This window comes from Nocardioides sp. B-3, assembly GCF_024703895.1.
GTDB lineage: Bacteria > Actinomycetota > Actinomycetes > Propionibacteriales > Nocardioidaceae > Nocardioides.
On the sequence record NZ_CP087968.1, the window covers coordinates 2,034,075 to 2,086,191 of the forward strand.

The 52,117-nt window shown below is 70.7% G+C and carries 66 protein-coding genes and 12 pseudogenes (2 of these 78 only partly in view); 39 read left to right on the plus strand and 39 right to left on the minus strand.

Features of this window, described 5'->3' with window-relative positions; all coding sequences use genetic code 11:
- Positions 1-283, minus strand: the 5' portion of a protein-coding gene (locus tag LP418_RS13400; protein WP_257956641.1) for an IclR family transcriptional regulator domain-containing protein. It extends 8 nt beyond the left edge of the window; the window shows 283 of its 291 coding nt (coding positions 1-283); the start codon lies at positions 281-283; its stop codon lies off the left edge, out of view.
- Between the two features lie 72 nt (positions 284-355).
- Positions 356-736, minus strand: a complete 381-nt coding sequence (locus LP418_RS13405) for a helix-turn-helix domain-containing protein (RefSeq protein ID WP_257956642.1) — start codon at positions 734-736, stop codon at positions 356-358.
- Positions 737-778: 42 nt separating this feature from the next.
- On the opposite strand from LP418_RS13405, the gene LP418_RS13410 reads away from it, so the two are divergent.
- A complete protein-coding gene (locus LP418_RS13410) occupies positions 779-1,144 on the plus strand; it encodes a hypothetical protein (protein WP_257956643.1) in 366 nt (121 codons plus the stop codon).
- A gap of 182 nt (positions 1,145-1,326) precedes the next feature.
- Here LP418_RS13410 and LP418_RS13415 read toward each other — a convergent pair whose 3' ends face one another.
- Positions 1,327-2,538 carry a vanadium-dependent haloperoxidase gene (locus LP418_RS13415; RefSeq protein ID WP_257956644.1) on the minus strand — a complete coding sequence of 404 codons (1,212 nt, stop codon included), beginning with the start codon at positions 2,536-2,538 and terminating at the stop codon, positions 1,327-1,329.
- A 177-nt stretch (positions 2,539-2,715) separates the two neighbouring features.
- On the opposite strand from LP418_RS13415, the pseudogene hutH reads away from it, so the two are divergent.
- The 4 genes and pseudogenes from hutH to LP418_RS33390 all read left to right on the plus strand — a co-directional run bounded on the left by hutH (position 2,716) and on the right by LP418_RS33390 (position 5,923).
- Positions 2,716-4,260: pseudogene (hutH, locus tag LP418_RS13420) on the plus strand (histidine ammonia-lyase).
- A pseudogene (locus LP418_RS33380) lies at positions 4,257-4,829 on the plus strand (urocanate hydratase); the annotation flags it as partial. The pseudogenes hutH and LP418_RS33380, both read left to right, overlap by 4 nt.
- A 91-nt stretch (positions 4,830-4,920) precedes the next feature.
- Positions 4,921-5,523, plus strand: a pseudogene (locus LP418_RS33385) (urocanate hydratase); the annotation flags it as partial.
- A gap of 100 nt (positions 5,524-5,623) precedes the next feature.
- Positions 5,624-5,923 carry a hypothetical protein gene (locus LP418_RS33390; protein ID WP_442940191.1) on the plus strand — a complete coding sequence of 100 codons (300 nt, stop codon included), beginning with the start codon at positions 5,624-5,626 and terminating at the stop codon, positions 5,921-5,923.
- Positions 5,924-6,367: 444 nt separating this feature from the next.
- Here LP418_RS33390 and LP418_RS33395 read toward each other — a convergent pair whose 3' ends face one another.
- Positions 6,368-6,508: a hypothetical protein gene (locus LP418_RS33395; protein ID WP_442940192.1), complete on the minus strand. Its 141-nt coding sequence runs from the start codon at positions 6,506-6,508 to the stop codon at positions 6,368-6,370.
- 146 nt (positions 6,509-6,654) lie between these two features.
- Between LP418_RS33395 and LP418_RS33400 the strand changes: the two genes are divergently transcribed.
- The 7 genes from LP418_RS33400 to LP418_RS13460 all read left to right on the plus strand — a co-directional run bounded on the left by LP418_RS33400 (position 6,655) and on the right by LP418_RS13460 (position 11,633).
- Positions 6,655-7,269, plus strand: a complete 615-nt coding sequence (locus LP418_RS33400; RefSeq protein WP_442940193.1) for a cadherin-like domain-containing protein — start codon at positions 6,655-6,657, stop codon at positions 7,267-7,269.
- Positions 7,248-7,793 (plus strand): hypothetical protein, encoded by a 546-nt coding sequence (locus tag LP418_RS13435; RefSeq protein ID WP_257956646.1) that lies wholly within the window; start codon positions 7,248-7,250, stop codon positions 7,791-7,793. Before LP418_RS33400 ends, LP418_RS13435 begins: the two co-directional genes overlap by 22 nt.
- A gap of 108 nt (positions 7,794-7,901) precedes the next feature.
- Complete coding sequence (locus LP418_RS13440) at positions 7,902-8,984, plus strand: COG1470 family protein (RefSeq protein WP_257956647.1); 1,083 nt, start codon at positions 7,902-7,904, stop codon at positions 8,982-8,984.
- Positions 8,981-9,907, plus strand: coding sequence for a hypothetical protein (locus LP418_RS13445; RefSeq protein ID WP_257956648.1), 927 nt, complete (start codon positions 8,981-8,983; stop codon positions 9,905-9,907). The genes LP418_RS13440 and LP418_RS13445 overlap by 4 nt, the downstream gene beginning before the upstream one ends.
- Positions 9,908-10,004: 97 nt before the next feature.
- Positions 10,005-10,328 carry a hypothetical protein gene (locus LP418_RS13450; RefSeq protein ID WP_257956649.1) on the plus strand — a complete coding sequence of 108 codons (324 nt, stop codon included), beginning with the start codon at positions 10,005-10,007 and terminating at the stop codon, positions 10,326-10,328.
- Positions 10,325-11,023 carry a M48 family metallopeptidase gene (locus LP418_RS13455; protein ID WP_257956650.1) on the plus strand — a complete coding sequence of 233 codons (699 nt, stop codon included), beginning with the start codon at positions 10,325-10,327 and terminating at the stop codon, positions 11,021-11,023. The genes LP418_RS13450 and LP418_RS13455 overlap by 4 nt, the downstream gene beginning before the upstream one ends.
- Positions 11,024-11,027: 4 nt before the next feature.
- Positions 11,028-11,633, plus strand: coding sequence for a phosphoribosylanthranilate isomerase (locus LP418_RS13460; RefSeq protein ID WP_257956651.1), 606 nt, complete (start codon positions 11,028-11,030; stop codon positions 11,631-11,633).
- Here the strand turns inward: LP418_RS13460 and LP418_RS13465 are convergent.
- From LP418_RS13465 to LP418_RS13475, 3 genes and pseudogenes are all read right to left on the minus strand, one after another.
- The gene (locus LP418_RS13465; RefSeq protein WP_257956652.1) at positions 11,578-12,138 is read right to left on the minus strand and encodes an MFS transporter; all 561 of its coding nucleotides are present in this window, start codon (positions 12,136-12,138) and stop codon (positions 11,578-11,580) included. The two genes, LP418_RS13460 and LP418_RS13465, sit on opposite strands and share 56 nt — an antisense overlap.
- Positions 12,139-12,244: 106 nt before the next feature.
- Positions 12,245-12,703: pseudogene (locus LP418_RS33405) on the minus strand (MFS transporter); the annotation flags it as partial.
- 391 nt (positions 12,704-13,094) lie between these two features.
- The gene (locus LP418_RS13475) at positions 13,095-13,238 is read right to left on the minus strand and encodes a hypothetical protein (protein WP_198652316.1); all 144 of its coding nucleotides are present in this window, start codon (positions 13,236-13,238) and stop codon (positions 13,095-13,097) included.
- A gap of 404 nt (positions 13,239-13,642) precedes the next feature.
- Between LP418_RS13475 and LP418_RS13480 the strand changes: the two are divergent.
- Positions 13,643-14,784 (plus strand): annotated as a pseudogene (locus LP418_RS13480) (glucose-6-phosphate dehydrogenase).
- Positions 14,760-14,993, plus strand: a complete 234-nt coding sequence (locus LP418_RS30910; protein WP_336275988.1) for a hypothetical protein — start codon at positions 14,760-14,762, stop codon at positions 14,991-14,993. The pseudogene LP418_RS13480 and the gene LP418_RS30910 overlap by 25 nt, the downstream one beginning before the upstream one ends.
- Before the next feature lie 6 nt (positions 14,994-14,999).
- Here LP418_RS30910 and LP418_RS13485 read toward each other — a convergent pair whose 3' ends face one another.
- The 13 genes and pseudogenes from LP418_RS13485 to LP418_RS13540 all read right to left on the minus strand — a co-directional run bounded on the left by LP418_RS13485 (position 15,000) and on the right by LP418_RS13540 (position 24,459).
- Entirely contained in the window at positions 15,000-17,240 is a 2,241-nt protein-coding gene (locus LP418_RS13485) for a phosphotransferase (protein ID WP_257956654.1), read from the minus strand.
- 60 nt (positions 17,241-17,300) lie between these two features.
- Positions 17,301-17,498: a hypothetical protein gene (locus LP418_RS13490; protein WP_257956655.1), complete on the minus strand. Its 198-nt coding sequence runs from the start codon at positions 17,496-17,498 to the stop codon at positions 17,301-17,303.
- A 162-nt stretch (positions 17,499-17,660) separates the two neighbouring features.
- On the minus strand, positions 17,661-18,437 hold the full coding sequence (locus LP418_RS33410; protein WP_442940265.1) for an ABC transporter substrate-binding protein: 777 nt from the start codon (positions 18,435-18,437) through the stop codon (positions 17,661-17,663).
- A pseudogene (locus tag LP418_RS33415) lies at positions 18,335-18,808 on the minus strand (ABC transporter substrate-binding protein); the annotation flags it as partial. The pseudogene LP418_RS33415 and the gene LP418_RS33410, both read right to left, overlap by 103 nt.
- A gap of 204 nt (positions 18,809-19,012) precedes the next feature.
- Positions 19,013-19,441, minus strand: coding sequence for a branched-chain amino acid ABC transporter permease (locus LP418_RS13500; RefSeq protein ID WP_336276078.1), 429 nt, complete (start codon positions 19,439-19,441; stop codon positions 19,013-19,015).
- A gap of 67 nt (positions 19,442-19,508) precedes the next feature.
- Positions 19,509-20,162: pseudogene (locus tag LP418_RS13505) on the minus strand (ABC transporter permease subunit); the annotation flags it as partial.
- Positions 20,159-20,482: an ABC transporter permease subunit gene (locus tag LP418_RS13510; RefSeq protein WP_336276079.1), complete on the minus strand. Its 324-nt coding sequence runs from the start codon at positions 20,480-20,482 to the stop codon at positions 20,159-20,161. The gene LP418_RS13510 and the pseudogene LP418_RS13505, both read right to left, overlap by 4 nt.
- A 121-nt stretch (positions 20,483-20,603) precedes the next feature.
- Positions 20,604-21,071 (minus strand): annotated as a pseudogene (locus LP418_RS13515) (ABC transporter permease subunit); the annotation flags it as partial.
- Positions 21,068-21,592, minus strand: coding sequence for a hypothetical protein (locus LP418_RS13520; RefSeq protein ID WP_336275989.1), 525 nt, complete (start codon positions 21,590-21,592; stop codon positions 21,068-21,070). The gene LP418_RS13520 and the pseudogene LP418_RS13515, both read right to left, overlap by 4 nt.
- Complete coding sequence (locus LP418_RS13525; RefSeq protein WP_257956657.1) at positions 21,537-22,454, minus strand: AMP-binding protein; 918 nt, start codon at positions 22,452-22,454, stop codon at positions 21,537-21,539. Before LP418_RS13525 ends, LP418_RS13520 begins: the two co-directional genes overlap by 56 nt.
- 151 nt (positions 22,455-22,605) lie before the next feature.
- Positions 22,606-22,758, minus strand: a pseudogene (locus tag LP418_RS13530) (AMP-binding protein); the annotation flags it as partial.
- Positions 22,730-22,900 carry a hypothetical protein gene (locus LP418_RS13535; RefSeq protein ID WP_257956658.1) on the minus strand — a complete coding sequence of 57 codons (171 nt, stop codon included), beginning with the start codon at positions 22,898-22,900 and terminating at the stop codon, positions 22,730-22,732. The gene LP418_RS13535 and the pseudogene LP418_RS13530, both read right to left, overlap by 29 nt.
- The gene (locus LP418_RS13540) at positions 22,897-24,459 is read right to left on the minus strand and encodes an ATP-binding cassette domain-containing protein (RefSeq protein WP_257956659.1); all 1,563 of its coding nucleotides are present in this window, start codon (positions 24,457-24,459) and stop codon (positions 22,897-22,899) included. The genes LP418_RS13535 and LP418_RS13540 overlap by 4 nt, the downstream gene beginning before the upstream one ends.
- Before the next feature lie 130 nt (positions 24,460-24,589).
- Between LP418_RS13540 and LP418_RS13545 the strand changes: the two genes are divergently transcribed.
- Together LP418_RS13545 and LP418_RS13550 are read left to right on the plus strand one after the other, a co-directional pair.
- Positions 24,590-25,402, plus strand: a complete 813-nt coding sequence (locus LP418_RS13545; protein WP_257956660.1) for a hypothetical protein — start codon at positions 24,590-24,592, stop codon at positions 25,400-25,402.
- Positions 25,399-25,806: a PucR family transcriptional regulator gene (locus LP418_RS13550; protein ID WP_257956661.1), complete on the plus strand. Its 408-nt coding sequence runs from the start codon at positions 25,399-25,401 to the stop codon at positions 25,804-25,806. Before LP418_RS13545 ends, LP418_RS13550 begins: the two co-directional genes overlap by 4 nt.
- A gap of 162 nt (positions 25,807-25,968) precedes the next feature.
- Here LP418_RS13550 and LP418_RS13555 read toward each other — a convergent pair whose 3' ends face one another.
- From LP418_RS13555 to LP418_RS13565, 3 genes are read right to left on the minus strand one after another with little or no spacing between them, the layout of a single operon-like run.
- The gene (locus tag LP418_RS13555; protein WP_257957036.1) at positions 25,969-26,835 is read right to left on the minus strand and encodes an HpcH/HpaI aldolase/citrate lyase family protein; all 867 of its coding nucleotides are present in this window, start codon (positions 26,833-26,835) and stop codon (positions 25,969-25,971) included.
- 6 nt (positions 26,836-26,841) lie between these two features.
- A complete protein-coding gene (locus LP418_RS13560; RefSeq protein ID WP_257956662.1) occupies positions 26,842-27,003 on the minus strand; it encodes a hypothetical protein in 162 nt (53 codons plus the stop codon).
- Complete coding sequence (locus LP418_RS13565; protein ID WP_257956663.1) at positions 26,979-27,614, minus strand: HpcH/HpaI aldolase/citrate lyase family protein; 636 nt, start codon at positions 27,612-27,614, stop codon at positions 26,979-26,981. Before LP418_RS13565 ends, LP418_RS13560 begins: the two co-directional genes overlap by 25 nt.
- Positions 27,615-27,633: 19 nt before the next feature.
- Between LP418_RS13565 and LP418_RS13570 the strand changes: the two genes are divergently transcribed.
- Complete coding sequence (locus LP418_RS13570; protein WP_257956664.1) at positions 27,634-27,921, plus strand: hypothetical protein; 288 nt, start codon at positions 27,634-27,636, stop codon at positions 27,919-27,921.
- Between the two features lie 238 nt (positions 27,922-28,159).
- Here LP418_RS13570 and LP418_RS33420 read toward each other — a convergent pair whose 3' ends face one another.
- Positions 28,160-28,456 carry a DnaJ family domain-containing protein gene (locus LP418_RS33420; RefSeq protein WP_442940266.1) on the minus strand — a complete coding sequence of 99 codons (297 nt, stop codon included), beginning with the start codon at positions 28,454-28,456 and terminating at the stop codon, positions 28,160-28,162.
- Between LP418_RS33420 and LP418_RS13580 the strand changes: the two genes are divergently transcribed.
- From LP418_RS13580 to LP418_RS13595, 4 genes are all read left to right on the plus strand, one after another.
- Positions 28,337-28,609: a hypothetical protein gene (locus tag LP418_RS13580; RefSeq protein WP_257956666.1), complete on the plus strand. Its 273-nt coding sequence runs from the start codon at positions 28,337-28,339 to the stop codon at positions 28,607-28,609. The genes LP418_RS33420 and LP418_RS13580 overlap by 120 nt on opposite strands.
- Positions 28,610-28,657: 48 nt before the next feature.
- Positions 28,658-28,981, plus strand: a complete 324-nt coding sequence (locus tag LP418_RS13585; RefSeq protein ID WP_257956667.1) for a hypothetical protein — start codon at positions 28,658-28,660, stop codon at positions 28,979-28,981.
- A gap of 88 nt (positions 28,982-29,069) precedes the next feature.
- Entirely contained in the window at positions 29,070-29,843 is a 774-nt protein-coding gene (locus LP418_RS13590) for a DUF427 domain-containing protein (protein ID WP_257956668.1), read from the plus strand.
- Between the two features lie 47 nt (positions 29,844-29,890).
- Complete coding sequence (locus LP418_RS13595; RefSeq protein ID WP_257956669.1) at positions 29,891-30,556, plus strand: MOSC domain-containing protein; 666 nt, start codon at positions 29,891-29,893, stop codon at positions 30,554-30,556.
- A 120-nt stretch (positions 30,557-30,676) separates the two neighbouring features.
- On the opposite strand, the gene LP418_RS13600 is transcribed toward LP418_RS13595, so the two are convergent.
- The 3 genes from LP418_RS13600 to LP418_RS13610 form a co-directional block, all read right to left on the minus strand.
- Positions 30,677-31,375: an isocitrate lyase/PEP mutase family protein gene (locus tag LP418_RS13600; RefSeq protein ID WP_257956670.1), complete on the minus strand. Its 699-nt coding sequence runs from the start codon at positions 31,373-31,375 to the stop codon at positions 30,677-30,679.
- Between the two features lie 257 nt (positions 31,376-31,632).
- Entirely contained in the window at positions 31,633-31,866 is a 234-nt protein-coding gene (locus LP418_RS13605) for a nitroreductase family protein (RefSeq protein ID WP_257956671.1), read from the minus strand.
- Positions 31,851-32,216 carry a nitroreductase family protein gene (locus tag LP418_RS13610; protein ID WP_257956672.1) on the minus strand — a complete coding sequence of 122 codons (366 nt, stop codon included), beginning with the start codon at positions 32,214-32,216 and terminating at the stop codon, positions 31,851-31,853. The genes LP418_RS13605 and LP418_RS13610 overlap by 16 nt, the downstream gene beginning before the upstream one ends.
- Positions 32,217-32,241: 25 nt before the next feature.
- Here LP418_RS13610 and LP418_RS13615 point away from each other — a divergent pair, with 25 nt between their 5' ends.
- Positions 32,242-33,351: a PLP-dependent cysteine synthase family protein gene (locus LP418_RS13615; RefSeq protein WP_257956673.1), complete on the plus strand. Its 1,110-nt coding sequence runs from the start codon at positions 32,242-32,244 to the stop codon at positions 33,349-33,351.
- Here the strand turns inward: LP418_RS13615 and LP418_RS13620 are convergent.
- The 5 genes and pseudogenes from LP418_RS13620 to LP418_RS30915 all read right to left on the minus strand — a co-directional run.
- Positions 33,300-33,638, minus strand: a complete 339-nt coding sequence (locus tag LP418_RS13620) for a hypothetical protein (protein WP_257956674.1) — start codon at positions 33,636-33,638, stop codon at positions 33,300-33,302. The genes LP418_RS13615 and LP418_RS13620 overlap by 52 nt on opposite strands.
- Positions 33,632-34,348: a hypothetical protein gene (locus LP418_RS13625; protein WP_257956675.1), complete on the minus strand. Its 717-nt coding sequence runs from the start codon at positions 34,346-34,348 to the stop codon at positions 33,632-33,634. The genes LP418_RS13620 and LP418_RS13625 overlap by 7 nt, the downstream gene beginning before the upstream one ends.
- Before the next feature lie 80 nt (positions 34,349-34,428).
- Positions 34,429-35,103, minus strand: a complete 675-nt coding sequence (locus LP418_RS13630; RefSeq protein WP_257957037.1) for a response regulator — start codon at positions 35,101-35,103, stop codon at positions 34,429-34,431.
- A gap of 11 nt (positions 35,104-35,114) precedes the next feature.
- Positions 35,115-35,534 carry a sensor histidine kinase gene (locus LP418_RS33425; RefSeq protein WP_442940267.1) on the minus strand — a complete coding sequence of 140 codons (420 nt, stop codon included), beginning with the start codon at positions 35,532-35,534 and terminating at the stop codon, positions 35,115-35,117.
- Between the two features lie 31 nt (positions 35,535-35,565).
- A pseudogene (locus tag LP418_RS30915) lies at positions 35,566-35,832 on the minus strand (histidine kinase); the annotation flags it as partial.
- A gap of 25 nt (positions 35,833-35,857) precedes the next feature.
- Between LP418_RS30915 and LP418_RS13640 the strand changes: the two are divergent.
- The 8 genes and pseudogenes from LP418_RS13640 (at position 35,858) to LP418_RS13675 (ending at position 41,433) form a co-directional block, all read left to right on the plus strand.
- Entirely contained in the window at positions 35,858-36,202 is a 345-nt protein-coding gene (locus tag LP418_RS13640; RefSeq protein WP_257956676.1) for a hypothetical protein, read from the plus strand.
- A 199-nt stretch (positions 36,203-36,401) separates the two neighbouring features.
- The gene (locus LP418_RS13645; protein WP_257956677.1) at positions 36,402-37,418 is read left to right on the plus strand and encodes an allantoate amidohydrolase; all 1,017 of its coding nucleotides are present in this window, start codon (positions 36,402-36,404) and stop codon (positions 37,416-37,418) included.
- An 88-nt stretch (positions 37,419-37,506) separates the two neighbouring features.
- Positions 37,507-37,626: a hypothetical protein gene (locus tag LP418_RS13650; protein ID WP_336275990.1), complete on the plus strand. Its 120-nt coding sequence runs from the start codon at positions 37,507-37,509 to the stop codon at positions 37,624-37,626.
- 36 nt (positions 37,627-37,662) lie between these two features.
- Positions 37,663-38,808 (plus strand): annotated as a pseudogene (locus LP418_RS13655) (formimidoylglutamate deiminase); the annotation flags it as partial.
- 129 nt (positions 38,809-38,937) lie between these two features.
- Positions 38,938-40,133, plus strand: a pseudogene (hutI, locus tag LP418_RS13665) (imidazolonepropionase).
- 179 nt (positions 40,134-40,312) lie between these two features.
- Positions 40,313-40,846, plus strand: coding sequence for a hypothetical protein (locus LP418_RS13670; RefSeq protein ID WP_257956679.1), 534 nt, complete (start codon positions 40,313-40,315; stop codon positions 40,844-40,846).
- A gap of 13 nt (positions 40,847-40,859) precedes the next feature.
- The gene (locus LP418_RS33430) at positions 40,860-41,144 is read left to right on the plus strand and encodes a Fic family protein (RefSeq protein WP_442940194.1); all 285 of its coding nucleotides are present in this window, start codon (positions 40,860-40,862) and stop codon (positions 41,142-41,144) included.
- A gap of 61 nt (positions 41,145-41,205) precedes the next feature.
- Positions 41,206-41,433, plus strand: coding sequence for a hypothetical protein (locus LP418_RS13675; protein ID WP_257956680.1), 228 nt, complete (start codon positions 41,206-41,208; stop codon positions 41,431-41,433).
- A gap of 10 nt (positions 41,434-41,443) precedes the next feature.
- Here the strand turns inward: LP418_RS13675 and LP418_RS13680 are convergent, their stop codons facing one another.
- The 4 genes from LP418_RS13680 to LP418_RS33435 are packed head-to-tail and all read right to left on the minus strand — an operon-like array spanning position 41,444 to position 44,153.
- Positions 41,444-42,124 (minus strand): CHAT domain-containing protein, encoded by a 681-nt coding sequence (locus LP418_RS13680; protein WP_257956681.1) that lies wholly within the window; start codon positions 42,122-42,124, stop codon positions 41,444-41,446.
- Positions 42,090-42,713 carry a hypothetical protein gene (locus LP418_RS13685; RefSeq protein WP_257956682.1) on the minus strand — a complete coding sequence of 208 codons (624 nt, stop codon included), beginning with the start codon at positions 42,711-42,713 and terminating at the stop codon, positions 42,090-42,092. The genes LP418_RS13680 and LP418_RS13685 overlap by 35 nt, the downstream gene beginning before the upstream one ends.
- A complete protein-coding gene (locus LP418_RS13690; protein ID WP_257956683.1) occupies positions 42,710-43,738 on the minus strand; it encodes a hypothetical protein in 1,029 nt (342 codons plus the stop codon). The genes LP418_RS13685 and LP418_RS13690 overlap by 4 nt, the downstream gene beginning before the upstream one ends.
- A complete protein-coding gene (locus LP418_RS33435) occupies positions 43,626-44,153 on the minus strand; it encodes a tetratricopeptide repeat protein (protein ID WP_442940195.1) in 528 nt (175 codons plus the stop codon). Before LP418_RS33435 ends, LP418_RS13690 begins: the two co-directional genes overlap by 113 nt.
- Before the next feature lie 98 nt (positions 44,154-44,251).
- Between LP418_RS33435 and LP418_RS13700 the strand changes: the two genes are divergently transcribed.
- Genes LP418_RS13700 through LP418_RS13710 form a run of 3 tightly spaced genes read left to right on the plus strand, consistent with a single transcriptional unit; the run spans position 44,252 to position 46,180 of the window.
- Positions 44,252-45,568: a S8 family peptidase gene (locus LP418_RS13700; protein WP_257956685.1), complete on the plus strand. Its 1,317-nt coding sequence runs from the start codon at positions 44,252-44,254 to the stop codon at positions 45,566-45,568.
- 22 nt (positions 45,569-45,590) lie between these two features.
- Positions 45,591-45,872: a type II toxin-antitoxin system RelE/ParE family toxin gene (locus LP418_RS13705; RefSeq protein WP_257956686.1), complete on the plus strand. Its 282-nt coding sequence runs from the start codon at positions 45,591-45,593 to the stop codon at positions 45,870-45,872.
- An 11-nt stretch (positions 45,873-45,883) separates the two neighbouring features.
- Positions 45,884-46,180: a HigA family addiction module antitoxin gene (locus LP418_RS13710; RefSeq protein WP_257956687.1), complete on the plus strand. Its 297-nt coding sequence runs from the start codon at positions 45,884-45,886 to the stop codon at positions 46,178-46,180.
- A gap of 4 nt (positions 46,181-46,184) precedes the next feature.
- On the opposite strand, the gene LP418_RS13715 is transcribed toward LP418_RS13710, so the two are convergent.
- Positions 46,185-46,625, minus strand: a complete 441-nt coding sequence (locus tag LP418_RS13715; RefSeq protein ID WP_257956688.1) for a hypothetical protein — start codon at positions 46,623-46,625, stop codon at positions 46,185-46,187.
- A gap of 12 nt (positions 46,626-46,637) precedes the next feature.
- On the minus strand, positions 46,638-47,195 hold the full coding sequence (locus LP418_RS13720) for an RNA polymerase sigma factor (protein WP_442940197.1): 558 nt from the start codon (positions 47,193-47,195) through the stop codon (positions 46,638-46,640).
- A 433-nt stretch (positions 47,196-47,628) separates the two neighbouring features.
- Here LP418_RS13720 and LP418_RS13725 point away from each other — a divergent pair, with 433 nt between their 5' ends.
- From LP418_RS13725 to LP418_RS13740, 4 genes are read left to right on the plus strand one after another with little or no spacing between them, the layout of a single operon-like run.
- Entirely contained in the window at positions 47,629-47,925 is a 297-nt protein-coding gene (locus tag LP418_RS13725; RefSeq protein WP_257956690.1) for a hypothetical protein, read from the plus strand.
- On the plus strand, positions 47,907-49,313 hold the full coding sequence (locus LP418_RS13730) for an ATP-binding protein (protein ID WP_442940268.1): 1,407 nt from the start codon (positions 47,907-47,909) through the stop codon (positions 49,311-49,313). Before LP418_RS13725 ends, LP418_RS13730 begins: the two co-directional genes overlap by 19 nt.
- On the plus strand, positions 49,277-50,266 hold the full coding sequence (locus LP418_RS13735; RefSeq protein WP_257956692.1) for a hypothetical protein: 990 nt from the start codon (positions 49,277-49,279) through the stop codon (positions 50,264-50,266). The genes LP418_RS13730 and LP418_RS13735 overlap by 37 nt, the downstream gene beginning before the upstream one ends.
- Positions 50,226-50,588: a response regulator transcription factor gene (locus tag LP418_RS13740; protein ID WP_257956693.1), complete on the plus strand. Its 363-nt coding sequence runs from the start codon at positions 50,226-50,228 to the stop codon at positions 50,586-50,588. Before LP418_RS13735 ends, LP418_RS13740 begins: the two co-directional genes overlap by 41 nt.
- A 312-nt stretch (positions 50,589-50,900) precedes the next feature.
- Here LP418_RS13740 and LP418_RS13745 read toward each other — a convergent pair whose 3' ends face one another.
- A complete protein-coding gene (locus tag LP418_RS13745; RefSeq protein ID WP_257956694.1) occupies positions 50,901-51,245 on the minus strand; it encodes a hypothetical protein in 345 nt (114 codons plus the stop codon).
- Between the two features lie 49 nt (positions 51,246-51,294).
- Here LP418_RS13745 and LP418_RS13750 point away from each other — a divergent pair, with 49 nt between their 5' ends.
- Complete coding sequence (locus LP418_RS13750) at positions 51,295-51,678, plus strand: hypothetical protein (protein WP_257956695.1); 384 nt, start codon at positions 51,295-51,297, stop codon at positions 51,676-51,678.
- Positions 51,675-52,117: the 5' portion of a cytochrome P450 gene (locus LP418_RS13755; RefSeq protein ID WP_257956696.1), read on the plus strand. The gene runs 406 nt beyond the window's last position; only the first 443 of its 849 coding nucleotides appear in the window; it begins with the start codon at positions 51,675-51,677; its stop codon lies off the right edge, out of view. The genes LP418_RS13750 and LP418_RS13755 overlap by 4 nt, the downstream gene beginning before the upstream one ends.

Sequence of the window (52,117 nt, forward strand, 5' to 3'; positions counted from 1 at the left end):
CGAGCCGCTTCGACAGCGCCGACGCGGTCGTCTGTACGGCGCCCGCGACCGTGTCCAGTGCGGTGCCGTTGGCAAAGGTGAGCGCGACGGAGGCCACCGGGTGTCCGTTGTGGTCGAGCACCGGGGCCGCCACGCTGGCCGGGCCCGCGGAGACCTCGCCGTCCTCGACCGCGTAGCCGCGCTGTCGCGCCTCGCTCAGCACGGCGCGCAGCCCGCTCAGTGTGGTGGGGCCGGTGCCGAGCCGGTCGACGAAGGCGGCCCGGTCGGGATAGAGCGCGCGCACTGGCTGCTCGGCAGCGCCATCAGGATCGCCCGCCCGCTCGCGGTCAGGTGGGCCGGCAGGCGGACGCCGACGTCAGTCACCAGCGGCGGACGACCCGGCGCGCGCTCCTCGATCACGTAGAGGACGTCGCGCCCGTGGAGCACGGCCGGTGTCCGCCGTACCCCGTCGTGTCGACCCGGGGCGGCGAGGGGTCGGCGCGCGATGCGTTGCAGGGGTTCCCGGGCGGGCGAAGCCGGTGCCGACCTCGAAGGCGGCGACGCCCGGGCCGTAGCGGCGTTCGTCCTCGAGGTGCACCACGAAGCCCTCGGCGATCATCGCGTTGACGAGGTGGTAGGCCGTGCTGCGCGGCAGGTCGCAGGCCCGCGAGATCCGGTCGAGCGCGACGGGATCGGGCTGGCTGGCCGGGAACCGCAGCACCCGCAGCGTGCGGGTGGCTGCGGGAACGTGGCTCATGTCGGGTCATCCTGCCCGACGCGGCCCCCGGCGTCAGGCTTTGTGGCTGCCTTCGTTGCCCGGATCGTCGGCCGGATCCGTGGCCGGGCCGGCCGGCGGGACGACCCGCGGCTGGTAGTCGTCGGCCGTGTTGTCGATGTCTGGGTCGAGGCGGTCGGCCGCGCGGATCTGGTCCTCCTGCAGGGCCCGGTCCCGGTCGACGGCGGCGCGCGCGGTGCTCGCCTCCTCCTCGGCGCGACGCGCCTCGAGCCGGGCCTGCTCGGCCTTGGCCTCTGCCTGCTCGGCGCGGGCCTGCTCGTCGGGCAGTCCGGCCGCCCGGTGGTCGGCCCCGCTCGCGCAGCTGTCCCGCTCGGGCGCGGTTGTCGGCCGGGTTCTTCCTGCGCATCGTCGCGACGACCAACCCGATGAGGATGATCACGGCGACGACGATGACGACGGTCCAGATGATCTGTTCGGTGGTCACGGTCGGCTCCTCGCTCCATGCGCGGCGACCCCGGTCGGTGCCGCGCCGGTCCTGTTCACCGTAGGCAGGCCCGCCGCGCTGGACCACCTCCCCGGGGGTTGGTCCTTCGCAGCGGGTCGCAAGAGCCTCAGCGGATCGCGCGCATCACCTGATCGGCCATGGTGTGGCCCAGCAGGTAGCCGTCCTCCATTGCGTCGCGGAAGTGCAGACCGCCCCAGATGCGGGCGTGGAAGGCGTCGTGCTCGAGCGCGGAGAGGCTCGTGTAGGTGCGCTCGAGGCCGCCGGAGCGCAGGACCGGGGTGATGTCATCACCGAGGGTCTGGCGCACGACCTCGGCGAACGGCGACGTCCCAGCCGCGTGCCCGCTGGTGTAGTCGGAGTAGGCCGGGTTCGGCACCAGCGGCAGCCACGGGGTCGGGTGGAGTCCCGTTGCCGGGTTGCCGTCCGTCTCCGCCCCGGCGATCGCCCGGAACGGGCGCCAGTAGCCGAGGTCGTACTTGAGTCGCCACGACTGGATGAAGGCATTGGCGATGGCGCCGTCAATCCGCGCGAACATCCGGGTCACGGGAATCAGCCCCACGGGTTCAGACTCGAGGTAGCGACACAGGGCATCGCGATAGACCGGATTCACGTTGGGCGCCATGAAGCGGGCGATGGCCGTCTGCTCGTCGGTGCGGGTGGTCGACGTGGTTGACCCGAGCAGGCGCACCTCGTTGTAGTCGGCAGCGTAGGCGGCGCTGGTCAATGCATCGGGGCCGTCAAGCGCCACGGGCGGTACGTCGACGACGGGCTTGACGAAGCCGAGCCGGGCGAGCGCCATGCCGCTGGCCGGTGGTTGCCAGATGCCCGCCGCGGGCGCCTTGCTGTAGGCGATGGCGGCGTTGTTGCGCCCGTCGCCTACGCGAGAGGCGATCATCGCGTCCGCCGCCGCTGCACCGATGGCCGCGCCAGTCTCGGCCTTCGCGCCGTTGGGCAGGGTCGCGAGCATGGCCGCCGGGTCCGCGTTCAGGGCGGGCCTCGACGCAGGGAAGTACTCGTGGAGCACGTCGTGGGCAGCAGTCGCCACCGCGACCGTGGCTGCGACCCGGCCGTGCTGGTGCCCTTCGAGAGCTGCGTCGTACACGGCGAGCGAGGCGAAGGAGGTGTAGAGGGCTCCGACCGGCGGAGCCGGGCCAGCTTCGGTGTAGGCGGTGCGCATGGCGATGCGCTGCCGGGCGACCGCCGCCTCGGCAGCCTTGATGTGGTCGTCGGCGGAGCGGGCGGACGGGGCCGCGCCGGTGGTGGAGCCCGAGCTCACGACGAGGAGAGGTGCGATGAGCAGGCTGGCGCCCAAGCTCATCAGGGTTCGACGGGAGCGTGACATGAGGAAGCCTTTCGAATGGATGCTTGTGAGAACCACGACTCCCGGACCCGGGTGCAGGTTCCGCAACCCCGGTGATCGGCCTGTCTCAGATGCGAGACATATCCGGTGCCGGGGTGGGTGGTGCGGAGTGCTGCGCGGGAGTTTGATGACGACATGTCAACCACCACCGTCATCGTCGGCACTGGCCCGGTCTCCTTCGCGGACGTCCTCGCGGTGACCCGCGACGGCGCGGCCGTCACGCTGGGCGACGACGCACTCGCCGCCATCGACCGGGCCCGCGCAGTGGTCGAGGAGCTGGCGGCGGCCCCCACCCCGGCGTACGGCATCTCCACCGGCTTCGGCGCCCTCGCGACCCGGCACATCCCGACCGAGATGCGCGCCCAGCTGCAGAAGTCGCTGGTCCGCTCGCACGCTGCCGGCTCCGGTCCCGAGGTCGAGCGCGAGGTGACGCGCGGGTTGATGCTGCTGCGGCTCTCGACCCCGGCGACGGGTCACACCGGCGTACGCCGGGAGACGGCCGAGCTCCCGGCGTCGTTCCTGACGCACGGGATCACCCCGGTGGTGCACGAGTACGGCTCCCTCGGTTGCTCGGGCGACCTCGCCCCGCTGTCGCACTGCGCGCTCGCGCTGATGGGCGAGGGCTCGGTCCGCGACGCCTCCGGCACGCTGATGCCGGCCGCCGAGGCGCTCGCCGCGGCCGGGCTGACCCCGGTCGAGCTCGTCGCCAAGGAGGGCCTCGCACTGATCAACGGCACCGACGGCATGCTCGGCATGCTGGTGATGGCGATCGCCGACCTGCGCATGCTGCTGCGCACCGCCGACATCGCCGCGGCCATGAGCGTCGAGGGCCAGCTCGGCACCGACCGGGTGTTCGCCCCCGAGCTCCGGGCCATCCGCCCGCACCCGGGCCGGGCCCTGTCCGCGGCCAACCTGATGTCGCTGATGGCCGACTCCGCGATCGTCGCCTCGCACCGGACCGGCGACTGCAACCGCGTCCAGGGACGCCTACTCGTTGCGCTGTTCGCCCCGGGTGCACGGCGGTGCCCGCGACACGGTGGAGTATGCCGCCGTGGTGGCCGGGCGTGAGCTCGCGTCGGCCGTCGACAACCCGGTCGTGATCGGTGACGCCGTCGAGTCCAACGGCAACTTCCACGGTGCCCCCGTCGCCTATGTCCTCGACTTCCCGGCGATCGTCGCCGCCGACGTGGCCTCGATCAGCGAGCGGCGCACGGACCGGTTCCTCGACAAGACGCGCAGTCACGGGCTCAACGCGTTCCTCGCGCACGACCCGGGTGTCGACTCGGGCCACATGATCGCGCAGTACACCCAGGCCGCGATCGTCTCCGAGCTCAAACGCCTCGCCAACCCGGCCTCCGTCGACTCGATCCCGTCGAGCGCGATGCAGGAGGACCACGTGTCGATGGGCTGGTCGGCCGCCCGCAAGCTGCGCCGCTCGGTCGACGGACTCACCCGGGTCGTCGCGATCGAGGTGCTCACCGCTGCGCGCGCTCGACATGCGCGCGCCGCTGACGCCGTCGCCTGCGACCGCCGCCGTGGTCAAGGCGCTGCGCGACGCCGGCATCCGGGGGCCCGGCCCCGACCGCCACCTGTCGCCCGAGATCGAAAACCGCTTTTTCGCTCGTCGCCTCCGGCGCCGTGCTCGCCGCCGCCGAATCCGTGATCGGAGAACTCGCATGAACGACAACCCCCGCCTCCCCATCCACGCCGCCACCGGCACGGAGCTGACCGCGAAGTCGTGGCAGACCGAGGCACCCCTGCGGATGCTGATGAACAACCTCGACCCGGCCAACGCCGAGCGCCCCGAGGACCTCGTCGTCTACGGCGGCACCGGCAAGGCGGCCCGCAACTGGGAGGCCTACGACGCGCTCGTCCGGACCCTGCGCGACCTCGAGGACGACGAGACGATGCTGGTGCAGTCGGGCAAGCCCGTCGGCGTCATGCGCACCCACGAGTGGGCGCCGCGCGTGCTGATCGCCAACTCCAACCTCGTCGGCGACTGGGCCAACTGGGAGGAGTTCCGCCGCCTCGAGGACCTCGGGCTGACGATGTACGGGCAGATGACGGCCGGCTCGTGGATCTACATCGGCACGCAGGGGATCCTGCAGGGGACGTTCGAGACGTTCGCCGCGATCGCCGACCTCCGCTTCGACGGCACCCTCGCAGGCACCATCACCCTGACCGCCGGGCTCGGCGGCATGGGCGGCGCCCAGCCGCTCGCCGTCACCATGAACGACGGCGTCGCGATCTGCATCGAGTGCGACCAGTCGCGGATCGAGCGGCGCATCGAGCACCGCTACCTCGACGTCCGAGGCTTCGTCGCTGGACGAGGCTGTCGCCATGGCGATCGAGGCGCGCGACGCTCGTCGTCCCCTGTCGATCGGTGTCCTCGGCAACGCGGCCGAGATGGTGCCGGCGCTGCTCGAGCAGAACGCTCCGATCGACATCGTCACCGACCAGACCTCCGCGCACGACCCGCTGTTCTACCTCCCGGTCGGCGTGCCGTTCGAGGAGTGGCAGACCCAGCGCGAGGCCGACCCGGTCGGCTTCACCAAGGCCGCGCAGTCGGCGATGGCCGCGCACGTCGCCGCCATGGTCGGCTTCATGGACGCCGGCGCCGAGGTCTTCGACTACGGCAACTCCATCCGCGACGAGGCCCGCAAGGGCGGCTTCGACCGGGCCTTCGACTTCCCCGGCTTCGTGCCCGCCTACATCCGTCCGCTCTTCTGCGAGGGCAAGGGCCCGTTCCGCTGGGCCGCGCTCTCCGGTGACCCGGCCGACATCGCCGCGACGGACAAGGCGATCCTCGAGCTCTTCCCCGACAACGAGCGCCTGCACAAGTGGATCAAGATGGCCGGTGAGCGAGTCGCGTTCCGGGGCCTGCCGGCTCGCATCTGCTGGCTGGGCCGGGGCGAGCGCCACCTCGCCGGCCTCAAGTTCAACGAGATGGTGGCCTCGGGTGAGCTCAAGGCCCCGGTCGTCATCGGCCGCGACCACCTCGACTGCAGGGTCCGTCGCTTCGCCGTACCGCGAGACCGAGGCGATGAAGGACGGGTCCGACGCGATCGCCGACTGGGCCCTGCTCAACGCGCTGGTCAACACCGCCTCCGGCGCGACACGGGTCTCGATCCACCACGGCGGCGGCGTCGGCATGGGTCGCTCGATCCACGCCGGCCGGGTCTGCGTCGCGGACGGTACGGAGCTGGCGGCCGAGAAGATCGAGCGCGTGCTCACCAACGACCCCGGGATGGGCGTCATCCGGCACGTCGACGCGGGCTACGACCGCGCCGTCGAGGTCGCGGCCGAGAAGAACGTCCGGATCCCGATGTCCGAGGGCAGCTAGGCCCGGCCCTGCCTCTGGCTCGGCACCCACGACACCTATACCCGAACGCCTGACAACGCGACGCCATATGTAAAAGGTGTTCGCTTTTCGAACTCAGATGCTGCGTAACGTCCGCTCAGGCGCTCAAATTCTCGATACATACGTTGACGTAACCGTAGTACCGCTGCCATGGTCCCTTCACGGGAGTGAAGGCCGGGACCTCTGTGTCGCCGGATTGGGAGACTCGGCGTCGCATCGCATCAGAGTGCCTCAGGCCTTTTCGCTCCCCGCCCACGGGAGGAACGGTTCCTCCCTGCCACGGGCAAAAATCCCGGGAGGGATTATGTCGAGATTCACCAGTCGCGCGCTTTCAGGCGCGTTGGCGGCACTGGCAGGCGGCGCCGGTCTGGCCGTCCTGCCGTCGACGGCGGCGGTTGCGCAGGCAACGCCGACGACGAACGCCTGTTACAACAGCGCCACGGCAGCCATCGCACCCGCGACGGCCGACTTCAACGCCACGGTGCCTTCGTCGGTCGCTCCGGGCGCCAACGTCCCGGTGACCAACCTCAGCTCGACGATCACGATGCCCGGCGCGGTGTTCGTCACGGGCTACAACCCGGGTCTGGTCCCCGACGGCGGCAATGTCGCCGGAACCGTCAGTGCTCGCCTCCGGGCCACCAACACGGTCGAGGGCGAGAAGGCCACCAACGCCGTGCCGGCCTCCATCGGCCCGATCGACATCTCCGACCCCGATGGCACCCCCGGCACCGGTGACGAGACGGCCCCCGACCAGATCTTCACGGTCAACTTCGCCGACATGGCCTACACCGCCGGCGCCAGCGGCCCGATCGTCCTGCGCGAGGCCAGCGTGCCGATCACCAACGCTGCCGGCTCCGGTGGCCTGTCCATCGACGCGCAGCTCGGCTTCACGGTCAAGTTCCGCTGCAGCCCCGGCACCGTCGAGGTCGTGCCGCCGAACAACACGGCGACGTTCGGCACCGCGCCTGCGATCAGCACCACCAACGTGGTCGTGCCCGCAGCCGCTCCGGTCGCGGCCAACGACTCGGCCTCGGTCGGCGCCAACCCGGGCGGCTTCCGTCAACGTGATCGCCAACGACACCGACGTCAACGGCGACCTCGCCGCCGGCTCGGTGGCCATCGTGTCCGGCCCCTCGGCCGGAACCGCGGTCGCCAACCCCGACGGCACCGTCACCTACACCAACACCTCGGCCGCCCTGACCGACTCGTTCACCTACACCGTCGCCGACGCCGGCGGACTGGTGAGCAACGCGGCCACGGTCAACATCTCCATCCTCGGTGACACCTGCGACGCCTCCGTCGCCGCGTGCTCTCGCTCGACCGGGTGATCGAGGTGCAGGTCAACGGCGCCGCGATGACGATGAAGCAGGCCGGCTCGGCGATCCAGCTGACGCCCGTCACGCTGAACGGCCAGCCGCAGAAGGCCCGGGGCCTCCTCAACGGCCTGACCGTCGTCAACGCCCGCGGCACCGACGCAGGCTGGTCGCTGACCGGTCAGATGACCTCCGACTTCAGCGACGGCACCGGCGACGGTGTCTGCGGCGTCAACAACCCGGCCAGCTGGGACAACCACTGCATCCCCGGCGGCAACGTCGGTTGGGTCCCCAGCGCGCAGGTCTCCCACGTCGTCATCCCCGGTGACGTCGCGACCGTGAACGCCGGCTCCCCGGCGATCCCCGGCACCACCGGCCTCCCGGGCTGGGACGGCTCGGCGACCGCTCACACCCTGTGCTCGGCCCCGGCCACGCGCAGCGGTGGCACGTTCGACTGTGGCGGCGGCATCGGCCCGGGCATCCCCGCCTCGGCCGCCAAGGGCCTGTACCGGGGCACCTTGACCCTCACGCTGGTCTGACCGACTGAGGCTTTCCTTTCCGTACGGCGCAGGGCGGACCACCGTCCGTCCCGCGTCGTACTTCCTCGTTCTCACACCTCCACACCTCACACATCTGAAGGCTCCACGATGCTGACTCACACACATCGTCCGACCGCGCGCCCGCTGCCCACCTCACTGCCCGCCGCCGTTCGCACCGCGCTGATCACCTCGCTCCTGATGGCCGTCGCCCTGCTCGCCCCCGCGTCGGCGACCGCGGCCCCGATGGAGCCCGGTCGCGACAAGGCGTCCCGGGCCGTCAGGCCCGGCGGCGAGGACGGCGGGTCCGAACGCAGTCAGTTCGTCTACACACTGCGCCCCGGCTCCGTGCTGCGCGACTACATCAACGTGATCAACACCGGCCGCAAGCCGGTCATGCTCGACCTCTACACCGTCGACGCGTTCAACGTCCCCGAGGACGGCGGCTTCGCGCTGCGCATGCCCGAGGAGGCGCGCACGGGCGTCGGCGGCTGGGTCCGCCTCGGCAAGAAGAGCCGGATCCGGCTCCAGCCCCGCAAGGGCCTGCGCATCCCGTTCGAGATCTCCGTGCCCGAGAACGCCCAGCCCGGTGACCACGCCGGCGCGATCGTCGCGGCCAACGCCCGGCTCGAGAGCGGCAACAAGAAGGGCGACCTGACCTTCGACGTACGCCGCCGCGTGGGCGTTCGCATCTACCTGCGCGTCGAGGGTGCGCTCGAGCCCGGGCTGTCGGTCTCGAACTTCGAGGCCGCCGGCAGCGCACCGCTCATCCCCTACGTCACCGGAGACGGCAAGGTCGCGGTCGACTGGGAGATCACCAACACCGGCAACGTGCGCCTCGACCCCAGCGCCACGGTCGAGCTGGTCGGCCCGCTCGGCGATGTGGTGAAGGGCATCGACGTCGCGGTGCCGGAGCTGCTCCCCGGCGGGGTGCTGACCGGCACCAGCGAGTTCGACGTGCTGCCGCCCTACGGCAAGCTGTCGGCGCGCATGGTCGTCGAGGCTGAGGATGCCGAGGACACGGTGAGCCAGACACTGTGGTCCGTGCCCCGGCTGCCGCTGCTCGTGCTCGCCCTGCTGCTCTCGGCTCGGTGGCTGCGTCGTCGTCGCCGTACGCACCGCTGGCCGTTCCGTTCTCGGGCCGCTGCGTCGGTCATCTCGGAGACCGAGCCCGAGCCGGCTGCCGTGTCGTGATCGCGCGGTCCCGTGGGGGACGCGTGCCGGTGCTGCTCGCCGGCTTCGTGCTGGCGACGGCCGGTGCGCTGCCCGTGGCGGTGGCGGCCGACGACGAGCCGCAGGTGTCCCCGGGGCGCGACCGGGTCCGGGTCGACGCCGAGGTCCCGGTGACGGGCAGGGGACTCGAGCCGGAAACCCCGGTCACCGCGGTGGTCTGCGGCAACGGGGCACGTCGCGGAAGTCTCGACTGCGGGCTCGGCTCCGGGCTCGAGGTCGGGGTGCAGTCCGACGGCACCTTCGCCGCACCGATGCGGATGGTCGCGCCGCCGCAGCCGTGCCCGTGCGTCGTGGTGGTCACCGGGGCGACGGTGGCGGCGATCACCACCCCGGTCCGGCTGCTGGGGCATCCGGTCCACGGCGGCGGGCTCGGACCGCGTGCGCGACGGGTGGCGCAGCCGGAGATCGTGGTGGAGTCGGCCGAGCTCGACGGCGGCACGTCACTCGGCACGTGGTTCGGCGGCGCCGGAGAGGCGGTGCTCACCGTGACGCTGCGCAACGACGGCACCGGCGCGGGCCGGCCGCTCCTCGACCTCGGCTGGGGACCCGTCGGCACCGACCCGACCCGCTTCGTGGCGACCCCGGACATGTCGCCGCTCGAGCCGCGTGACACGCGCACGGTGGAGATCCCGGTGCGCTTCGACGCCTTCTCCAACGGCGAGCAGGTGGTGGCCGGGACGGTGCGAGCCGGCGCCACCGAGATGTACTTCCGGGACGGGGTCGGCATCCGGCCCCGGGGCCTGTTCGGGCTGCTGTCCGTGCTGCTGCTCGCCGCACCCATGGCCCTGTTCGCGCGCTTCGTCCGTCGCCGGCGGCGGCTCGAGGACCGCAGTGAGGACCACCCGGCCCGGGAGGTGCTGGGGGTGCCGATGGTCGGGTTGTGAGCCCGACCCCGGCACGCCGGCGGCCCCCGTGATCACTCGCGGGGGCCGTTGTGCGCCTTCGCCGGTACGGCGTGGAGGGCCGTGCAAGGATCAGCGCATGGCCAAGAACGTGACCAAGTCCCGTGTCCGCCTGCCCGGTGTCTCGTCCCGGGCATGGGAGCACCCAGCGGACCGGGGCGCGCTGGTCGCGCTCCGCAAGCTCAAGGGCTTCGACACCGTCCTCAAGACGCTGTCGGGCCTGATCAACGAGCGGCAGTGGCGACTGCTCCTGCTCGGCTCCGCGGTGCGGGTGGACGAACGGCAGTTCCCGGTGCTCAACCGCCTCCTCGGCGACGTCGGCGCGACCCCTGGACGCGGTCGAGCTGCCGGAGCTCTACGTCCGCGCCAATCCCGCCTTCCGGGGCCGAGACGATCGGGATGAACAAGCCCGTCATCGTGCTCAACTCCGGCCTCATCGACCTCCTCGACGAGGAGGAGCTCCGGTTCGTCATCGCCCACGAGCTCGGCCACGCGCTCAGCGGGCACAACGTCTACCGCACGCTGCTGCTGCGGCTGATGGGCATGAGCGGCATCTTCTACGCGCTGCCCGGTGGGGCGCTCGGCCTGCGCGCGATCATCGCCGCGCTGATGGAGTGGTCGCGCAAGTCCGAGCTGTCCGCGGACCGGGCCGGACTGCTCGCCACGCAGGACCCCGCGGTGGCGACCCGCGTGCACATGAAGCTCGCCAGCGGCGGTCACCTCGACGACCTCGACATCACCTCCTTCTTCGCGCAGGCGTCGGAGTACGAGGAGACCGAGGACCTGCGCGACTCGGTGCTCAAGCTGTTCCTCGTGGAGGGCCAGTCGCACCCGTTCAACGTGGTGCGTGCCAGCGAGCTGCGGCGCTGGACCGAGTCGGGCGAATACACCTCGATCCTCAAGGGCAGCTACCCCCGGCGCGAGGACGACGCGACCGCCAAGGTGAGCGACGCGGCCCGGGACGCGGCCAAGAGCTATTCGGCGGCGTTCGCGAGCACCCGGGACACGCTCGGTCGCCTCGTGCACGACGTCGCCGGCTTCATGGGCTCGGCGAAGCTGTGGATCGACGAGAAGTTCGGCTCGCGCGGGACCGAGTGACCACGTGTTCGTGAAGGTCTGCGGCCTCGACACCGTCGAGTCCGCCCGGGTCGCGGTCGACGCCGGCGCGGACGCGATCGGGGTCGTGATCAGCGACGGCAGTCCGCGCAACCTGTCGGTCGAGGTCGCCACGGAGATCGTCGATGCCGTGCGCGCTGACGTCCAGACGGTGCTCGTCGTGAGCGACCTGCCGGCGGCGCAGGCAGCCGAGACCGCCCTGCGCATCGGCGTCAGCGTCCTCCAGCTCCACGGCGGCTACACGAGCGAGGAGTTCGCGCAGGCTCGCCGCACCTTCGAGCGAGTCTGGCGGGCCACGTCGCTCGGCGACGACACGGACCTGCACGTCGGTGCCCGGGGCGAGGAGCTGCTCCTGCTGGACGCGCCACGGGCCGGATCGGGGCAGCGGTGGGACCTCTCCAACCCGGCCTCCCGGCGACCCGACGGCAGGTGGCTGCTGGCCGGCGGGCTGGCACCCGACAACGTCGCCGAGGCCGTCCGGCTGGCCACGCCCCGGGGCGTCGACGTGTCGAGCGGCGTGGAGCGGACCCGGGGCGTCAAGGACCACGACGCGATCCGCGCCTTCGTCGCTGCCGCCCGCTCGGTCGGCTGAGCACCCGCCTCAGTCGGCGACGACCGGTTCCCCCGGTCGTCGGGTCGGTCAGCAGGGTCGTGTCGCCGGGGCTGATGCCGTTGATCGCCGGCGTGATCAGCCGCTCGACCACGAGGGCCGGGCAGGCCATCAGTCCGCAGCCGACGATGATCATCGAGATGAACGCCCACGACCAGCCGTGGTTGAGCATGAAGCCGGCGACGACCGGGCCCATGATCGTGCCGGTCTGGAAGGCCCCCGCGTTGATCGCGTTGTAGCGACCGCGCAGGTGGTCGGGGGCCATGTCGTTGGTGATCGCGGGGATGGTCGGCTGCAGCAGGGTCTCGCCGAGGGCGAAGATGCCGTTGAAGGCGAGCACTCCAGCTGCGGCGGCGAGGCTGCCGGCCACCACGTCGGTGAGCCCGAGCGTGAGCCGGGCGATCGCCCACAGCACGCACATCGCGACCAGCACGCGTGTACGGCGACGGCCACTGATCCGCCGCAGCACGACGAACTGCAAGAGCACGATGGTGGCGGTGTTGACGGCGAACCCGGAAACCGATCACGCGGGTCGACACCTCGCTGACCGAGCGGGCGAACGCGGGCAGGCCGGCCTCGATCTGGCCGTAGCCGACGAACGTGCCGAGGAAGGTCAGGGCCGTCAGCCAGATGACCGCCGGTTGACGCAGGATCGTGAGGTAGGAGCCGGGGACGGCGTCGTCCGTCGGCCTCTCCGCGAGTCCCTGCACGTGGCGCAGCGGCCCGAGCAGCAGGAAGATCGGCACCAGCATGCACAGGCCGTCGGCCGGGAAGATGGTCGTGAAGGTCGTCGGGTTGGTGACGTCGGCATAGAAGCCGCCGATCACGCCGCCGACACCGATGCCGAGGTTGACCAGCGCGAAGTTGATGCCGAAGTACTGCTGGCGGGTCTCGCCGGTCGTCACCGCCGCCACCAACGCGTTGAAGGCCGGCCATGAGACACCGAAGTTGAAGCCCGGGAAGGCGAAGCCCGGGGCGAAGATCCGGGGGGTCGTGGCGAACGCGATGACGGCGCAGCCGACCATCTGGCTCGTGGTGGAGACGAGCAGCATGCGGCGCGCGCCGATCCGGTCCACCGGGGGCGCCGCCGGGGCCGGTGACGGCCAGTGCCACGACAGCGATGAACGCCATCAGCAGCCCGGCGAGGTCGAGCGAGATCCCGCGGACCTCGTTCATGTAGATGATCGTGAACGGCAGGGTCAGACCCCGGCCGAGCGTCTGGACGACGACGGTCGACAGCAGCCAACGACCCTCGGTGGACAGGTTGTGCCAGAAGGCACGCACTCCGGGACGGCCGGATGTCGTCGTCGTACTCACGAGGACGCATCCTGCCCCGAGGCACCGACAGTGCACGAGTCGTTATCGGACGCGACGGTGCTGGGCCGAAAATGGTGCGTGGCCCGATCCCGGGGAGGGGATCGGGCCACGACGTGCGGTGGGGGCCTAGAAGACCCGGCGGCTGGTGCCGCCGATCGGCACGAAGTTGAGGATCAGGCCGACGACCAAGAGGATCGCTCCGATGGTGGTGAGGATAGAGATCTTGGCGACGAGCCCGACGATGAGCAGGATCAGACCGAGAACGACCATGGTGTTGCCTCCTTTGTCCGCTTCACGCTGAAGCGGGTTCCCACATTGCCCGGTAGCCGAACAGCCCGGCCACATCGCTAGGGGTGGTTTCGACAGCTGCCTCCGAGACGCCGGGTAGTCCAGTGGCAGATGGTCGTGGGCGGGCCGGCGTGACGACCGTCTGCCACTGAACTACCGAACCCGCCGACCCACCCGGCCACCCCTCGCGGTGGTCCTGACGCACGGACCGGTGCAAGGATCGATCCGTGACCGAGCAGCCGGCAGTGCCGCAGCCGCCCCAGACCATCTCCTACCCGGCCGAGTCGCGGTCGTCGTCGCGCCACGCGCAGGAGCGGATCGACCCCCACGTGATCGTGCTCTTCGGCGCGTGCGGTGACCTCGCCCGCCGCAAGCTGCTGCCGGGCATGGCCCACCTCGTCGTCTCCGAGCTCGCGCCCGACATCCGCATCGTCGGCACCTCGCTGGAGGGGATGGGCGACGTCGAGTTCCGTGAGTTCGCGCGTACGGCGATCGAGGAGTTCGGCACCCACAAGCTGACCGCCGAGCAGTGGGACAAGTTCGACGACAACCTCGCCTACGTGCCGCAGTCGGCCGGTCCCGACGCGCTCGCTGCGGCGGTGGCGCAGGCGGAGCGACAGCTCGGCAGCGACGTACGCCGTCTGCACTATCTGTCCGTCCCGCCGAAGGCGGCGCTGCCCGTCATCGAGATGCTGCGCGACGCCGACCTCGTCGCCGGCTCCCGCGTGGTGATGGAGAAGCCCTTCGGGACCGACCCGGCCAGCGCGATCAACCTCAACGCCGCGGTGCACGAGACCTTCGACGAGGCGCAGGTCTTCCGGATCGACCACTTCCTCGGCAAGGAGGCAGCGCAGAACATCCTCGCCTTCCGCTTCGCCAACGGGCTCTTCGAGCCGATCTGGAACCGCAACTTCATCGACCACATCCAGATCGACATCCCCGAGACGCTCGGCCTCGACCAGCGCGCCAACTTCTACGAGTCGACCGGCGCCTACAAGGACATGGTGGTCACGCACCTGTTCCAGTGCTCGCGTTCGTCGCGATGGAGCCGCCGACCGCGCTCGAGCCGCGGGCGATCTCGGAGGAGAAGAACAAGGTCTTCCGCTCGTTGATGCCGATCCGCACCGCCGACGTGGTGCGCGGCCAGTTCACCGGTTACACCGACCTGCCGGGCGTCGCGTCCGACTCGGACACCGAGACGTTCATCGCGCTGGAGTGCCGCCTCGACAACTGGCGCTGGGCGGGCGTGCCCTTCTATCTCCGTACGGGCAAGGAGCTCGCCGAGGGCAAGCGGATCATCTCCATCGCGTTCAAGGAGGCGCCGCGCTCGATGTTCCCGGACAACTCCGGCGTCGGGTCGGCTGGTCCCGACCACCTCACCTTCGACCTCGCCGACGAGTCCAAGGTGTCGCTGTCCTTCTACGGCAAGCGCCCCGGTCCGGGGATGCGGCTGCAGAAGCTGTCCATGCAGTTCTCGACGGGGAGACCGAGACGGCCGGCGACGTGCTCGAGGCCTACGAGCGGCTGATCCTCGACGCCATGCGCGGCGACCACACCCTGTTCACGACGGCCGAGGGCATCGAGTCGTTGTGGGACCGCTCGGCCGACCTGCTCGACAACCCGCCGCCGGTGAAGCCCTACGCGCCCGGCACCCGGGGTCCCAACGCGATCCACCAGCTGATCGCCCCGCACGCGTGGCGGCTGCCCTTCGAACGGGAGTGGCGCGACAAGAAGTGACGCGCCTCAGTAGGCGCTCCTGATCGCGAGATCGACGGGCGCCGTCGACCCTCCCGCGCCCGGGTCGTAGACCACCAACATCGTCGTCCCGGCACTGGGCTGGCCGTCGAACGGGCTGTCCGGCACTGCGCTGGTGACCACGGTGCCCACACGGGAGCCGCACCCGTTGGCGGTGCTCTCGAACGGACACGACTGCTCAGCGATGTCCGTGGCAGCGGCCCTCCACGTCGTGTCGGCGGGTCCGTTCGTGGCCCGGAGTCGCCACCCGTACGGTCCGCTCGCAGGCATCTGGATCCGGCTGACGACCCATCGGCCGGGCTCGGCCGGCACGAACCGCGCAGGGACACCGTCGGCGCCGATGGCCGGTCCGGGCGTCGCCGTACGCAGCCGGAACGTGAACCCGGTCGGCCGACCGGAGTCGTCCAACGCGGTGCCGAGAGGGTGTAGGTGCCCGTGGCGGGCAGCTCCCATCCGTCTGCGAGACCGAGCTTGGTGACGCGATTGCCGTCCGGGTCCGGTCAGCTCGTCGTCCCGCTGGATCGAGTCGGTGGTCGTGCGATGGACGACCTGCCCTGCGACACCCTCGAAGGTGAAGAGCTGCTCGTGGACAGCGCTCGAGTGCGGTCCTGTCGTCGGGCCGTCGAGGGCGACGGGCGTGGTCTGCGGGCTTGAGAGCTGGACCTCGCTTCCGGCGGCGACCGCCACGAGGTAGGACCCGGACTCGGCTCGGACCCCGTGGTCCCGGGAGCGGGGGTCATCGGAGTGGATGAGTGCGCCCGGCTCGAGGAAGAGGTCGTGGCCGCCGATGGGCTCGATGCTGAGCCCGGTCCCGCGCAGCACGTGGTCGAGGTTGCCGGTGGAGTGGAGGCGGATGCGCGTGGCATCGAGGCGCACCCGCGCGATGTACGTCTTGTTCGAGCGGCTGGGGAACCGCACGATCGACCCACCGACGGCGACGTCCTTGCGAACCGCCTTGCGCACCTGTAGGGCGACCTTGCCGTACGCCACTGCGGCGTCGCCGGGTCGCCAGTCACCGCGTAGCTGCCGTCGGCCGGCAGTCGCCAGTAGCCGTCGGCGAACGGTGCCACCACCTTGCCGCCCAGCCGCAGCGTGCGCTTGCCGTGAGGCGTGGACTCGACGATGTCGCTCACCGACCAGCGCGCGAGGTTGACCAGCTCGCCCTTCTCGCCGGCGAACTTCAGCCGCACCCGGGTCTCCGGATAGACCTTGATCGGGTCGTGCCCGAGGCGGACCGTCTCGACCACCTTGTCCGGGGTCGGAGCGTGCGCGCTCACCGGCGTCGAGAAGCCACTCAACATGGTGGCGAGCAGGAGGGTGCTGGCGAGTCGGCGCATCGGGTCTCCCAAGGGCGAATGGCTGGTGGTGCTGATGGAACGCGGATTCGGGACGAAAGGTTGTCAGCGGTCGGCAGCAACCTTGCCGGGGAGGCTGCGCAGGATGTCGGCCACCACCCCGCCGAGCTCCCAGCGCGACATCGGCTCGGTGGCATTGGCGATGTCGTCGAAGGTGATCGCCCTGGAAGACGCTGTCCACGATCGGCGCCAGCCTCACCACCGTGTCGATGTCCGCGAGCGGGTATGCCGCACGCCACCGCTCGGCGTAGGTCGACTCGAGGCCGGCATCGCCGGGCCGCGACCGCGTGAAGTGCGCGAGGTGGGCCGCGTCGAGGAAGGGGTGGCTCACGCACCCGTCGGTCCAGTCGAAGATGCGCAGGTCCGTCCCGTCCCGGGCCACGTTGCCGAGGTGGAGGTCGCCGTGCGTGAGCGTGTCCGGGATCCCGGCCGCCCAGAACTCCCGCACCACGGCCTCGAGGTCGCACGCCCGCACGGCCTCCAGCTCGTCGTCGGTCAGCAGCGCGAGCTCGGTGCTGGTCTCGAGCAGCTGCTTGAAGCCGGCGATCGTCTCCTCGACCCCACGACGTCGGCAGCCGCCGGCGACCAGCTCGTCGACGTACGACACGGCTTCGATCTGCGCGGCCGCCCACCGGGTCGCGACCTCGAGGCCGCCGCCCGCCGCCCGGGTGTCGTCCTCCTCGCCCGACAGCGGCTTCATCAGCAACCAGCCCTCGACCTCGTTGACGGCGACGAGGATCGGGACGAGGTCGGGGAACAGGCGTGACACGGTCGCGTGCACCGACCCCTCGGCCGGGAAGTGCTCGCACGGCGCCTTCAGCCACAGGTCGCCGCCGTCGGTGGGGACCCGGGCGACGGCCGAGATGCTCCACATCTTCACCGCCTCGATCGAGCCTGTACGGCGACGCCCCGACCCGGCAAGCGCGGAGTCGATTCACGCCTCCACGAGATCGAACCAGCCGGGCAGGAACCGGGCCGGCCGGCCCGGCGCCGTACGCAGGGAATCGACGAGTGCTGAGGACAGCGACGTGTCCAGAGATCCCGGCGACACGAAGCGACCGACCGGCACAGGGCCGCGAGTCCCCACGACGTGCAGCCGCGAACCGTCCGCGAGCTTCGCGACCGGCGCCATCAGGTGGTCGCCCCCCGACCGGGTCCGGGGCGGTGGGAAGTGACCCCGGGTGCTGGGAGGGTGCGAACGACGGCAGGGCCCCCGTCTCGTCGACGAGGACCCTGCCGTCATGCATCAGTGCGACGTGGTGAGGCTCGGTCATGCGACGGAGCCTCCCACGACTCAGCCCTCGAAGCAGGACCCCGTGAAGTCGTGCGCCTCAGCGGTCGGACCGGCGAAGAAGTCCCGGACGATGGAGATGCCCGCGGGCGCCTTCTTGTCCACCTTGCTGATGACGCTCTGGCGGAAGACCGTGTCGTTGGGCTCGCCGACGAAGTTGCCGGCTTCCTCGGGCAGCATGCCTTCGTAGTCGACGGTCTCGAGCTCGCCGACGGCCTCGAGCAGGCCTTCCCGGCTCTTGTCGTAGTCGCCCTCGAGCCACGCCTCGAGCGCGGCCTTGAGCGGGTAGGACCGGGCCCAGCCGGAGGTGTAGCCGTCGTTGGGCGAGACGCCGTCGCCGAGGGCCTCGCGCATGGCCTCGTGGCCGGGAGTGTCGGTGCCGAAGGAGCCCCAGTAGCCGGACTGCAGGTAGAGCGCCTCGAGGGCGGGTGCCGCGGCCGACTCGAGCAGGGCGGGGTTCCACGTCGGGCCGAGGCCGATGAACTGGCCGGTGAAGCCACGGGCCGCGGCCCGGCCGACGATGACGGCCGTCTCGGTGGGACCGGTGGCGAGGATGACGAGGTCGGGCTTGCCCTTGACGACGGCAGCGATCGCTCCCGACTGCGCTTCTGGCCGGGACCGGTCTCGACGTTGGTGTACTTGAGCCCGTTGGCCTCGGCCGCGATCTTGGCTCCGGCCGCGCCGTCGCCGCCGTAGTCGCCGGGATAGCCGATGGACATGACGCTCTTGATGTCCTTGTTCTCGACCATGTAGTCGACGTTGTTCATGGACTCGAAGCAGTAGTTCGTGCCGGACTCGAGGATGTTGTCCTCGAACTCCCACAGCGAGGTCCACGACGCCGGGGCGCCGATGACCGACTCCTTCTGGAGGTCGCCGAGGATCGCCAGCGTGGTCGGCGAGCCCGGGGTCTGGGCGAGCGCCGGGACCTCGCCCTCGATCTCGCCGTACACCTGCTTGTGGGTCTCGGGGCTGTAGAGGTTGTCCTTGACGAACGACGTGACGTCGATGTCGTAGCCGCCGATCCCGCCGTCCTCGTTGACCTTGTTCCAGAACGCCTTCTGGGAGTCGGTGATCGGCACGCCGAGGGGCGCGAACGGGACCGGCCGTGAGGTCGGAGATCGACCCGAGGTAGATGCAGCCGTTGTCCGCATTCACCGCCTCGGGGCAGGCCTCGCTGGACACGCCGGGCGCACTGACCTCGCCGTCGCCCTCCTCGGCATCTCCGCCACGACAACCCGTGGCGAGCAACGCGAGTGCCGCAAGCAGCACTACTCCTGACTTGTGCACCTTCATCGGGCGCCTCCTGATTTATCGGTTGACACTGTGTGGTGATTCGGATGTGACCTGACCGGTCCTCAGTAGCTGAAGGGCCAGCCCTTCCAGTAGTTGCGGATGCGGATCCAGATCCCGAAGAGGCCGCGGGGCTCGAACAGCAGGAAGCCGACGATCAGGAGGCCGTAGAGGATGGACTGCAACTGGAAGATGTTGGGGGTGTCGGTGACCGAGCTGCTGATGAACGTCAGGTAGTTGGGCAGCTCGCGCGTCAGCGTCGGCAGCAGCGAGATGAACAGCGCACCCATCAGCGCACCGCTCACCGTCCCGGCGCCGCCGATCAGGACCATCGCGATGAACTGCACCGACAGCAGCAGGTTGAACGACGCGGGGTCGAAGAAGCCGGTGATCATGAAGATCAGCGCACCGCTGCAGCCGGCGTAGAACGAAGAGATCGCGAACGCCAGCGTCTTGGTCCGCGGCAGGTTGATCGCCATCATCTCGGCGGCCATGTCGCAGGTCCCGGACGGCCATGAAGGAGCGGCCGATCTTGGAGCGGGCGATGTTGCGGGCGGCCAGTGCGAACACCAGCAGCAGCGCCGGGAGCAGGAGGTAGAGGTTCTGCTCCTCCGTGAACATCGAGGAGTCCTCGTTGAAGAGGTAGCCGAAGAGCTCGGGCGTCGCCGCTTCGCGACCGACGCCGGCGCCGCCGGTGAGATCGCTCCACTCCCGGAAGACGTGCTCGCCGATGAAGACCAGCCCGAGCGTGACGATCGCGAGGTAGAGCCCGCGCAGCCGGGTGGCCAGCGGCGCCACGATCACCCCGGCCAGCGCCGCGGCGATCCCGGCGGCGGGCAGCCAGACCAGCATCGAGGTGATCCCGAGGCCGATGGTCCGGCCCTCCGGGTCGCCCGAGATCGCGGAGGCCGTGTAGGCGCCGACGCCGAGGAAGAAGGCGTGTCCGAGCGACACCCGGCCGGCCGGGCCGGTGACGACGTTGAGTCCCAGCGCGCCGATGCCGAAGGCGAACGCCATGGCGAGGGTCTGCAGCATCGGGTCGGACACGCTGAAGGGGATCACCAGCGCGACCAGCAGCATCACGCCGACCCAGATCTGCTTGGGGCGGGTGTTGAAGAGCGACAGCTCCCGGGCGTAGGACCGGTAGAACGTCGGCCGGCCGCGCATCGGCCGCGTCTTCTCCGGGAGGGCGGGGCCCGTCGTGAGCGTGTTCATACGCGCCGTACCTCCGCCGTGCCGAAGATTCCATAGGGTTTGACCAGCAGCACCAACAGCATCAGGACGTACGGCGAGACGCTGGCCACGTTGTCGCCGAGCCGGGGCGCGAAGTCTCGCTGGTAGGAGCCGACCATCGACTCGACCACGCCCACGGCGAGCCCGCCGATGACGGCCCCGGGCAGGGAGTCGAGGCCGCCGACGATGATCGCCGGCAGCGCGACCAGCGCCACGATCCACAGCTGCCGGTCGACGCCGGCGTTGGTGGCGAGCAGGGTGCCGGCGACCGCGGCGAGCGCGCCGGCCATCGCCCACGACATCGCGAAGACGCTGCCGACGCTGATGCCTTGCGTGAGGGCCGCCTCCCCGGTCGAAGGACGCCGCCCGCATCGCGAGGCCGAAGCGGGTGTAGCGGTAGAAGAGGAGCAGCCCGGTGAGCAGCACGAGCAGCACGGCCATCATCACGAGGTGACGCTCCCGGATCTTCAGGCCGAACAGGGTCGCCCGCTCGAGCCCCCACGGGTTGGTGATCGGCCGGGCGCCGAGACCGATGAAGCCGCTGGCCACGACCCGCACCGCGATGTCGATGCCGATCGTGATGATCGCGACCACGAAGACCGGCCGACCGACCATCGGGCGGATCGCGAGCCGCTCGATGACGAGCGCGAAGATCGCGGTCAGCAGGGCCGCCCCGGCCAGCGAGATGAAGAAGGACAGCCCGGTGAACAGCACGAAGCCGAGGGCGGGCGCGAGGTAGGACGCGGTGACCGCGCCGCTCAGCATCAGCGCCGGCTGGGCGAAGCTGATGACGCCGGTCGCCTTGTAGATGATCACGAACCCCGGGGCCAGCAGGGCATAGACCGACCCGGTGCCGAGTCCGCGGATCAGCGTCTCGAGGAACTCAGTCATCGTGCACCTCCGTAGATGTCGTCGACGGTCGTGGCGAAGACCTTGGTGATGGCAGACCTCTTGACCTTCTGGGTCGCGGTCAGCTCGCCGTCCTCGTGGTCGAGCTCCTTGGGCAGCAGCCGGAACTCCTTGATCTGCTCCACCTGTGCCACTCGGGAGTTCACGTCCTTGACGATGTCGGCGACCGGGGCGATGACCTCGGGCTTCTCCGACAGGTCGCGGTAGGTCGAGTAGCCGAGCTGCTTGCGCTGGGCCCACTCGCCGACGGTGTCGAGCTCGATGCCGATCAGTGCGGAGAGGAACTTGCGACCGTCGCCGATGACGATCGCTTCCTTGATGTACGGCGACGCCTTGAGATCGTTCTCCAGCATCGAGGGGGAGATGTTCTTCCCGCCCGCGGTGATGATGATGTCCTTCATCCGGTCGGTGATCTTGAGGTGCGTTCCCTCCACCCACTCGCCGACATCACCGGTGCGCAGCCAGCCGTCCTCGGCGAGGACCGCGCGCGTCGAGTCGGGCATCTTCCAGTAGCCCGCGAAGACACCGCCGTGGCGGGTGAGGATCTCGCCGGTCTCCTCGTCGATGCGGACCTCCCGTGCCGTCGTGCGCCTCGCCGACGGTGCCGAGCCGGACCCGGCCGGGGCGGTTGGCCGTGGCGACGGCGGTGTTCTCGGTCATGCCGTAGACCTCGTGCATCGGGACGCCGATGCCCATGAAGAAGCGGAGCACCTCGGGCGCGATCGGCGCCGCCCCGGATGCGGCGTAGCGCACCTTGCGCATGCCGAGCCGGTCCTTGAGCGAGCGGTAGAAGAAGACGTAGCCGATGCCGTAGCGGAGCCGGGTGCTGGCGGTGTGGGAGCCACCCGAGGCCACCGGGTCGTTGCCGATGCCCTGCGCGACCTTGAGCCAGAAGGCCGCGACCTTCCGCTTGAGCCAGCTCGCGCCGGCGAGGCGGATCTCGACGCTGGCCAGCAGCTTCTCCCAGATGCGGGGGACGCCGAAGAGCACCGTCGGCTGCACCTCGCGCAGGTTCTGCGGGACGGTCTCGATCGACTCGGCGAAGTTGATCTGGCTGCCGGCGCCGGCGTTGAACCACGTCGAGAAGATGCGCTCGGCCACGTGGGACAGCGGGAGGTAGGACAGGAGCAGGTCGTCGGGTCCGGGCGGCGGGGAGGTGAAGGCGCCCTCCTCGACCGGGATCTTGATCGCGAACTCCACGTTGGCGACCGACAGCATCGCGCCCTTGGGCGGACCGGTGGTGCCGGACGTGTAGACGAGCGTCGCCGGGTCGTCGGGGCCCCGGGCCGCGAGCGCGTCGGCGATCGTGGTCGGGTGCTGGCCCCGGTGCTCGCGACCGAGCTCGAGGAACTCCTCCCACGACATCAGCTTGGGGTGGTCGTAGCGGTGCCGGATGCCGCGCGGCTCGAGGTAGACGATCCGCTGCAGGTCGGGCAGCTCGTCGATGACGTCGAGCGTCTTGTCGACCTGCTCCCCGGTCCTCGGCGATGATCACCTTCGCCCCGGAGTCGGCGAGGACGTAGCGCACCTCGGCGGTCGGGTTCGTCGGATAGATGCCGACCGACGCGGCCCGCACGGCCGGGGCGCCCATGTCAGCGACCAGCCACTCGGGACGGTTCTCCGAGTGGATCGCGACGCGGTCACCGGGCTCGACGCCGAGCGCGCTCAGGGCGTTGCCGACGAGCCTCGATGTGCTCCCAGTAGGTCGCCCAGGTCCACTCGCGCCAGACGCCGAGGTGCTTGTCGCGCAGGGCGATCGCGTCGGGCCGGGCGGCGGCGTGGTCGCGGATGCGGGTGGCGGGGCTGCTCACTTCGACACCTCTTCGCCGAGATAGGCACGGATGACGTCGGGGTGCGTCTGCACCTGCGCCGGTGTGCCGGTGGTGATGGGGATGCCGAAGTCGACGACCATGACGCGGTCGGCGAGGTCCATGACCAGACCCATGTCGTGCTCGACCATGATGATCGGCACGTGCAGCTCGTCGCGGATGTCGAGGATGAAGCGGGCGGTGTCCTCGGTCTCCTCGAGGTTCATCCCGGCGACCGGCTCGTCGAGCAGCAGCAGCTTGGGCTCCATGGCAAGCGCCCGCCCCAGCTCCACACGTTTCTGCACGCCGTACGGCAACAGGCCGACCGGCATCGAACGCCACTGCAGCAGCTCCGGGAAGTCGACGATCTCCTCGACGTAGGCGCGGTGCTCGATCTCCTCGCGGCGGGCCCGGCCACGCCACACGATGGAGGCGGCAGGGCCGTACTTGATGTGCTGGTGGCGCCCGAGCATCAGGTTGTCGATCACGGTGAGGTGCTCGAACAGCGCGATGTTCTGGAAGGTGCGGGCCATGCCACGCGAGGCGATCTCGAAGGGGCGGCGACCGAGGATGTTCTCGCCGAGGAACTCCACCGACCCCTCCTGCGGGCGGTAGACGCCCGAGAGGACGTTGAACAGCGACGTCTTGCCGGCCCCGTTGGGGCCGATGATGGCGAAGAGCTCGTCGGGGTGGACCTCGAAGCTGACGCCGTCGATCGCGGTGACGCCCTTGAAGGTGAGCCGCACGTTGTCCACGCGGGCGACGGGACCGGTCATGCCGACCACCTCTTCTTGCGTCGGTAGTGCTTGATCTCGTGGAACGACTTGCGACCGTCCTCGCCGGGATGGAGGCCGAGGTAGAACTCGCGGACGTCGTCGTTGCGCAGCAGCTCGGCGGCGGGCTTGTCGAGCACGACGCGGCCGTTCTCCATGACGTAGCCGTGCCGAGCGACGGACAGCGCCATGGTGGCGTTCTGCTCGACCAGCAGGATCCCGGTGCCGGACTCGTTGATCGTGACGATGACGTCGCGGATCGCCTCGACCATCAGCGGCGCCGGGCCCCGGGGTCGGCTCGTCGAGCAGGAGGTAGCGAGGACCGGACATCAGCGCCCGGCCCATGGCGACCATCTGCTGCTCCCCACCGGAGAGGTAGCCGGCCGTCTGGGCCCGCCTGTCGGCGAGCTTGGGGAAGAGGGCATAGACGCGCTCGAGGTTGGCAGCCATCTCCGCGCGGGCCGTGTGGGCGCCGACCTTGAGGTTCTCCTCGACGGACAGCTCGACGAAGAGCCGACGGCCCTCGAGGACCCGGCGCACCCCGGCGGTGACGATCTTCTCGGGTTTCATGTCGTTCAGCGGGCGGTCGTCGAGGCTGACCCGGCCCTTGGTGATCTCGCCGTCGTGGATGTCCAGCAGACCGGTCAGGGCTCGCAGCAGTGTCGACTTGCCGGCGCCGTTGGCCCCGAGCAGGGCCACGATGGCGCCGTCGGGGATCTGCACGCTGACGCCGCGCAGGGCGAGCACGACGTCGTCGTAGACGACCTCGAGATTGCTTGCTTGCAGCACCTGACCTCCCGGGATGTGACGGCCGTCATATGCTGTGCCCCTCGGGGGTCCCCTCGGTCTATGTGCGTGTCGCCAGAGTCGCGGCGGCGCGTTGTGGCCCGATCACAAACCGAAAGACAGGTGCATCGCGTTGCCGAGGACGCGTGAGCTCGAGGTCGCTGCGGGGACCCGCGTCCCGGGACGCTGGGTGGGAGAGCGGGTCAACCAGACCGCCTTCGCGGCGACGGAATCGATCTGGAGCGAGGTGTCCGCCTACCGCCAGCTCGCCGACGCCGCCCTGCGCTCGGAGGTGGAGGCGCACTGCCGCCGTGTGTTCGCGGCCTTCCTCGGGGCGCTCGACGGGCGACGGGACCCGGTGTCGCAGGACTTCCCCTGGACCGCCAGCCATGCCATGCGCCGGGTGGAGCTGGGCATCGCGCTGCCCGACTTCATGTCAGCCTTCCGGATCGGGCAGATCACGCTCTGGGACGACATCCTCGAAGGCGTCGCGGCCCGACCGGACACGCAGAAGGCCGCGCTGCGCGTGGTCACCCGGGTGATGCGCACGATCGAGGTGGGCAGCACCGCCGCGGCCGTGTCCTACCTCGAGGCTCAGCAATACCGCGTCGCCGACAGCGCGCGTCGCCCGCGACCTGCTCGAGGACCTGCTCGACGGGCGCCCCCCGGTGGTCGCTCCCCGGCGAGCCCACCTCGTGGCCGCTGGGCTCGAGGAGGACGCCGAGCTGGTGGTCGTCGCCGCCTGCTTCGGCGGGCAGGGGCTCGACTTCGGCCCCGTGCGGGCGGTGCTCAATGCCGCGTGGCCCGGCCTCGTGGTGGCCCGCCACGACGGGGTCGTCGCGGTGCTGCCGGTCAGGGACTCGACGACCGACCGCGTCGTGACCGCGGTCCGCAAGTCGCTCGCCTCACTGGCCGCCCGCGACGTGTTCCCCGAGCGTCGGGATGAGTGGCGCCCACGCTGGCTGGTCGGGGGTGCCGGCGGCGTACGACGAGGCCACCCACGCTCGCACGTCCCTGCACGGGGCGCCGGGGCTGCGGTTGATCGAGGAGATGTCGACCCTCGACTTCCTCGTGCACTCCCGGGGCGACGACGGTGCCCGGCTGGTGAAGCCGGCGATCCGGGCCTTCTCGGCCGAGGACACGGAGTCCAGCGGCGTCTTCGTGGACACCCTGAAGGCCTACATCGCGGCCAACCTCAACGCGAAGGAGGCCGCGATGGCACTGACGGTGCACCCCAACACGGTCTACTACCGGCTCGAGCGGATCGCCGAGCGGACCGGCTGCGACGTACGCCGCGTGGACGAGCTCATCGACCTGTTGCTGGCCGTCCGGCTGGTGCGGGGGGACTGATCGCCCGGGTCCCAGCGTCTGGATCCTTTCGGCTCCCGCTGAACTTCCACTCGTGCGAGTGGAACTTCATCGGGGGTTGAGCGTGGGGTTGGGGGATCAGGCCTGAACTTCCACTCCTGCGAGTGGAACTTCAGCCCGTACGCCGACGCGAACCCACCTCGGTCAGGCGGTCGCCTGCAGCGCCACGATCGCGTCGTGGATCGAGAGCGTCCGCTGGGCCGACTCGACGTGGAGGTTCTCCACCATCCGGCCGTTGTAGGTGACCACGCCGGTGGTGCGGTTGTCCCACGCCTCGAGGATGCCGCGAGCGTCCTCGACGGCCTGCTCGTTGGGCGCGAACGCGGTGTTGGCGCCCTCGACCCGGCCGGGGTGGATCAGTGTCTTGCCGTCGAAGCCCATCTGCCGGCCCTGCTCGCACTCGGCGAGGAAGCCGTCGGTGTCCTTCACGTTGTTGTAGACCCCGTCGATGATCACGATGCCGGCGGCGCGGGCCGCGAGCAGGGCGAGGCCGAGACCGGTGATGACGGGCTGGCGGCCGGGGACGTGCTCGGCGTAGAGCTCCTTCACCGGGTCGTTGGTGCCCATCACGAAGCCGGTCAGGCGCGGGGACGCCTGCGCGATCGACAGCGCGTTGAGCATCCCGATCGGGGTCTCGACCATCGCCCACAGCGACGTCTTCTCCGGCGCGCCGGCGGCTTCGAGCGCGGCGACGAGCTGGTGGACCTCCTCGGCGGAGTTGACCTTGGGCACCAGCACCACGTCGGGGCCGGCCGCGGCTGCCGCGACGATGTCGGCGTCGTGCCACTCGGTGCCGATGCTGTTGACCCGGATGATCAGCTCGCGTTCGCCGTACGCACCGGACTGGACGGCCGCGGCGGCGGCCGCGCGGGCCTCGTCCTTGGCGTCGGGGGCGACGGCGTCCTCGAGGTCGAAGATGATGCCGTCGACGGGGAGGGTCTTGGCCTTCTCCAGCGCCTTGGCGTTGGAGCTCGGCATGTAGAGGACCGAGCGGCGGGGGCGGGAAGTCAGCGGTGCTCATGCGTGCGCCTCGATCTGGATCGCGTCGTACTGCGCCTTCAGGACCGGGTCGATCGCCGCGAGCTGCTCGGCGAGCTCGACCATGACCGGGCACTGCTTGAGGGAGGCGTCGTCCTCCATCTTGCCGTCGAGCATCACCGCACCGGTGCCGTCGCCCATGGCCGCGACCACGCGGCGGGCGTGCGTGATGTCCTCGACGCTGGGGGCGAAGACGCGGTTGGCGATCTCGATCTGCTTGGGGTGCAGGCTCCGGTGCCGACGCAGCCGAGCAGGAAGGCGTTGCGGAACTGGTCCTCGCACGCGGTCACGTCGGCGATGTCACCGAAGGGGCCGTAGTAGGGGTAGATGCCGTGCATCGCGCAGGCGTCGACCATGCGGGAGATCGTGTAGTGCCACAGGTCCTGCTGGAACGTGGAGCGACGTGCCTCGGGCTGGTCGGGGTTGGGGTCCTCGCGCACGAGGTAGCCCGGGTGGCCACCGCCGACGCGGGTGGTCTTCATCCGGCGGTCGGCAGCCGGGTCGGCCGGGCCGAGCGAGAGGCCCTGCATGCGCGGCGAGGCGCCGCAGATCTCCTCGACGTTGGCGACGCCGCGGGCGGTCTCGAGGATCGCGTGCACGAGGATCGGCCGGGTCAGGCCGGCCTTCGCCTCGAGCTGCGCGAGGATCCGGTCGATGTAGTGGATGTCCTCGGCGCCCTGCACCTTCGGGACCATGATGACGTCGAGCTTGTCGCCGATCTCGGCGACCAGCGTCGTGAGGTCGTCGAGCACCCACGGGCTGTCGAGCGCGTTGATCCGGGTCCACAGCTGCGTCGGACCGCTCTGCCCTCCCAGTTCGGCAGTCTCCTTCGCGATCCGGACCAGGGCCGGCGCGGGCGGCCTCCTTGTTGTCGGCCTTGACGGCGTCCTCGAGGTTGCCGAGGAGCACGTCGACGGTGCCGACCATCTGCGGGATCTTGGCGGCCATCTTCTCGTTCGACGGATCGAAGAAGTGGATCGCGCGGCTCGGGCGAGCGGGGATCTCGGTCACGGGCTGCGGGGCGCCGACGGCGAGCGGGCGGAAGAAGTCCTTGCTTGAACGCATGGGCGCGAACCTACCTAAACGCGGGGGCTCCACGGTATGACGGATCCCACGCGAGACGGGCCCCCACCGGATCGTCATACCGAATCGCACCCATGGGCACGGGTCGGACTATCCCGAGCGCCGGCGGAAAAACCCGCGCCGCTTCGGCTCGGGCTCGGGCGCGCGCGGCACCTGCCGGGCCGCCAGCTTCGCCGTACGCCGATCCCGCCACGCCTCGAGGGTCTCGTCGACGTCACGCGGCATGGTGATGAGGGGTGGCCCGTCGACGGCGGTGTAGCGCGCCTTGAGCACCCGCGCATTGAAGTCCTCGACCTCGCGGCGCACCTCGGGCTCCGCCGGGATCGCGTCGAGACGTGCGTCGAGCTCGGCATCCTCCTTGCGGAGCGCGAGGGCGGGCGGCAGCACGCTGATGCGCTCGCGCTCGACGAGCTTCTTCAGCCACCAGTCGGGGGTCGTGCTCGGTGCCCAACCCCCGGAGCGGCTTGCCGGCGCCGGGCAGGTCGTCGAAGTCGCCGCGCTCCTGCGCGATCCGCAGCTGTTGCTCGACCCATTGCGTCTGGTGCTGGATCCGTGCTGCCGCCGCGGTCTCGTTGGAGCGCTTCGCGCGCTCGGCCTCGTCGTGGTCGTGCTGCTGCTCGTCCATGCAGCCACGATAATTCGGCCGGTCAACCGGTTCCGCTAGGTTGCGGTCGAGTGCCGGGACTCGCCCGGCCAACCAGTGGGGGCACACATGACCGGGAAGCTTGGAATCGCGCTGGCGGCGACGGTGGTTCTTCTCGCGGGCTGTGGCGGCGGCGACGGACGCCCGTCGGTCGACGAGATCAGCACCGTGCTCAGCGAAGGCGGAGAGATCGGCGGCGAGGACTTCTCGATCCCCGAGGAGCAGGCCGACTGCGTGGCCAAGGCGTTCCACGAGTCGGACCTGTCCGATGACGCCCTCAACGCGATGGTCGACAAGGACGAGGACTACGAGGCCTCCGACGCCGACGAGAAGGCCCTGACCGACATCAGCACCGAGACGGTCGCGGCCTGCATGACGCCGGCGACGAACTGATCCAGCACCTTCGACGAGGCCCCGGCGCCCTGCCGGGGCCTCTCGCTTGGGGATGGCTCGATGGCCTCGACGGTGCCATCATCGATTGATGGAGGAGAGCCGCACCGAGCACATCGACAAGTGGGTGCGCGGTCGCCTCGGCGACGAGGTGGTCGTCGAGTCACGCACCCCGCTGCTCGTGTGGCAGGGCGGATTCCCGCCGGTCTACGGCTTCGCCCGCACCGAGGTGACGCCGGGCGCCCTGAGGCCGACGGACGCATCGGCGTACGCCGGGGAGTGGTTCTTCGGACCGCACCAGCCGGTGACGCAGTGGTATGACGTCGTGGCCGGCGACGAGGTCGTGGAGTGCGGCGCGTGGACCTTCGAGGACCTGCCCGACCCGGTGTCGCTGACACGGGAGCCCGGCCGACTGAGCTGGACCGAGGAGGACGAGCCGGTCGGCCTGCACCCGCGCGACCCGCACAAGCGGGTGGAGGCGCTGCACAGCTCACGCCACGTGTCGGTGACGATCGGTGACGAGGTGGTCGCCGAGAGCGACCGGCCGGTGGTGCTGCTCGAGACCCACCTGCCGACGCGCTACTACCTGCCGCGCGACGACGTCCGGCTGGACCTCCCGGTCGCGACCGACAACGTCTCGACCTGCCCCTACAAGGGCACCGCGGATGCCTACTGGAGCTTCCCCGGGCCGCCCTCGGTCGCCAACGTCGCGTGGTCCTACGCCTCGCCGCTGCCGACGGTGGCGGGGATCGAGGGTCGGATCGCGTTCTACAACGAGCTCGTGGACCTGCGCGTCGACGGCGTCCTGCTCGAGCGCCCGGTGTCGCCGTTCAGCAAGGCCGAGCAGCGTCCCGGCGGCGAGTGAGCCCGAAACCCGTCGCGCTCGCGGGACCCGCTCCGTAGGGTCCGCCCATGGTCTCCGTCCTCTCCGTCAACGTCGGCTCGCCCTCACCGCGCAGCGGGAAGTCGACCCCGACCGGCATCGCGAAGGTGCCCGCCCCTCTCATCTCGGTCGCGGACCCGGGCCCGAAGCGACGGGGTCCGGGTGGTGCTGGTCTCTCGGGGGTGGAGGGTGACTTCATCGGCAGTGGCCGGCACCACGGGGGTTCCGAGCAGGCGGTCTACGCCGTCTCGCGCGAGGAGCTCGACCACTGGTCGGGCGAGCTCGGTCGCGACCTGCCCAACGGCATGTTCGGCGAGAACATCACCACCCTCGGGCTCGACGTCGACGCCTCCGAGTACGGCGACGTGTGGACGGTCGGAGGCGCCGTGCTCCGCGTCAGCGCACCGCGCGTGCCGTGCTCGACCTTCGCCGGGCGGATGGGGGAGAAGGGCTGGGTCAAGCGGTTCGCCGCGCGCGGCCGAGCCGGGACCTATCTCGCCGTCGTCTCGCCCGGGGTGATCCGCCCGGGGGACTCGATCCGCGTCACGAAGTCGGGGTCGGGGCTGCTGATCCCGGCGTTGCTTGCCGCGTGGATGGGCGACCTGTCCGAGATGCAGGTTGCGCTGGCCCACGACGACCTCGACGACGAGAGCCGCGGCCACTTCACCCGGGTGCTGTCTCGTCGAGTCGAGTGATGGACTCCACCGTGGATGGAGCCAGTTCATCACTCGACTCGAGCAGTCAGTTCAACTGACGCATCGTCTTCGGTACGCCGCCGCCCCGGTGCACTTCCTCCACGAGCTCCTGCAATGCGGTCAGCGCGACCCGCTGCGACATCGGCCCGTGGGAAACGCGAGCGACGCCGAGCTCCTGCTGGCGCTCGAGCGACGGGTTGCCGGGGATGGCGATCGTCGTGAGTCGCTGCGGGCCGAAGGCGTCGACCGGGGGCGACGATCTCCTCCTCGGAGTGGATCGCCGGGACGAGACACGACGGGCGCGCCGGCGTCGAGAAAGGCCTTGCCGCGCTTGATCGCCTCGGCGAGCACCTCGCCCCGGTCGCGGTCACGCCACTTGGCATAGACGTCGGTCCGGGCGTTGAGCACGAAGTCGAGCACGCCCTCCGCGGCGGCGGCCGCCATCACGGCCTCCACCCGGGCGGCAGCCTCGGCGAGCGGCTTCATCTGGTCCTCGAGGTTGGCTCCGACGACGCCGACGCCGATCGCGCGACGGACGGTGTCGGGCGCATCGCCGTACCCTCCCTCGAGGTCGGCGCTGACGGGCAGTGACGTCGTCTCGACGATCCGGCGGCACATGTCGATCATCTCCTCGACCGGGATCTTCTCCCCGTCGGGATAGCCGAGCGTGGCGGCGATGGAGTGGCTGGCGGTGGCGAGGGCCTTGGTGCCCTCGGTGTCGGCGACGACCTTCGCGCTGATCGCGTCCCAGACGTTGACGACGGTCAGCAGCTCGGGGGCGCGGTGCAGGGCCCGGGAGGTCGGAGGCTCGGCTGGCAACGGAGTCTGTGGTCATGCCTGCCATCCAAGCAGCCGCGGAAAGGACTGTCGTCAGTCCGCGGACGGGGCCTGCGGCACGGCGCGGCCACCGAGCAGACGGCCCAGACCGACGCACCCACGACGGAGCGGTATATGGGTGGTTACCAAATCTCCTGATTTCGGGGGCCTCGCCGGCGAGGTAGGTAACGCGTTACTTACCTCGCGCGATGGAGGCGCAGAATCGGGGCTTTTGGTAACCGGGTGGATACCGGGGTCCGTCACCGATACCGGCCGCGGTGGACCACGTTCGTGCGCCGCGGACGGCGGGCGGGCGAGCCCGGGCTTCCGGTGTCGTCGACCCGGTGGCCGACGGTGATCCCACCGATGGGCTTGAGGTTCTCCGGTACGCCGAATGCCTCCCGGAAGGCGTCGATCCGCGCGCCGGGGACCCCGAAGAAGCAGGCACCGAGGCCCTCGTCGACGGCGGTCTGGAGGATCAGGAGTGACGCCATCGCGGTGTCCATGTGCCAGTAGGGGACGGCCCAGTCGGGCGCGCGCTTGTCACTCTCCGCGTAGCTGAGAGGTAGGCGTCCTTGTCCGACATCGGCACGATCACCACCGGCGCGGTGCCCATGCCCTCGAGCCGGGTGTTGGTGGCGTCCGGGTCCGGAGACGTAGACGCCCAGAAGCGCGCCACGTCCGCCGGGGTGTCGAGGACGAGGAACGCCCAGCCCTGCGTGAAGCCGGCGTTGGGTGCGCGGACCGCGTTGGACAGGAGCCGGTCCACGACCGCGGGGTCGACCGGCGCATCGGCGTACCGGCGAATCATCCGCCGACGTCGCACGACCTCTTGGAACTCCACGGCGCAACTGTGGCACGCTCCGTCCATGACCGGGTCCGTGGAGCATTTGCTGGAGGTCGACCAGTCGGGGCACGCCGAGCGGGCCCGGGTGATCGAGGCGATCCGCAAGCTCAAGGCCGACCAGACGCGCTCCGCCGACACCCACCTGCACGCGATGCGGATCCCGGCCTTCCCGGGCATCGACCTCTACCTCAAGGACGAGTCGACGCACCCGACCGGCTCGTTGAAGCACCGGCTCGCGCGGTCGTTGTTCCTCTACGGCCTGTGCAGCGGGCTGATCTCCGAGGGCACGCACGTCGTCGAGGCGTCGTCGGGCTCGACGGCCGTCAGCGAGGCGTTCTTCGCGCACCTGCTCGGCCTGCCGTTCACCGCGGTGATGGCAAAGTCGACCTCGCCGTCGAAGATCGCGCTGATCGAGCGCGAGGGCGGGAAGTGCGTGCTCGTCGACGACCCCGCGGACGTCTACTCCGTCGCCCGCGCGCTGGCCGACGAGACCGGCGGGCACTACCTCGACCAGTTCACCTACGCCGAGCGGGCGACCGATTGGCGCGGCAACAACAACATCGCCGAGTCGATCTTCGAGCAGCTCGGGATGGAGCGCTTCCCCTCGCCGGAATGGGTGGTCGTCGGGGCGGGGACGGGCGGTACGTCCGCGACGATCGGTCGCTACGTCCGGTTCCGCGGCCTGACGACCCGGCTGTGCGTGGTCGACCCCGAAAACTCCGCGTTCCTCGCGGCCTTCCGCGACCCCGGCTGCGGCGAGACGACCTGCGGCTCGAGGATCGAGGGCATCGGCCGCCCGCGCGCCGAGCCGTCCTTCCTGCCCGACGTCGTCGACCGGCTGGTGCGGGTGCCCGACGCGGCGTCGGTCGCGACCGCGCACTTCCTCCGCGCACGGACCGGCCAGCTCGCCGGTCCCTCGACCGGCACCGCGCTGTACGCCGCCACGAAGCTGGCCTGCGACCTGCACGCCGCCGGGCAGGAGGGCTCGATCGTGACCCTGCTCTGCGACGACGGCGTGCGCTACCTCGACACCTACTTCTCCGACTCTCGGGTCGCCGAGCAGGGCTGGGACCTCGATCCCTACCTCTCCGTCCTCGCCACCGCCCGGGACGACGGGGTCTGGACGGGCTGAGCCCGACGTACGGCGTAGGCGAGCCCCACGACCGCGAGCGCGACGCCCCACAGCGGCCAGAACAGCTCCGGCACCCACGCGGCCCAGTCGGCCTCGTTGCCCGGGATGTCGGTGATCTGCCCGGTCCACATCAGCCGCCAGAACGCGAGGCCGGCGGAGAAGACCACGGACCCGACGAACACCGACGGCAGCAGGGCCATCCGCACCGGCACGGGGCGCCCGCCGATGACCGGCAGCCACGACCAGAAGACCTCGCCCCAGCGCATCACCAGCCCGGCGGTCAGCACGCAGCCGACGAGGGCCGCCGGGGGCCAGCCCGAGCCCGGCGAGACTTGCCGTCCCCGAGCTCGACCGGGAACTCCTCGCGGACCCCGAACGGGATGCCCAGTGCCCGGGCCAGCCGGGTGGAGGCATAGAAGGCGGGTACGGCGATGGCGACCGCGACAGCCCAGCGGCACGTGCGGGCAGCGACCGCGACCGGCAATCCGGGACGGGACGTGGCGCCCCGCAGGGCGGCGACGCCGGTGAGCACGAGCGCCAGCCCGCCGACGGACTCACCGACGGAGGCGAGCGCGGGCACCAGCACCTCGGTCGCCACCTGGTCCATGGGTCCGACACCGACCAGCCCGAGGAGCAGCATCGGCAGGTAGCCCGGGAAGACGAGCGAGCGGGCGTCGGCGAGCACGAGGGCGACGACCAGCCCGGTCGTCACCATCAGGGCACCGGCGACTCGCGGGCTGCGGGACCGAAGTCCCAGCCCGGTCAGGCCGAGGACGGCGAGGACCACGATGATCCACGAGACGTCCGGTGAGGAGAGTGAGCCGAGGACCGACGCCGCGTCCCGCACCCACGGTGCGCCGGTGTCGCGGACGAGGTGCAGGGCGGCGAGGCCGAGGTAGGTCACCGCCCAGAGGCCGGCGAGCCGGGGACTCAGACCGGCGGCGCGAGGGGCCGCCGCCGTGGCAGCGGTGCTTCGTTGTGTCTGCAGGATGGTCATGGCGTCCACGCTGTCGCGTCGCGCTGCGGCGTACGTCCCTCTGTGGTCGCTGCTGTCTCATCCTCGAGGATGAGATCTCCTCAGCTGTCTCCCGGACGGACGAGGCCCGACTCGTAGGCGAGGACGACCGCCCGGACGCGGTCGCGGAGGTCGAGCTTGGCGAGCACGTGGCCCACGTGGGTCTTCACGGTCGCCTCGGAGAGGTGCATGCGCCGGGCGATCTCGGCGTTGGTGTCGCCGGTGGCGATCTCGCGCAGCGTGTCGGCCTCGCGCGGCGTCAGCTTCGCGAGCACGCCCTCGCCACCCGCGGGTCCCGGGCTGGAGGTCGCGACGTGCTCGATCAGGCGCCGGGTCGTCGAGGGCGCGACGACGCCGTGGCCGGCGTGCACGATCCGGATCGCCTCCACGATCTCCTCGGCCCGCGCGTCCTTGAGCAGGAACCCGCTGGCGCCGGCTCGGATGGCGGGGAAGGCGTAGTCGTCGAGGTCGAAGGTCGTGAGCGCCACGACCTTGGTGCGGGGCAGCTCGCTGACGATCCGGGCCGTGGCCTCGATGCCGTCGAGGCGCGGCATTCGCAGGTCCATGAGCACGACGTCGACGCGACGTTCGCGGACGAGGGCCAGCGCCTCGATGCCGTCGGCTGCCTCGCCGACGAGTCGCAGGTCGGGTTGCGACTCGACCATCATCCGCAGGGCGCTGCGCATCAGCTCCCGGTCGTCGACGATGGCCACCCGGATCTGCTCGTCGTCAGTCATGCCGTCGTCGATCATGCCGGAATCCTCGCCTCGACGCGCCAGCCGTCCTCGACCGGCCCGGCGCTCAGCGTCCCGCCGACGGCGGCGAGGCGCTCGCGCATGCCGATGAGGCCACGGCCGCCGTCCTCCCGGGGCGCGGTCTCGCCGCGGTTGCTGACCACGACCTGCAATGCCTTCGTCTCCCGGGTCAGCGTGACGCTCGTGGGTGAGTCCGGCGGTGCGTGCTTGACCACGTTGGTCAGGGCCTCTCGGACGACGCGGTACGCCGCCAGCTCCCGCAGCAGCGGCAGGTGCCGCGGCTCGCCCGTGACCGAGAGGTCGACCGGGAGACCGGCGGCGCGCACCTGCTCGACCCGGGTCCGGCAGGTCGGCCAGTGTCGGCTGCGGCGGCCCGTCCCCGGCGTCGTCGCGCAGGACGCCGAGGAGGCCACGCATCTCGGCGAGGGCCTCGCGACCCGAGGTGGCGATCGCGTCCGGGATCTCCGCCGCGCGATCGGGTCGTGTTGTCACCGCCATCCGGCCGCCCTCGGCACGGGCGACCATCACCGCCAGCGAGTGCGCCACGACGTCGTGCATCTCGCGGGCGATCCGGCGACGCTCGTCGGCGGCGCCCTGCTCGGCCAGCGCCCCGACCCACGCCATCCGGGTCGCGCGGTATCGGCCCAGCGCCCACGCGGCCGCCGTACCGCCCAGCACGGACACCGTCAGGAACAGCCGCCACACCCACATCGCCGAGACGGGCAGGATGAACTGCGTGTCCCACAGCCGCACGACCGTGAGCAGGCAGCCGACCGGGGCCGATCCCGAGGGCGACCGTCGGCCACGGCTGCTGCGAGTGCGCGGCGACGGCGTAGAGCAGCACGAAGAACACCGGGCTCGTCGGCAGCAGCAAGGGTGCGTACTCCCCGCCCGCCTCGATCGCCGTCGGCCCGCCGAGGTCGGGGCCGGCCGCGAGGAGCAGCATCGCGAGGCAGCCCGGGCCGAAGGCCGCGCGCGGCCAGCGGTGCGCGACCCCGACCGCTGCGTGGATCGCCACCGGGGCGGCCGGGAGGACGACGGTCCCGGGCGGCGCCGGTGTCGCCGTCGCGTACGGACGTGAAGCTCACCGGCAGCAGCAGCGCCGCGAGCACCACCGCCGGGAGTGCCTGTCCCACGGCCCCCGAGCCAGCGCGGTCCGGGCGACGTGGGCGCGAGCGTGGTCACGTCGCCCAACCTAGCGGCTGTTGCTGTCTCAGATCCGAGACGCTGCGGTCCGCCTCGTCGTTGACCGCGAGGGCCTGACCCGATGGACTCACCCCATGACCTTCGAGGCGATGTGGCGCGACCTCCACGCGGTGGGCCGGTCCGCATCCTCGGGCGGCTACTTCCGCCAGCCCCGGACCTCGGCGGAGTCGGAGCTGCGTTCGTGGTTCACCGAGGCCGCGCTGGCCCGTGGCCTCGAGCTCGAGACCGACGGGGTGGGCAACCGGGTCGCCCGGTGGCGACCCTCTGCGTCGGAGGTTGAGGAGGTCGCGCAGCGACCGTCACGAAACCAAGCCGTCCTCACCGGCTCCCACCTCGACTCAGTCCTCGACGGCGGTGCGTACGACGGCCCGCTGGGCGTGGTCTCCGCCCTCGCGGCGGTCGACGTGTTGCGCGCTCGTGGGTTCTCGCCGCAGCGCCCGATCGGCGTCTCGGTCTTCACCGAGGAGGAGGGCTCGCGCTTCGGGCTGGCCTGCCTCGGTTCCCGGCTCGTCACCGGCGCATCACAGTGGGCCGACGCGCGCGAGCGCCGCGACCGTGACGGTGTCTTCCTCGGCGACGCGGTTTCGGACGCCGGCCTCGATCCCTCGAAGGGCCTGCTCTCCCTCGACGACGTCGGCGTCTTCGTCGAGCTCCATGTCGAGCAGGGCCGCGACCTCGTCGACCGCGATGTCGCCGTCGGCGTGGCCAGTGAGATCTGGCCGCACGGGCGCTACCGCTTCGACTTCGAGGGCGAGGCCAACCACGCCGGCACCACCCGGATGGAGGACCGCCGCGACCCGATGCTCACCTATGCGATGACCGCGCTGGCCGCGAACAAGCAGGCCCGCCTCGCCGAGCAGCGCGCCACCTTCGGCCGGATCGAGGTCGCGCCCAACGGCACCAACGCCGTCCCTTCCCGCGTCACCGCCCGGCTCGACGCACGGTGCAGCTCCGACGACGCGCTCGCCGAGCTGGTCGGCGCGATCTCCCGCCGGGGCACCGAGCGCGCCGACCGCGACGGCACGTCGCTGACCGTCACCGCCGAGTCCGTCTCCGGGTCGGTCGCGTTCGACCCCGACTCCGGCCCGTGACCTCTCGGCGATCGGCGACTGGCCGATCATCCCGACGCAGGCCGGACACGACGCCGGCATCCTGTCGGCCGCCGGCATCCCGACCGCGATGCTCTTCGTCCGCAACCCGACCGGGGTCTCGCACTCGCCGGACGAGTTCGCAGAGATGGCGGATTGTCTCGCTGGGGTCGAGGCGCTCGCCGACACGTTGGCAAAGCTGGCGTCGTGACGACCTACCTCCTCGAGCGCGCCCTCCTCCCCGGAGGTGTGCGCGACGACGTGCTCGTCGGAGGTCGCCGACGGCCGCTTCGCATCCGTCGAACCGGGCACCCTGTCGGGCGCGGCCGAACGCCTGAACGGCCTCACCATCCCCGGCCTCGCGAACACCCACAGCCACGCGTTCCACCGTGCCCTCCGCGGCCGCACGCAGCACGAGCGCGGCTCGTTCTGGACGTGGCGCGAGCAGATGTACTCCGTCGCCGAGCGCCTCGACCCCGACACCTACCTCGCCCTCGCGACGGCCACCTTCCGCGAGATGGTCGCCGCCGGGATCACCTGCGTCGGCGAGTTCCACTACCTCCACCACCAGCCCGACGGCCGCCCCTACGACGACCCCAACGCGATGGGTCTCGCCCTGATCGAGGCAGCCCGCGTCGCCGGGCTGCGGATCACGCTGCTCGACACGCTCTATCTCTCCTCCGGCTTCGGCGCTCCGCCCGAGGGCGCGCAGGTGCGGTACGACGACGGGTCGGCCGACGCCCGGGCGTCCCGCGTCGACGCCCTGACCGGGACCGACTGCGCGTTGATTGCCGTCGCGCTGCACTCGGTCCGCGCCCTCCCGTCGGTGCCCGCCTCCGCGCTGACCCCGCTCGCCAACTGGGCGGAGGGTCGCCCCCTCCACGTGCACCTCTCCGAGCAGGTCGCCGAGAACGACGGCTGCATGGCGGCGTACGGCGTGACGCCCACGCGGCTCCTCGCCGATCACGGCCTCCTCGGGCCGTTGACGAGCGCGGTGCACGCCACGCACCTGACCGACGAGGACATCGCGCTCCCGGGTGAAGCGCGCGTTCGCCCTCCTTCTGCCCGACCACCGAACGCGACCTCGGTGACGGCGTCGGCCCCAGCCGCGCACTCGCCGACGCGGGCGCGCGCCTGACCCCCGGGCAGTGACAGCCACGCGGTCATCGACCTCTTCGAGGAGATGCGCGCCGTCGAGCTCGACGAGCGCCCGGTCACCCAGCAGCGCGGGCACTGGCAGGCGGCCGACCCGGTCGAGGCCGCGACCACGGCCGGGCACGCCAGCCTCGGCTGGGACGACGCGGGCGCGATCGCCGTCGGCATGCGCGCCGACCTCGTCACCCTCGACACGGTCAGCCCTCGCACCGCGGGCACCGGCGGCGACGAGCACACGGTCGTCTTTGCCGCGGGCGCGGCCGACGTCACCCAGACCATGGTCGACGGGCGCGTCGTCTTCCGGCAGGCTGACGCCGAGCAGGTCGGCCGCGAGTTGGCCCAGGGCGATCGGGAAGGTGTGGGCGCTGTGAGCAGCATCCTGATCACCGGCATCGGTGAGCTGGTCACCAACGACGCAACCCGGCCTGAGCACGACGACCACCGGGACCCGACCGGAATCCTCGGGCTCGTCGACGACGCCGCCGTCGTGCTCGAGGGCAGCACCATCGCCCGGGTCGGCCCGGCGGCGGAAGCGCCCGCGGCCGACACCGCCTACGACGCGGGTGGGCGCGCGGTGATCCCGGGCTACGTGGACAGCCACAGCCACCCGGTGTTCTCGGGCGATCGCGCGCAGGAGTTCGCCGCCCGCATGACGGGGAGCCTTATTCCGCCGGCGGCATCCGCACCACCGTTGCGGCCACTCGCGCGGCCACCGACGAACAGCTCATGTCGCACGTCGCCCGTCTCGTTGCCGAGATGCGGGCCCGGGGCACCACCTCACTGGAGATCAAGAGCGGCTACGGCTTGTCGGTCCACGACGAGGCACGCTCGCTCGCCGTGGCCGGGAACTTCACCGAGGACACGACCTTCCTCGGCGCCCATGTCGTGCCGAGCGACACCACCCCCGAGGACTACGTCGAGCTGGTCACCGGGGCGATGTTGGCGGCGGCGGCGCCGTACGCCCGATGGATCGACGTCTTCTGCGAGGACGGCGCCTTCGACGTCGACCGGGCACGAGCGATCCCGGCAGCGGGCACCGACAACGGCCTCCGAGGTCGCCTCCACGCCAACCAGCTGACGTACGGCGGTGGCGTCAAGCTCGCCGCCGAGCTCGGCCTCGTCGCGGTGGACCACTGCACCTACCTCGCCGACGACGACGTCAGCGCCCTCGCCGACTCCGGAACGATCGCGACGCTGCTCCCGGGCGTCGAGTTCTCGACCCGGCACCCCTATCCCGATGCGCGCAAGCTGATCGATGCCGGCGTGCAGGTGGCCATCGCCAGCGACTGCAACCCCGGCTCCTGCTTCACGTCCTCGATGGCGCTCTGCATCGCGCTCGCCGTCCGGGAGATGCGGATGAGCCCGGCCGAGGCGTTGCACGCCGCCACCGCGATGGGCGCGAAGGCCCTCGACCGCGACGACGTCGGCGTGATCGCGGTGGGCAAGCGCGCGGACCTCGTGCTGCTCGACGCCCCCTCCTACCTGCACCTCGCCTACCGCCCGGGCGTCCCCCTCGTCGCCGGCGTCTGGCAGGGCGGTCGCCCGGTCACGACGATGGCGTAAGTCGGAATAGCGATCGAGCTATTCCGACTTAATACTCATAAGTCGGAATAGCGGCTAGGCTGTTCTCACTGAGGAGGCGGTGATGACAGCATCTGGCGGCTCGATCGCGGGTCCCAACCCACGAGGACCTGCTCGAGCCATGGCGGCAGACGTTCCGCGGGGGATCGCGCGACGACCGGATGTTGCGGGAGGTGATCACCCGCGTGCCGCCGCGACTAGCCATGGTCGACGTCACAGTTCCCGCCGAGGTAGGTGCGCGGATGGACGACGCGCTTCGCGAGATTGCGAGCCTCGACGAGACTCACGGTGCTCACCTCGGCTCCTTGTCAACGCTGCTGATCAGAGCCGAGTCAGTCGCGTCCTCAAAGATCGAGTACGTCGAGGCGTCGGTCGACGACTACGCCCGGGCGCTGCACGGAGTCAGGTCCAATGCGTCGGCCACATCGATGGTCGCGTCCACCGACGCCCTCAAGGATCTCATCGACTCCGTTGATGAAGGTGGAGCCGTCGTGCTCGCCGACGTCTTCGCTGCGCACGCCACACTGATGGCTGATGACCCGCTTGAGCGTGCGTCCGCGGGCCGCCCACGAGATGTGCGGAACTGGATCGGTGGGTCTGACCACTCACCTCGTGGTGCGCTCTACGTCCCGCCGCCGGCACGCATGGTGGAGCCGCTGCTCGGTGACCTCATGGAGTTTGCAGAACCGAAATGACGTCGGGGTGCTGATGCAGGCCGCAGTCGTCCACGCCCAGTTCGAGTCGATCCACCCGTTCACCGACGGTAACGGCCGCATCGGTCGAGCTCTGATCAACACGGTCCTTCGGCGGCGGGGTGCGACCCGTCGCGTCGTAGTCCCCCGGCGTCAGCGATCGTTGCTCGCCGCGACAGCTACTTCGACGCGCTCGGTGCCTATCGCGACGGGGACGCGGGTCTCATCGTCCGCATGTTCGCGGTGGGTTCGAGGATCGCCGCCCGGGAGTCGCGTGTCACGGCCGAACGGCTCGCGCTGATGCCTGACCAGTGGCGCGAGACGTCCGGTTCTCCACGACGGGGAGCGCTGCAGCGAACCTTGTGGACGGCCTGCTCGACCACCCCATCTTCTCGGCAGACGAGGCAGCGCTCAGGCTCGGAGGAGCGCCTTCGAGTGCATATGCGGCGATCGCCCGGCTGCACGAGGCGGGCGTCATCAAGCCGCTGACCAACCGCACCCGCGGCCAAGTCTGGATCGCCGCTTCAGTGGCGGAAGAGTTGGACGATCTCGGGGTGCGCATTGCTGCTGCGCCCCGACGCGAGTCCTGACGTGCGAACGCTAGCCACTTCGTCGGACGTTGAGCGGGACGTCCGACGACCCGGTCGCCCGGGCAGCCACATCGTCGGACATCCCGGCTGACGTCCGACGAGCCGGCTGCCACTTCGTCGGCCGCAGGCCGACACGAGAGAGCGAAGAGCGGCCTACGCCGCACCCATCGCCGCGAACAGCACCGCCGTCGCGTGGCGGACGGGTTCGCCGTACGCCGATCGACGCGCACCGGCGAGGGCCTCGTCGAGTCGCTGCCCGGACGCCGGGCCGGCGTGCAGGGACAGCATCACCCGGACGGTGGCGACGTCGTCCACGTCCGCGATCGACGCGATCACTCCCGCAGTGCCCCTGGGTCAGCAACGCCGACGCGAAGCCGATGACGTCCTGACCGCCGATGGCCGCGACGACGCCGGATCGGCAGGCGGGGAGGACAATCCGGTGCGGCGGCTTCGCGAGCCGGTGGATGTCGTCGACCGTGAGCGGCCCGTCGGCCAGCTGCAGGTTGGAGAACATCGGGCTCTCGGAGCGGAAGGTGCCGTGCGCGGCGATGTGCGCGAGGCCGGCGCCGTCGAGGGAGGCGAGGACAGCAGCGACGGTCGCCTCGTGGGACACGAGACGGGTCGCGCCCGGGCGAAGAGCAGCGACGGCCACGACCTCACCGCCACCGCTCGGCAGACCGGGTCCTGCCACGAACACAGCCCGAGCCGACGTCGGCTGGGCCTTGGCAGGCGCGTACCCATGCAGTGGCGGACGGCGTCAGCGAGAACGATCGGTCGTGCAAGGAAGGGATGAGCCCCCACGGGGCTCCGAGGAACGCGGCGGGCGGGGAGATGACGACCGCCCGGTCCGGCGGCAGCCAGCGAGACAACGGCCCGAGAAGGGTGGCCTCCAAACGCAGCCCAAGCGGCTCCAGTGAGATGGGCCGGCCGCGCGTTGCGCTCCGAAGTCCGTACAGCGCGCGGTCCATCGCTTGCTGCGCTACCTCCAGTGGACCGACGCGAAGCGTTCGCCAGCGACCGTCTCGCACCACGACGGCATGCAGCGTGCCGTCCACGTTCACGAGCTGCACCAAGATCCGGTCTGCCAGTTGCGCCACGAGCTCAGCGGAAGACATTGTGCTGGTCCGCCCACCTGATCCAGCCGTCGCCGCCCACGCCAGACGGACTGCACGCTCCTTCGCGGCCCGCGACCGCGTCAGGGCCCGGATCCCGGCGGGGTCGGACTCCTCGGTGATCCGGTGCGAGAGCCCACGGATCGTCGCGAGCAGGTCGTCGATCACCGGATCCGTCGGCGCAGCCACCGGTTCCGCTCAAGGACGCTGCGCGCCCCCGGTCGCTCCACAGCACCAGAGCCCGCGGACCGCGCGGAAGAGCGTGTCGCACTGCCGGGGCGGCCAGATCTGAACTGTGGATCGCGGTGAGGGCGCGCAGTTCCGGACTGCCGAGGGACGCGCGGTGCTCGGCCAATGCGTCGAGCCCCTGCCCCACTGCCTGCAGCACCCCGCGGTCGTCCCTGCACCTCCGGGTCCAGAGCATGAGCCAGCCGGGCGGTGCTGCGGCTGAGCGGATTCCCCCGGTGCCGTCCGAGCGCTGCCTTCGAGAGGTACGTCGAAGCGCGGGCCGGATCCGAGCGCGCGAGCTCACGACCGGCGAGGAGTGCGGCCAGCACTCCGTCCTCGGTGCGGTCGTCGGCCGGGGAATCGGCCAGTGCAACGGCGGCTCGTCGGGACCCGCGGCCGAGCTCGATCCGGGCACGGAGGGCGACGAGGTCGGCGCGGATGCGCCACCAGTCGCGCTGCTGTCGGACGAACAGCCGCCGGGCGGCAGCAGCGTCGGCAAGTGCGTCCCCGGGGCGATGCTGGCCGAGCCGCGCACTTGCCTGCATCAGGAGCAACTCGGCGCTGGCCCGTGGTCGGGTGTGCGCCCATTCCGAAGCTGCATCGATCACGTCGACCGCCTCGTCGGACAGGCCTGCCACCAGCAGGGCTCGGGCGTTGTCCATCGCCAGCTCAAGGTGCGGCTCGCCCAGTGTTGTGTAGCGCGCGGTGAGATCTGCGAAGGCCGACAATGTCGCCGGCAGCTCTCCCCGGAAGAACCGTATGAGCGCGAGGTTGTGCAAGACCACCAATTCTCCGAAAGGCTGTTTCAGCCGGACGAAGACGGTCTCGGCCTCGCGCAAGTCCCGTTCGGCCTCAGCGAAGTCTCCCTGCATCATGGCGAGGTAGGCGCGCAGGTTCAGGGCCCGGGCTTCCCGAGGTTGCGTCGCCGGATTGTCGGAGGCTGGGCACGGCCTCCCGTAGGTCATCGCGAGCCTCGGGGACGTTGCCCAGATGGGCATGCACGTGAGCCCGGCGCATCAAGGCCCCGGGTCGTACGTTGCCGCTTTGTGTGGCACCGCGAACCGCCGCGTTGAGCTCGCGCAGGGCAGCCGCTGTCCGTCCCTGCATGGCGTAGGTCGCACCGAGCGTCGCCCGAACGTCCGCGACCCGATCGCCGACGCCGGCCCGTTCCGCGAGCCGGCGCGCCGTCCTGAGATGGCTCAGGGCGAGGTCGATGTCGCCGCGGTCGCGGAGCACGATCCCGAGGGCGTGATGGGCGTACGAGAGCGCGGGCGCGTCCTTTTCGCCATGGATCGACGCTCGCGCGATCGATGCTGCACGGTCGGGCTCGGCGAGGGCCAGTGCGAGGAGGGCGTCGCCAGCAGGATCTGACACCTCCATTTTCCTCCCGACCCTCGCGGTGAATGGCTACTCTCAGGCGAGGCCCGCCGCTCCGGCGTCGCCCGTCACGCTCCATCCAAGCCCATGGGGGGACCGTCATGGACAATTCGCCAACAGACGCGAAGGGCGACTCCGGTCGCGACGCGGACGACAAGAACGATCGGTTGCAGAAGGAGATCCTGCGCGAGCAGGTGCGCTATCTGATCAAGGCGATGGGCGGGCCCGACGCAGCTGCCGCCGTCTGGACCGAGGACGGTTGGCTCTCCTACCTGTATCGCCTCGGCTACGTGCTCGCACGAGACGAACACTGGTCGGATGTCGCCGAGCTGCTGGGCGCGGAGCGGGTGGATGGCGGGCGCTCGCAGCAGATGCGCGGCCTGACGGTGCTGAAGCTGCCGCTCGATGACGAGAATGACACGACCGGCCATTTGGAGCGGGTCGACCGAGAGATGGGAGTCGGCATCGCCACCCCCGATCACATCATGTTCGTCACGCCCGGCGGGTGCGGGCAGTGCTGCCCCGCAACCGAGCCAGAAGAACTGGATGGCGCCGTGGCGCCGCACCCGCCCATCACCAGCGACTCTGGAGCGGGCACCGGAGTGTTCGTCTCTGTCGTGGACACGGGCTGGTGGCCAGCTGCGGCGGCCCTCGATTCACCGTCGCCCCGGCTGGACGGCGTCACGGGTGACCCGGAGACCATCGATCTCGACCACATCCACCCTTACGCCGGGCACGGCACCTTCATCGCCGGCGTCGTCCGCACCCGGGCCCCGAAGGCGCAGATCCGGGTCGAGGGCTTCCTCCCCACCGGTGGCGCTGCCTACGAGTCGGAGATGGTGATCCAGCTCGGGGAGGCACTGGCCCTGAGTCCCGACATCATCTCGCTCTCGGCCGGGTGCCCCACACGTGATGAGCTGCCACTTCTCAGTTTTGAGGTGTTCTGGGAGCAGCGGTTGAGCCACCAGAAGGGCACGATCCTCGTCGCCGCGGCGGGCAATGACTCACACCGGCTGCCGTTCTGGCCAGCCGCCTTCCCGTGGACCGTCTCCGTTGGCGCGCTCGATGCGGATGGCAAGCGAGCCGACTACTCCAACTTCGGCAGCTGGGTGGACGTCTACGCACTCGGCACCGACCCGGTCAACGCCTACCCGACCGGCACGTTCTACTGCCACCAGCCGCCGAACAACAACCCGCCGGTCAAGCGGGAGTTCCGGGGTCTGGCGAAGTGGAGCGGCACGTCCTTCTCCACGCCCCTCGTCTCAGGCCTGATCGCGGCCCGGATGAGCCAGAAGGGAGTCAGCGCGCGTCACGCTGCCGACGAGCTCTGGCTGAGGCGCGCAGCGCGGGTCGCCGGGGCGTCGGGCCGGTGCTCGAGCCCAACAACTGAGCCCAGTCAACCGACTCACCCACTATGACGCGATGCGTTATAGTGGGTGAGTGATCAGATCTTTTCGGGACTCTGCGACCGAACGGCTCTGGTCACGACAACGGGTCACGAGCCCCGATCCGCGCATCGAGCGAACGGCCTTGCGCAAGCTGGTGATGCTGGACGCTGCTGAGACCTTGGCCGATCTGCCAGTGCCGCCCGGCAACCGACTTGAACCCCTGCGTGGTGATCGGGCAGGACAACACAGCATCCGCATCAATCAACAGTGGCGAATCTGCTTCACGTGGACCGACGCCGGACCCGCCGACGTCGAGATCGTCGACTATCACTGAGGAGGCGCCAGATGACGACCATGACTCCGATCCACCCCGGCGAGATCTTGATGGAAGACTTCCTCGGGCCTCTGGGGATCAGCCAGAACGGCACGGCGGTCGCCATCGGGGTCCCCCCGCGCCGGATCAACGAGATCGTGCACGGCAAGCGCCGTGTCACCGCAGACACCGCTCTGCGGTTGGCCCGCTACTTCGGCACCACGGACAGGTTCTGGTTGAACCTCCAGACTCGCTTCGACCTCGAGGTCGAGAAGGATCATCTCGGGTCGGCGCTGAATGAGATCAAGCCGCTGCAAGAAGCGGTGTGAGTGATCAGAAGGTCAGCCACTGCGTCGTGCCGGTGCCCTCGATCGTGAAGCGCACCGGCCCGGGCAGTGAGCCCATCAGCTCGAAGACGCCGTCCTCGTCGCTGGGCGACTCGACGCGCTGACCCACGACGTTGGTCATCACCACGGTCACGGTCCCGCCCGGGAGCACGTGGCCCATGATCCGCTCGCCGTCGATCTCCAGCTCCAGCGTGCCGATGCTGGAGCTGAACGAGACGGTGCGCGGCTCGTCGACGCCGGCGCTGCGGACCGTCGACGCCTCGGTGAGGGAGTCGTAGGTCAGCTCCATCAGCTCCTCGTCGATGTTGCGCCGGGCAAACGCGGCCTGAGCGGCCTCTCGATGGCGAGGGTCGACATCGTCGTACGCGCGAAGAGCAAGAGCGAGGTCGTCGAGGACGGCCTGGTCTTCAGGGGTGCTCTCGTTCATGGGGTTCTCCCGTCAGGGGCAGGTGGGGTGAGGTGTCGCAGTGCCCGGCTCTTGCGCAGCTGGTCGATCGCGCGGGCCCGGGTCGGCCCGATGCTGCCCACGGGGATGCCGGTTCGTCGGCTGATCTCCGCGTAGCTCGGTGCTGGGTCTTCGGTGAGCAGGAGCAGGAGTGCCCGACGGTCGTCCGGCAGCTCCAGCAGTGCATCCACCAGCGCCGAGTGCCGCTCGGTCGCCATCAGTTCTTCGATCAGGTCGGGTGACTCGTCGTCCCGCTCGAACACCGGCGACTCCCGGGGATCCGCCGGCACCGTCCGGTTGCGCTTCTGCAGGTAGCGCAGGCTCTCGTTGCAGGGTGACCGTGGCCAGCCACCCGGGCAGCGCCCGCGGTTCGTCGATCCGGTCCAGGTGCTCGACCAGCCGCAACCAGACGGTCTGGTTGACATCGTCGGCATCGGCCCCGAAGAGCCGGTGTCGACGAATGAGGGACGTCACCAGAGGCAGAAGGCGTTCGACGAGCTGGTTCCACGCAGACTGGCTTCCCCCGCGAGCCTCGTTGACCAAGAGCGCCATGTCCGACCCCCGGACGGCCACGGTGCGGCGTCTGGAACGCGTCCTTCACTCATCATGATGACGTCCCTCACTGTGGTTAAGAGCGCGCTGCAGGCCGCCTGATACAGCGAATGCTAGCGATTTCTGAGGTAGCCGTTCAGACGATCTGAGGTAGCTGTCCCCACAGAGATAGGACACCTGCCCGATGTGGGTGCCTACCTCAGCGGCGGAATCTCTTCTCATCAACCCAGATGAAGGAGAAATACCATGTTCACCACCGACAGCTTCCTGAACGCCGAGGTCACCTATCGCGAGGGTCGCGTACGCCGCGGACTGGCCACGCACCGTCAGCTGGCCGCTGCCAAGCGGGCCGCGAAGCGGACGACGCACGATGAGCACGACCCAGACACAAACTGGGGAGGCGATGTCGGTGGGAGGCGACACAATGACCCTTGTGTCGACCACCCGCAGCACCGACCTCGTCGGACGCGATGCCGAGCTGGAGGAGCTGATCTCCCGGCTCGGCATTCGCGCGTCCACCACCAGTCCGACCGGCACTTCGACGTACGCCGACAGCCGCACCGTGCTCCCCGGCCGGGGACGCCGGAGTCGGCAAGACGAGACTGCTGACCGAGCTCCGCGACGTCGCCCTCGGGGAGGGCTGGCTGGTGCTGGCCGGGCACTGCCTCGACTCCGGCCGACGGGTCCCTGCCCTATCTCCCCTTCTCCGAGATCCTCGGTCGCGTCCTGACGGACCGGCCGGAGGTGGCCGCGAGCGTGACGGACCGTCACCCCACACTCGCCCGCCTCCAGCCGGGCCGTCGTGTCCGCGCCACCGACGACCACGACGAGGACCAGTCGCTCGACCGCGGCAACATCTTCGCTGCGGTCCACGACCTGTTCGAGACCCTCGCCGAGGCCGGCCCGCTGCTCGTGGTCGTCGAGGACACCCACTGGGCCGACCAGTCGACCCGCGACATGCTCAGCTTCCTCTTCTCCCGCCCGTTCGCCGGCCCGGTCGCGCTGGTCGTGTCCTACCGCTCCGACGACCTGCACCGGCGACACCCGCTGCGACCCCGGGTGGCTGAGTGGGCGCGACTGCGCGGGGTCGAGCGGCTCCGTGTCGAGCCGCTGTCCGACGGTGACGTGCGACGGCTGGTCTATGCCATGCACAAGTTCGCGACCATCACCGAGGCAAGCGTCGCCGAGATCGTCGACCGCGCCGAGGGCAACGCGTTCTTCGTCGAGGAGCTCGTCGGGGCGACCCGGGCGACCGGTGGCCAGATCCCGACCGAGCTGGCCGACGTGCTGCTGGTGCGGCTCGACCGGCTCGACGAGCGCACCCTCGAGGTCGTCAGGGTCGCCAGCGTGGCCGGGCGCCACGTCTCCCACGAGCTGTTGGCAGCGGTCACAGGTCTCGGCGCCGCCGAGCTCGAGGGCGCCCTGCGGTCAGCGGTGGAGTCCAACGTGCTGGCGCAGGCGCGCGGTTCGTCGTACGCCTTCCGGCACGCGCTCCCGGGCGAGGCGGTCTACGACGACCTGCTGCCCGGCGAGCGGGCCCGCCTGCACACCTCGTTCATGGAGGCGCTGCAGTCGGGCCGGGTGGTCGGGACGGCCGGCGAGCTCGCCCTGCACGCCCGCCGTGCCGGCGACCGCCTCACCGCGGCCGTGGCCAGCATCGAAGCCGGCAACCCGGGCCTTCGCGGTCGGCGGTCCCAACGAGGCGGCCATGCAGTTCCCGGACGCGTGGAAGCTGCTCGCCGAGCTCCCCGACGTGCCCGACGACATCGACCTGCACGCGCTCGTGCGCCGGTGCGCGGAGGCGTTCATCGCGGCCGGCCGGGTGTCGAAGGCCGTGACCGTGCTCCGCTCCCACCTCGCCTCCATGCCGGCCGACGCCTCCGCGATCGACCGTGGCCAGATCCTGACGGCAATCGCGGCCGCACTGATGATGACCGACACCACCGACGACCCCGAGGCCATCGCGGCCGAGGCCGTCGAGCTGCTGGCCGACGCGCCGCCCAAGCTGTTGGCCCGTGCCCTCGGCGTGCACGCGCAGTCGGCTGGGCCGCCGCAACGAGCAACGTGCGCGTGCGGTCGCGATGGAGGGGCTGGCGCTCGCCGAGCGCCACAGCCTGACCGGCATCGCGGTCGAGATCTCGACGACGCTGATCAGCCTCGACGACTCTCCCGACCTCGACAAGCTTCCGGCCGCCCGGCGCGGCGCCGCCGAGCGGGCCCGTGCCGAGGGGCACGTCGAGGCCGAGCTCCGTGCCCTCTACTTCTCGGCTCGGTTCCAGCGCGACCGCGGTGACTTCGCCGGCGCCGTCGAGGTCTACGACGAGGTCATCCGTCGCGGCGAGGAGGTCGGCCTGCGCTGGGCGCCGTTCCCGGCCGAGGCGCGCTGGATGAAGGCGACCGTGTTGACCGTCCTCGGCCGTCTCGACGAGGCCTGGTCCCTGCTCGACGTCGGGGGCCTCAACCCGCCGATGGTCTACGAGTGGCTCTACTTCGCCCACCGGGTCCACATCAGCGTCATCCGCGGCACGTGCAAGCCCGACTCGTTCACGGCGCTGCGCGACTACTGGTCGCGCGACGGCCTGATCGCCATCGTGGGTGGTTCGGCCGAGCTGGTCAGGGCCGACCGGGCGACTGACCCGGAGCGCGCCACGGAGATCTACGACCAGGTCGTCGCGACCGTCCGCCCGCTGTGGCACGAGTGGTTCCGGGCGCGGCTGCGCCTGGACCGCGATCGTCATCGGGGTCCACGCGAGCGCCGCTTCCCAGCAGTCCGTCGCCCAGCGCGAGGCCGCCGCACAGGTCGTCCGCCGCATGCTGCACGACGGCGAACGCGTCATCGACTTCTATGCCGAATACGACACCTCTCGCGGCCCCGAATACCGGGCTCGGGTGGCGCGCCTCGCCGCCGAGGACCTGCGCTTCCGGTGGCTGAGCCAGCTCGACCCGCCCGGCAGCGACGAGCTCGTCTCGGTCTGGCGCGCCACCGAGGAGGCCTTCGTCGCGTACGGCGACGTCTACGAGATCGCACGCGTGCGCGCCCGCTGCGCCGAGGTGCTGCGCGCGACCGGTGATGCCGCAGGCGCCCGCGCGATGGCCGACTCGGCGCGTCAGTCGGCGCGCGCGATGGGCGCGCAACCCTTGCTGGCCGAGCTCACGACGCTCGGCTCGACCGCCCAGCCCTCGCAGCCTTCCGACGTCAGCCTCACCCCGCGCGAGGCCGAGATCCCGGCCCCGGTCGCGCAGGGCCGCACCAACGGCGAGATCGGCAAGCAGCTCTTCATCAGCACCAAGACCGTGTCTGTCCACGTCTCCAACATCCTCGGCAAGCTCGCCGCCTCCTCCCGCACCGAGGCCGCCGCGATCGCCCGCCGCGATGGGCTGATCCCGGCCTGAACGACCAGTGATTCGAGTCTTGATGGATCTCCCGGTCTCGATCCAAGAGACACGGTCGGCAGTTGGCCGCTCCGCCGACGCGCGGCACGCTCGCGAGCGCTCACACGTCCGTGAACTGCCGACCTCCGCGTACGGCGACCGCGTGGCTAGTCCACCGGAGTTACCGAACCGTACTGGGGTTTCAGGGCTGGCGGACCCCCGTGCAGGTTCGGTAACTCGACGCTCGATGGGGGCCGAAACACGGACACCCGGGCGCCGGGCACAATGTCGTGAGTGACAGACGCTGGTACTGAGGAGGGCCGCCAAGGCCCGTCACGAAGTGACGACTTCCGCTGCCACGTGGGCAGCCGCGACGACGGCGAGCCACTGGCCGGTACGGCGCCGACGGATTCCGCCTTCCTTTTCGTGGAGTACCCCGGGGCTCGGGGACGCCGGGCCGTCGCGGAGAGCCGACTGCCCGAGGCGGTGAAGGCGCACCTCGACGGCCTGTCCGGGATCCGCGTGCAGCTGATCCGGCGCAACGGTGGCACCAGCGGTCCCGGCGTGCGGATCTTCCACGCGACGACGGACGCCGACGGGTTCGCCGTACGCACCGCTGTTCTGCACAGTGTGGACGACCTGCTGGACCTCGATCTCTCGAAGGAGCTGGAAGACCACGACGGAGGCCTGTGGCTCGTCTGCACCAACGGTCGCCGCGACCGGTGCTGTGCCGAGATCGGGCGCCCGATCACCGCGGCCCTCGCGGCGCGCTGGCCCGAGGAGACCCGGGGAGACGACCCACCTCGGCGGACACCGCTTCTCCGGCACCGTGCTGGCGCTGCCGAGCGGACACACCCCGGGCCGGCTCAGCACCGACAACGCGGTCGATGCCTGTGCGCAGGTCGAGGCCGGTGGCGTCCCGGTCGACCTGAGCCGCGGCCGCGCCGGGCGCAGCGGCGTCGAGCAGGTGCTCGAGCTGCACGTCCCGGCCGGCGGCAGCCCTGACGTCGAGGTCGTCGAGGTGCCCGGCCCCGAGCGTCGTCAGAGCTGCGGCGACCTCAAGCTCAAGCGCACGACGCGCTTCGAGATCCGGCCTACGATCGGTCCATGACGAGCCCGGAGCAGCGGCCCGAGCAGATGGCGACGACCGACGCTGCGGCGTACGCCCTCAGCGCCCGGCGCTACGAGAAGATGCGGCCGCTGGCCGGATCGAGCACCCCGGTCGACCTCCACGGGCTGCCGCCCGGTCCGGGCTGGCCGGCGATCATCCAGAGCATCGGGCTGCTGCGCTTCCGGCACCGCTTCGTGCCGTGGGCGCACCGCCGCTACGGCGACGCGTTCACCGTGCGGATCCTGCCGCAGGGCCGACCGCTCGTGCTCTTCACCGGGCCCGAGCACGCACGCGAGATCTTCGCCGGCGACCCCGAGGTCTTCCACGCCGGCAAGGGCAACGCGATCCTCGGCCCGATGATGGGCGAGCACTCGCTGCTGCTGCAGGACTCCAGCGAGCACAAGCGCGCCCGCAAGCTCCTGATGCCGGCCTTCAACGG

Bases quoted from the DNA above. Each gene is read 5' to 3' on its own strand.
- LP418_RS13405 (WP_257956642.1), bottom strand. From the start codon at position 736: ATGAGCCACGTTCCCGCAGCCACCCGCACGCTGCGGGTGCTGCGGTTC.
- LP418_RS13415 (WP_257956644.1), bottom strand. From the start codon at position 2,538: ATGAGCTTGGGCGCCAGCCTGCTCATCGCACCTCTCCTCGTCGTGAGC.
- LP418_RS33390 (WP_442940191.1), top strand. From the start codon at position 5,624: ATGAAGGACGGGTCCGACGCGATCGCCGACTGGGCCCTGCTCAACGCG.
- LP418_RS33400 (WP_442940193.1), top strand. From the start codon at position 6,655: ATGGCACCCCCGGCACCGGTGACGAGACGGCCCCCGACCAGATCTTCA.
- LP418_RS13440 (WP_257956647.1), top strand. From the start codon at position 7,902: ATGCTGACTCACACACATCGTCCGACCGCGCGCCCGCTGCCCACCTCA.
- LP418_RS13450 (WP_257956649.1), top strand. From the start codon at position 10,005: ATGGCCAAGAACGTGACCAAGTCCCGTGTCCGCCTGCCCGGTGTCTCG.
- LP418_RS13455 (WP_257956650.1), top strand. From the start codon at position 10,325: ATGAACAAGCCCGTCATCGTGCTCAACTCCGGCCTCATCGACCTCCTC.
- LP418_RS13475 (WP_198652316.1), bottom strand. From the start codon at position 13,238: ATGGTCGTTCTCGGTCTGATCCTGCTCATCGTCGGGCTCGTCGCCAAG.
- LP418_RS13485 (WP_257956654.1), bottom strand. From the start codon at position 17,240: ATGTGGAGCATCTCGGCCGTCGCCCGGGTCCCCACCGACGGCGGCGAC.
- LP418_RS13490 (WP_257956655.1), bottom strand. From the start codon at position 17,498: ATGGCGCCGGTCGCGAAGCTCGCGGACGGTTCGCGGCTGCACGTCGTG.
- LP418_RS13500 (WP_336276078.1), bottom strand. From the start codon at position 19,441: ATGGCCGCCGAGATGATGGCGATCAACCTGCCGCGGACCAAGACGCTG.
- LP418_RS13510 (WP_336276079.1), bottom strand. From the start codon at position 20,482: ATGTCGTGGGCGATGGCCGGCGCGCTCGCCGCGGTCGCCGGCACCCTG.
- LP418_RS13520 (WP_336275989.1), bottom strand. From the start codon at position 21,592: ATGCCCGACTCGACGCGCGCGGTCCTCGCCGAGGACGGCTGGCTGCGC.
- LP418_RS13525 (WP_257956657.1), bottom strand. From the start codon at position 22,454: ATGTCGTGGGAGGAGTTCCTCGAGCTCGGTCGCGAGCACCGGGGCCAG.
- LP418_RS13550 (WP_257956661.1), top strand. From the start codon at position 25,399: ATGAGTGGCGCCCACGCTGGCTGGTCGGGGGTGCCGGCGGCGTACGAC.
- LP418_RS13560 (WP_257956662.1), bottom strand. From the start codon at position 27,003: ATGGGCGACGGCACCGGTGCGGTGATGCTCGACGGCAAGATGGAGGAC.
- LP418_RS13580 (WP_257956666.1), top strand. From the start codon at position 28,337: ATGCGCTCGCGCTCGACGAGCTTCTTCAGCCACCAGTCGGGGGTCGTG.
- LP418_RS13585 (WP_257956667.1), top strand. From the start codon at position 28,658: ATGACCGGGAAGCTTGGAATCGCGCTGGCGGCGACGGTGGTTCTTCTC.
- LP418_RS13590 (WP_257956668.1), top strand. From the start codon at position 29,070: ATGGAGGAGAGCCGCACCGAGCACATCGACAAGTGGGTGCGCGGTCGC.
- LP418_RS13595 (WP_257956669.1), top strand. From the start codon at position 29,891: ATGGTCTCCGTCCTCTCCGTCAACGTCGGCTCGCCCTCACCGCGCAGC.
- LP418_RS13605 (WP_257956671.1), bottom strand. From the start codon at position 31,866: ATGGCGTCACTCCTGATCCTCCAGACCGCCGTCGACGAGGGCCTCGGT.
- LP418_RS13615 (WP_257956673.1), top strand. From the start codon at position 32,242: ATGACCGGGTCCGTGGAGCATTTGCTGGAGGTCGACCAGTCGGGGCAC.
- LP418_RS13625 (WP_257956675.1), bottom strand. From the start codon at position 34,348: ATGACCATCCTGCAGACACAACGAAGCACCGCTGCCACGGCGGCGGCC.
- LP418_RS13630 (WP_257957037.1), bottom strand. From the start codon at position 35,103: ATGACTGACGACGAGCAGATCCGGGTGGCCATCGTCGACGACCGGGAG.
- LP418_RS13645 (WP_257956677.1), top strand. From the start codon at position 36,402: ATGACCTTCGAGGCGATGTGGCGCGACCTCCACGCGGTGGGCCGGTCC.
- LP418_RS13650 (WP_336275990.1), top strand. From the start codon at position 37,507: ATGCTCTTCGTCCGCAACCCGACCGGGGTCTCGCACTCGCCGGACGAG.
- LP418_RS13670 (WP_257956679.1), top strand. From the start codon at position 40,313: ATGTTGCGGGAGGTGATCACCCGCGTGCCGCCGCGACTAGCCATGGTC.
- LP418_RS33430 (WP_442940194.1), top strand. From the start codon at position 40,860: ATGCAGGCCGCAGTCGTCCACGCCCAGTTCGAGTCGATCCACCCGTTC.
- LP418_RS13690 (WP_257956683.1), bottom strand. From the start codon at position 43,738: ATGACCTACGGGAGGCCGTGCCCAGCCTCCGACAATCCGGCGACGCAA.
- LP418_RS33435 (WP_442940195.1), bottom strand. From the start codon at position 44,153: ATGGAGGTGTCAGATCCTGCTGGCGACGCCCTCCTCGCACTGGCCCTC.
- LP418_RS13700 (WP_257956685.1), top strand. From the start codon at position 44,252: ATGGACAATTCGCCAACAGACGCGAAGGGCGACTCCGGTCGCGACGCG.
- LP418_RS13710 (WP_257956687.1), top strand. From the start codon at position 45,884: ATGACGACCATGACTCCGATCCACCCCGGCGAGATCTTGATGGAAGAC.
- LP418_RS13715 (WP_257956688.1), bottom strand. From the start codon at position 46,625: ATGAACGAGAGCACCCCTGAAGACCAGGCCGTCCTCGACGACCTCGCT.
- LP418_RS13720 (WP_442940197.1), bottom strand. From the start codon at position 47,195: ATGGCGCTCTTGGTCAACGAGGCTCGCGGGGGAAGCCAGTCTGCGTGG.
- LP418_RS13735 (WP_257956692.1), top strand. From the start codon at position 49,277: ATGGAGGGGCTGGCGCTCGCCGAGCGCCACAGCCTGACCGGCATCGCG.